Origin of the sequence: Salinigranum halophilum, assembly GCF_007004735.1 — an archaeon.
Lineage (GTDB): Archaea > Halobacteriota > Halobacteria > Halobacteriales > Haloferacaceae > Salinigranum > Salinigranum halophilum.
On the sequence record NZ_SSNL01000004.1, the window covers coordinates 1 to 57,671 of the forward strand.

Sequence of the window (57,671 nt, forward strand, 5' to 3'; positions counted from 1 at the left end):
TCCGTCTTACGGCGGACCGCAGGGGGGGAATCCTCACGTATCGTTTCGGACCTGAACCAACGTGAGTCGAGGGTATAAACCCGTCGAACCTCGCTGGGAGTGTCCGAGGCGAGCGCGGGCCGAGTTGGACGGCCCACAGTCGCGTGGTGTTGTGTTTTACTTCCGCATCACACCGAAATGCCCTGGCACACTTAACCCCATCGAACCCGACTCGCATCGAGGCCGACGGGACCGAGCGTGTGGTGCATCGGGGAGATGCTGACACACCCGGCGTGACCCGGGTGCGTCCTTCGCATTACATCGAATGCCGGGGGAACATAAAAGGCCGTCGAACCATGGCCGCTTCGTCACTCGGTTTCACGACACACCTACTCATAAACTGGCGTAGAAACGTCCGTGATGAATTCGGATTGAACAGTCGGGTGTTGGGAGAAAAGGTCAGGTGTCGCTCGCAGGCGTGCGTAGGTGTTGAGTAAAAGAGACTCGACCGAGGACGAAAGGAACTCGACCGGTGATGATTCGACGCCGATGTGCTGGCCGTCAGGGGAGTGTAGTCACGCCGATTACGGGTCGAGATGCAGAAAACGGGCAGACCTTTTATAAGGGTGCCGTTTATAAGTGCGGGCAGAGGAGACAACAACGACACAATGAGTACACCGGCAGACTCCATCGAGATTCAGAACGTCGTCGCATCGACCGGTATCGGCCAGGAGCTCGACCTCGAAGCGCTCGCCGAGGACCTCCCTGGCGCGGACTTCAACCCGGACAACTTCCCCGGTCTCGTCTACCGGACGCAGAACCCGAAGGCTGCCGCGCTCATCTTCCGGTCGGGGAAGATCGTGTGCACCGGCGCGAAGAGTATCGACGACGTCCACGAAGCGCTCGGAATCATCTTCCAGAAACTCCGCGACCTCAAGATTCCCGTCGAGGATGACCCCGAGATCACCGTCCAGAACATCGTCTCGAGCGCCGACCTCGGTCACAACCTCAACCTCAACGCGCTCGCCATCGGCCTCGGCCTCGAAGACGTCGAGTACGAACCCGAGCAGTTCCCCGGCCTCGTCTACCGGATGGACGAGCCGAAGGTCGTCATCCTCCTGTTCGGGAGCGGCAAGATCGTCATCACCGGGGGGAAACAGACGAGCGACGCAGAGACCGCCGTCGTAGAGATCGTCGACCGCATCGAGGGACTCGGTCTGCTGGGATGAGCGTCCGGGGGACAGGAGAGGCACTGGCCATCGAGACCCCGTCGGGGAGTCCGGGGGCCCCTGCACGTGACACGCGCGACGGCGGGAGTGACGGACGATGACCGCCAGAGACGATATCGCGTTCCTCGTCGGGTCGGAGTGCCGCGTCGAGACACTGCGTGCCCTCCGCGAGGAACCCCTCCGTCCGAGCGGCCTGGCCGAGGAAGTCTCCTGTGCGCGCGAGACGGCACAGCGGAACCTTGCGGGGTTCACGGAACGAAGCTGGGTCACGAAGCAGAACAGTTCGTACCGACTCACGACTGCCGGTCAGATGGTGCTCCAGCGGTACGAACAGTTGGAGCAGTCGGTGGAGAACGCGAAGAACCTCGACGTGTTCCTGAGCAACGTCGGTCCCGTGGCCGAGGCGGTCGACACCGACCTCCTCGCGGCTCAGACGGTCACGACGTCGACCCCCGAGAACCCCCACGGTCCGATCGACCGCTGGCTCAGTCTCGTCGACGGCGTCGTCGACGCGTACTACGGCGTGACACCCATCGTTAGTCGCGTGTTCAACGAGGCCGCGGCGCAGTCGATCGGGCCGGACACACATATGGAACTCGTCATCGACGAGTCGGTTCTGGAGGCGTCGCGCGAGAAGTTCACGGACGCGCTCGAACTGGCGTACGAACTCGACCAGTTCGTCCTCTGGCTCGCACCGAGCGACCTCGAGTACGGGCTGGCAATCATCGACGACCACGTGTGGTTCGCCGCGTACGACGACTTCGGGAACATCGTCGCGAGCGTCGACGGGGACGACGAGGAGTTCGTCGAGTGGGCGTACGACCGCTACACCGGCCTTCGCGAACGGTCAGCGCAGGCCGAGCCGGAGAGCCTCTCGACCTGACCGGCTGCGGTCTGCCGCGAGGGCACAGGTTCAGTACTCGGCGTCCTCCGAGAGCACTTCCTGTACCACGTCGGGGTCCTCGAGGAGCTGGTGTTTCGTGTAGCTCCCCTCGGCGCTCCCACCGCTGTGTTTCGACTGTTCGATGATGTCGAGGAAGGCGTGTTCTTTCAGGAGGTCGCGGACGCGTCGGAGCGAGAGCGTGTCCGAACCCTGCTGGCCACAGATGTTCTCGTAGACGTCGTAGACGCGACTCGTGCGGAAGCCGTCCTCGTGTCGAGCCGAGAGCGAGAGCATCGCGAGCGCCTGGAGGACGTACCGTGAGTGCGGCGTCGAACCGCGGATGAGTTCACGGAACCGGTCCGTCTCCGCGCGCTCGCGCGCCTGCGTGACGAACTCCTCTTTCACCGTGGTCGACCCCGTCGACTGCGCGATTTCCCCGGCGTATCTGAGGATGTCGATCGCCTTGCGCGCGTCCCCGTGTTCGCGAGCAGCCAGGGCGGCGGCGCGCGGCACCGTCGAGGGGTCGAGCACCCCGTCGCGGAAGGCGTCCGACCGTGCTTCCATGATGGCCCGGAGCTGGTTCGCGTCGTACGGTGGGAAGACGAACTCGCGTTCACACAGCGATGATTTGACGCGTTCGTCCATCCGGTCTTTGTACTGAATCTTGTTCGAGATGCCGATGACGCCGAGTTTACACTGGGTGATCTTGCCCGCCTCTCCGGCCCGTGACAGCTGCATGAGGATGTCGTCGTCGCTCAGCTTGTCGATCTCGTCGAGGATGATGAGGACGACGTCGTAGAGCTGGTCGAGGATGCGCCAGAGCCGCTTGTAGTACGTGGAGGTCGACAGGCCCTTGTCGGGGACGCGGATGTCGGTGTGGTCGGGGCTGTTCACGCCCTCGGCGATGGTCTGGACGGCCTGCGTCTCTGTCGTGTCCTGTGCGCAGTCGACGTACGCGAACGTCGCGGTCACGGACTCCTCGCCGGCCGTGTCGACGAGCCGCTGGGAAACGTACTTGGCACAGAGGGACTTCCCGGTGCCGGTCTTCCCGTAGATGAGTACGTTGCTCGGACTCTGCCCGAAGATAGCGGGGTTGACCGCCGCGGCGAGGTTCGAGATTTCGTCGTCCCGGCCGACGATACGCCCCTCACCGGGGAGGTGACTGATCTCGAGGAGTTCCTTGTTTGCGAAGATGGGGTCCTCACGGGTGAAGAGGTCGTCCGCGGCGTTGGGCATGTTCAGCCACACCGGGTTTCCGGTGAAATGCGTTGTGGTTCGACTCCCGGGAGACACACACCACGTTTCCGGTGAAACGGTCATCGAACGGCCGAGGGTGCACCTGAAACAGGGGTTAACGTTCATCGGAAACACGGTGTCTACCGAACCGAGGAAGCACTACGCGAGAACACGATGTCGTCTTCGGGGGAGACCGGACCCGGGAGAGCGACGCTATAATCGGTGAGTCAGCCGAGTACAGCGCTCGCGGACACCGGGACCCCTGAATGTCGTCTCTCCCCAGCCAAGCACGGTCCACCACAGGTGCCGAGTCGGTAGAGGAACTCGGTGTTTCACGTCGAGCGATGTCCTGAACGGACACTAAAATAGGTATGCTGAACGGCGGTACATTCTGGTACACAGTAAACTTATTTAAAGTTTCTGCTAGAGACTGTCGCCGAGATCGGTTCAGAATCGGGAGCTTCGGCGGAGCGGTCACGACCACAGCCCGATTCACCGGAAACGAGGTGTGTCACAGCGACTAGTCCGGTCCCGACAAGACGGGTCGAGTCTCCCAGTAGGCTTCATCGGAAACGAGGTGTGTCGACGCAGTGGTGTCTCCGAGTTCGTTGGTGTGAGGTCGTTAATCGGGAGTTCCGTGGTGCCGTGTGCGAACCCACTGACGCGGCCGGTTCACCGGAAACGCGGTGTCTCTGTCGGTCCAACCAACCGACCGCGTTCTCCGCTACGGAGCGACGGCGAGCTTCCCGGACTATTTCACCGGAAACGCGGTGTCACCGACAGGGGGTGTCTCGCGCCTACGACCGCGTCAGTCTCGACCGGCCGACGCGGCCGGTTCATCGGAAACGCGGTGTCTGTAGTCGGTCACCCCGTGTCGCGCCCCACCACTCCGACTACGCGTTCAGGCCGCACCGTTCACCGGAAACGCGGTGTGGGGACACGTCTCAGTCGAGGTCGAAGTCCGGTCTCCGCCCCCGGTCATCACCGGCTATCGCGGCGGCCCGGAAGCTCTTGGACGCCGACGTAGCGGGGGTGTTCGAGACACGGCACATTCACCGGAAACGTGGTGTCGGTACAGACGCGCCGAGTCCGCCTTGCGGCACCCCACAGCGCTCAGAACGAGCCGGCGGTGACGACACGCCCTGTCGGTGTCGTGTCCGCCCCGTCTCGAGCGTCGTCGGCGACGAGGGCGGCCCACTCGTCCCGGACGGACGAGACACCGCTGAAGACGTGTTCGGGGACGAGCGGCATCGGGAGGGGGACGTACGCGTTCGCGCGCATGTCGGCGATTCCGTCGTAGACGCCGACGACGCGGCCCTCACGCGTCCGGAGCCGGAACCGCTTGTCGTCGGGGTCCCGGCGATACGAGTACGGAAACGCCTCCGTCGTGGGGCAGGCGAGGCCGTCGACGCCGTCGAGCCACGCCAGGGTCTGCCCACCCGAGTCGGCCACTTCGGCGGTCCTCGCTCTCTCATCCGCTTTGCCAGTCCCCTCGACGAGACGCAGCGAGTGGTCGTCACCCGTCCCGTCCTCGCGCCAGACGAGGTCGTCGGGAGACGCGTCGGTTCGGACGGCCGCGTACCCACCCTTCGCGAGCGGGATGCGGTCGGGTCCGTTGTAGAAGGTACGCCTCCCGTGTCGGTCCTCGCCGGCGACCAGCGGCGGGTCGTACAGCACATCGTGGACTGTCCGGGCATCCGCTTCACTCCCGACGACGAACAGCGAGAAGCGCTCGTGGCTGGTGTTGTTCCGGAGCCGCGAGACGAGTGTCGTGGGTGTCACCTCGTCGCTCTCGAGCGGTTCGACAGCGACGAGTTCGTTCACCGAACGGGAGACGAACGGGGACGCCCTGCCCGTCGGCGTCGCGAGGGACGATGGGAGCCAGGGCTCGTCGGGGCTCGTTATCTCGTACCCGCGGCGCTCACACGTGTCCCGTCCAGCGGCGTGGAGTCGGTCGCTCATCGTCCGTGATACGGAGCCGACGGTGAAACCGTTATCGTGCGGGGCGGCACACCGACGAGACCGATGTGGCCGGCCGTGTCCGATTCGTCGGCCAGCGAGGCGCAACTCGTTTCTTCGCGGACCCGCTATCGGACGTGATGACAGACGAGTCGGTCGAGCGCGGGCGGGTCGACAGCCGCGACGACACCCACACGCTCGACGACACCGACGCTTCCGAGCGGGACACGAGCACGAACGACGAGGGGGCGACACTCTCTCTCGAAGAGTTCTACCGCGCTGTCGAGCGCGAGGGACGTCCCGTCGTCACGGCCGGCGAGGTAGCCCGCCGGACGGACCGCTCACAGGCGGCGGTGGCGGACGCCCTCGCCGGACTCGAACGAGAGGGTTCGGTCCAGTCGGTGCACGTCGAGGCGGACCCAGTCGTGTGGTTCCCGAGCCAGTGGGGCGACCTCGCCACGCGCGAGCGGAGCGTCCTGTTCCCCCAGCGTCGAGAGGTGGTCGTCGACGCGCCGACCCAGTACACCCGCGCGCGGATGGCGCAGTTCGCTCACCTCGTGGACACGACGGGTGACCGCGAATCCGGGACGCGAGGCTACCTCTACCGTATCCGCCGTGAGGACATCTGGAGTGCCCCGTTCGACTCGCTCTCGGAACTGCTGGCGCTGATGCGCTCTGTCCTCCCGCGACGGTCCGAACCGCTCGAAGACTGGGTGACAGACCAGTGGAAGCGGGCCAACCAGTTCACGCTCTCGACCCACGAGGACGGTTACACCGTGCTCTCGGCGGCCTCGGAGAACCTCATGGGGAACGTCGCCCGGCAGGAACTCGACGAGGAACACCTCCACGCGCCCATCTCGGACACGGAGTCGTGGGTCCGCGAGGGCAGCGAGGCGGCGATCAAACGCATCCTCTGGGAGGCGGGCTACCCGGTCGTCGACGAGCGCGACCTGGAGACGGGTGACCCTCTCGACGTCGACCTCCACATCGACCTCCGTGACTACCAGCGTGAGTGGGTCGACGCGTTCATCGAGAAGAAGGCCGGCGTCCTCGTCGGACCGCCGGGGAGCGGGAAGACCGTCGCGGGAATGGGCGTGCTCGAAGCGGTCGGCGGCGAGACGCTCGTCCTCGTCCCGGGCCGGGAACTCGCCGTCCAGTGGCGCGAGGAGTTACTGGCGCACACCTCGCTCTCCGAAGACCAGATCGGCGAGTATCACGGCGGCGTCAAAGAGATTCGCCCCATCACCATCGCCACCTACCAGACGGCTGGGATGGACCGCCACCGGTCCCTGTTCGACTCGCGACGGTGGGGTCTCATCATCTACGACGAGGTCCACCACATCCCCTCCCGCGTCTACCGGCGAAGCGCCGACCTCCAGGCCAAACACCGCCTCGGCCTCTCGGCGACACCAGTGAGAGAGTCCGACGACGAGCAGGAGATATTCACGCTTATCGGCCCGCCCATCGGGACCGACTGGACGAAGCTGTTCGACGCCGGCTACGTCCAGGAACCGGAGGTCGAGATCAGGTACGTCCCCTGGCGCGACGACGAGGCACAGAACGAGTACGCCGCCGCCCACGGTCGCGAGCGCCACACCATCGCGGCGATGAATCCAGCGAAGGTCGACGAGGTCCGCTCTCTCCTCGCCCAGCACGACGACGCCAAGGCGCTGGTGTTCGTCGACTGGCTCGACCAGGGTCGCGACATCAGCGAGGCCCTCGACGTGCCGTTCATCAGCGGCGAGACGCCTCACTGGGAGCGCGAACGGCTGTTCGAGCGGTTCCGTGAGGGCGACCTCCGAACGCTGGTCGTCTCCCGTGTCGCCGACGAGGGAATCGACCTCCCGAACGCCGAACTGGCTATCGTCGCCTCGGGCCTGGGGGGGTCACGACGACAGGGAGCACAGCGCGCCGGGCGGACGATGCGGCCGGCCGGGAGCGCCCTCGTGTACGTCCTCGCGACCCGGGGCACCACCGAAGAGGACTTCGCCCAACGACAGACCCGCCACCTGGCCGAGAAAGGCGTGCTCGTGCGAGAGAACGACCTCGCCTGAACAAATACTGAAGAAGCACAACACGACCGCCTCGGATACCGACCGCGTGAGCGTACGGACGCACGGGCAGCGGGACGACCGAGCGGTGAGACGGCTTACGGCTCTGCGGAGGACGGGTCGCCCCCGGCGGAACTCAGGAGCACCGAACTCAACTGCTCGCGCCACTCGTGGAGTTCTTGAATCTCGTCCTCGACGGCCGCGAACCGTTCGTCGACGCTTCCCGAGTCGCCCACGAGTCCCTCGAGTCGCTCGACGGTCGTCGAGAGGTCCTCGACCGTCGCGTTCAACTGCTCGACCGCTGCGGCGTTGTCCTCGATACGTGCTGTCAGGGCCGCCCGTTCCTCGGAGCTGTCGGCGAACCGTTCGGAGACCGTCGCGTCGAGTTCTCGGAGGTTCTCGTCGACGGCGTCGGCCCGGTCGCCGAGGGCGTCGACCTCGTCCGCGACAGCTGCGACCTCACCACCCAGACCGTCGAGCGCCTCGTCGTGACTCGAGAGCCGGTCGTCGGTGGTCGAGAGCGCCTCGTCGACGGACTCGAACCGGCGGGTCGACTCGTCGTGGCGCTCGGCGGCGGCCTCGCTCACCTCGTCGACCGCTCGCTCGACCTGTTCGATGTCGTCCGCGACGCTGTCGAGGTCACGACGCTGTCTGTCGAGGCGTTCGTGGAGGTGGGCGAGTTCGTCCTCGACGTCGTCGACGACCGACCAGAGCCGCCCGAGGTTGCGTCCGTGTATCCCGACGTCGCCTTCGACCTCCGAGAGGGTCGCTTCGAGCGATTCGATGTCGGCGCGAACCGACTCGATTACCTGCCGGCCGGTCCCCTCCTCGTCGAGGAACTCCTCGAGCGCGTTCGTGTAGGACTTCAGGTCGGCGACCTCCGCCTGAAGCTGGCGGATTCGTGCCTCGACACGCCCGTCCTCGGCGGTCGAACGCTCGAACGTGTGCCGAATCCGCTCGATGTTCTCGAGAAGCTTCTCGCCGACGTCTTCGTCCGTCGCGAGCGACGCCGACTCGGCTCGAGTCGGCGCGCGGTCGAGCATCTCGGCCGTTGCCTCCCCGTTCTCCGCCGCGTAGTCGCTGCGGAGCGACCCGGCCGCGGCGTCACCGCTCGGAGTGGCGGCTGTCTCGGAGGGGGACGCCCGGTCGAGGCCGACGACCGTGTCTTTGCTCCAGCCCTCTTCGATTCGCGACGTGCCGTTCTCTGTGGCTGGCCCTCGTCTGTCGGCGGCCGGGTCGACACGCTCGTCGGTCTCGACGTCGGCGTCGGCATCGTCGCTCACCTCCTCGTCGGTGCCGACCGCGTCGAGGCGCTGCTCTATCGCGTCGATCGCGGTGACGCGGTTCTCGCCCGTGCGTTCGGCGTCGAGGAGTCGTTCGAGTGCCTCGACGTCGTCGACGTCGTCGAGGGCCTCTTTCAGTTCGGCGACAGAGTAGTCGGCTGGGGGGATGAGTGAGGTCATGGCGTCGGGTGCTCCCGGGGGTGAGTGTCCGGCGGACCGAGTCGCCGCCCCGTCGACCGCGACGACGTCAGACGCCCGTCAGACACTGTCTGGTGGTATCGAGTCGCGGACAGGGGCATAAATCCGCGCCTCAAATTATCTCGGTTAATAATTCGTTCGTCCGACACGTCGTCTCGGAGACTCGAAGGGCGAACGGTTTTACCGCTCGTCGTTCACCTCCAGTCGATGAGCTTCCCCGGCGTCGACCTCGCCGCGACCGACGACTACCGGTCCCGACTGGCGGCCCGTCTGGCTGACGCCGACGCCGGTGCCGACGTCCAGCGCGCCTTCGAGGAGTGGTGTGCGTACGTCCGCGCCCACCACGGTGCCGTCTTCGAGACGCCGACAGCCGACACCGACCCGCCAGCCGTCGACGCCGACCCGCCAGCCGTCGATGTCTGCCCGGTGGACGCGACGGCCACCACGCGCCCCGTCGAAGGGCGGGACACGGTCTCGCCGCACCGACTCTTCCTCGACACGCTCACCTTCGACGCCGTCGTCGAGGCCCTCCACGACTGCGTCGAGGCGACGTTCGGCGTCACCGTCGAGACGCCGGCGGACACGCTCGACCTGTCCCCCGTCCACGACGTCGTCGGGGTGTCTCTTCTCGACACCGCCGTCGACCCCTCTCCCGACGCGCTCGCCGCGTGTGACGCCGACGACCTCCGACGCGTGTACGAACGAACCGTCCCTCCCGCTTCCCGCCGGGTGTTCGGCGAGTACTACACGCCGCCCGGACTGGCCGAACTCGGCGTCAGCGAAGTCGCGAATCGAGTCGACGACTTCGGACGGGCAACCGTCGTCGACCCCGGCTGTGGGGCGGGGGCGTTCCTGACCGCGGCCATCCGTCGAAAGCGGCGCGAGGCACGTGCCGAGGAAGTCGACCCCGCTACGACGCTCGAACACCTCTCGACGAGCGTCGTGGGTATCGACGTCAACCCTGTCGCCGTCGCCGCCGCCCGGACCGCGTGTGTGCTCGCGCTCCTCCCCGTCGTGCGCGAGGCCGCCGTCGACCGGGTCTCGCTTCCCGTCTTCCTGGGCGATGCGCTCGGACTCACCGACGACGCACCCACCACCGGGGTCGAAGGCGGTGCGACCGCGGTCGTCGGGAACCCGCCGTGGATTCCGTGGGAGCGGCTCCCGGACGCACAGAAAGACCGTCTCAGGGCGGGCCCCATCGACCGGCTCGACCTGTTCGAACACCGCGGAGCGGCGGCTCGTCTGGGCCACGCGAACGACGACCTCTCGCTCCCGTTCGTCTGGACCTGCCTCGACAGGTACCTCGACGACGGGGGCGTCGCCGCGTTCGTCCTCAAGCGCGACCACCTCCGGGGGCCTGCGGGCCGACTCGTCCGCTCCGGTCGAGTCGGCTCGCGTCCGCTCACCATCGAGCACGTCCACGACTTCGGTTCGACGGCTCCGTTCGAGGGCGTCGACGCCGCGGCCGCGCTCTACGTGTTCGGCGTCGGAAGGGCCGATGTTGGACGGAACGACATCGGAAGAGACGACGTCGGAAGGGACGACGTCGACCCGCGTGATTCGAACTCGACTCTGACTCCGAACTCGGACTCGGACTCGAACCCGGTCCCCACGACGGTGTGGGAGCCGACGGGCGTGACGGCGGCGTTCGGGTCGCTCGACACCTTGCGGTCGACGCTCGAACGGACCGAGACGGGGCTCGCGCCGGTCGACGCCGACGACCCGACGGGGCCCTGGCACCGCGTGGACGCCGACGTGGAGGCGGTCGGCGAGTGTGCGTACCGAATCCGTCACGGGCTGAAAGACGACGCGAAAGCCGTCTTCAGCGTCGACGACGAGCTCCTGGCACAGGTCGAGTCGACGCACGTCTACCCGTATCTCCGTTCGAAACACGTCGTCAAGTGGGGGTTGTTCGGCCACGACCGGTTCCTCGTCCCGCAGCGGCAGGCCGGCGAGGAGAACGAGGCCGCCCTCGCGGCGGAGACGCCGGCGACGTACGACTACCTCGAGGACCACCGCGAACGACTGGTCGGACGGGGCTCGTCGTGGTTCGACAGCGGCCCGTTCTACTCGCTGTTCGGCCTCGGCCCGTACACCTGGGCCCCGTACAAGGTGGTGTGGTGTCGGCTGGGGTTCAAGCCTCACTTCGCCGTCGTCTCGACTGTCGAGGACCCCGAACTCGGCCGGAAGACGGTGGTTCCCGGCGACCACTGTATGTTCGTCGCGTGTGACGACGAGCGCGAGGCCCACTACCTGTGTGCCCTGTTGAACGCCGCACCGTACCAGCGCTGTCTCCGCGACCTCGCCGGCGAGGGGAAGGCGAGCCTCTCGAAGTCCGTCGTCTCCTCGCTTGCCCTCCCGCCGTGGGAGGCGCGTCCGACACAGGAGCGCCTCGCGGCGCTCTCCCGACAGGCACACGACATCGTCCCCGACTACGTCGACCGATCGAAGCGGTCGTACAACCGCCTCTCTATCCCGGAACTCGCCGCAGTCGAACGGAACGTCGACCGCACGGCGACCCGGTTCCTCGCCGAGCGGTAAACGGACGAGACGGAGGCGCGGCGGAGAGCCAGTCACTCAGGCGTCGCCTCGGCGCGCACGGCGCGGAACCGCAACCGACGGTAGTCGACGACCCACGACCCCGCTCGGTACTGGTCGGCTTCGAGCCGCGCTTCGACCCCGTCGACGACCGCGTCGTACGCCTCGTCCGAGAGCGCGGGGAAGAGGCCGTCGCCGAACATGGCGAGCCAGTCGCGCAGGCCCTCGGCGTCTCCATCGAGTGTCGTCGGCCGGTCGAACAGCTGCGCGTCGCGGACTTCCAGCCCGTGTGCTTCGAGCCGCGGTGTGTATTCGCCGATGCTCGGGAAGTACCACGGCTGCTCGGCGTCGTACCCGCGGCCGTCGAGTTCGCGGCGCACGGCCTCGACGATGCTCTCGACGTTCCCGCGCCCGCCCAGTTCGGCGACGAACACGCCGCCGGGTTTCAGGAGACGACGCACCCCGTCGAGGACGGCGTCGTGGGCCGGGCCGGGAATCCAGTGGAGCGCCGCGTTGGAGAACACCGCGTCGAACGTGTGGGTCGAGTCGGTGCCGACCGCTGCGACGAGGTCACGCGCGTCGCCCTGAACGAACCGGAGTCCCTCGACGTCCCCGTAGCGGTCCCGCGCCCGAGCGACCATCTCGGCCGAGCGGTCGACGCCGACGACACGCGCGCCGCGGTCGACCAACTCGCGCGAGAGGTGGCCCGTCCCGCAGCCGAGGTCGAGCACCCGCGTCCCCTCGTCGAGGTCGAGCAGTTCCGTGACGCGCTCGCCGTACTCGTAGACGAACGCGCACTGGTCGTCGTAGTCGGCAGCGTTCCACGCGTCCTCCGACGGTTCCTCGCGGGCCTCGTGATTCGCCATACCCTCCTGTCGCACGAGCGGGTGGTAAGCGTCGTGGGTCGACGTGACACTCGGCGGGTGAATGAGAACGCTTAAATTTCAAGGCCCGACTACGATACGATGACCGCTCTTAGCTCAGCCTGGTAGAGCAGCCGACTGTAGATCGGCTTGCCCCCCGTTCAAATCGGGGAGAGCGGACTTTTCGCGCGAACGACACGAGCAGTGGACAGCCTCTGCGAGACGATTTGAGTAGGCGAAAGCGCGCCACTCGTCGACGGCGGATTCCCGGCGGATTCGGTCGCGAGCACCTCACCCCGACTCCCGCTTCCCCCACACCACGTTCTCCTCGTCGAGTTCGACGACCATCCCTTCCTCAACGCGGACCTGACACGACAGCCGAGGGTAGCCGAACCGCTCGGCGAGTCGGTCGTGCCAGTGCGACGGTTCGGGACCCACCCGCAGCCGAACCCCGCAGGTCGCACACAGTCCGCGCCCGCCGCAGTTCGCCCGCTCGGTCAGTCGCGTGTACGGCGAGAGGTCGTGCTCGCGGAGGACGTCGCGGAGCACCCGCCCGCGGCGGGCGTACAGCGTCGTCTCGCCCGCGGCGTGGCGCACGACGACTCGAACCCGTTCGGGGCCGTCACCTTCGTCCTCGCCCGCGCGCTCGTCCGGTGGGGTCACGACCAGAACGTACTGCCGCCGACCATTGAACGTGTCGGCCATGAATATTCCTGTTTGTCCACCTATCGGGCGACAAATACCAGTACATACCAGAAATACCACCAGTTAAGCAGTTGGATTACCAAGGTGTCGTATGGAACAGCACGCAGTGCCGGCGACACCGGTCACGGTATCGGCGACGATTCGCCAGCCGATGAACGACCACGGGACGGTGACCGTCGAACTGGGCGAGACGAACGAGACGCGGTACCTCGTCGAGTACGACTCCGACCGCCTCCAGCAGGTGTTGCGCACGCTGCCCACCGGGACGACGCTGCCGATTCAGATGACGCGCGTCGGTAGTCGCTCGAACGTCTGGCGCGTCGCGGGGCTGCCGGGGGTTCCGAGCGCCGCGCCGCGGCGCGTCTGAACGCGGCGGCTCCATCCGTATCCGCTCCCGTCCGTGTCACGGCGGTCGAGCCGGGCCGAGTCGATACGAATCGAGACGAGTCGGGGACTGCCGAGAACGACGCCGTTTTCGACCCCCCGCGACAGGTCGTGGTATGGACGACCCCGACCGCCACTACGAGAGCACCGTCGAGATTCGGTACTCGGACCTCGACACGTTCGGCCACGTCAACAACGCCGTCTACGCGACCCTGTGCGAGGAGGCCCGCGTCGACTACTTCCGCGACGTCCTCGACCTCGGCGTCCACGAGATCAGCTTCGTCGTCGCCCGACTCGAACTCGACTATCGGAAAGCGATTCCCGACGTCGGCGACGTCACCATCGTCGTCGGCATCACCGAGTTCGGTCGCACGAGTTTCACCATGGGCTACGAACTCCGGTACGACGACGCGGTCGTCGCCACCGCCGAGACGGTCCAGGTCGCCGTCGACGAGGAGGGGTCACCCATCGAGGTCCCGACGGAGTGGCGCGACCAGGTCGCTGCTGCCCGCACCCGTGTCGACGACGCCTGACGTCTCGTCCACGACCCCCGGGACAACGCTTCTCACGTCGCACCACGAACGACGGCTGTGAGCGACGACACCGGGGCGGAGAAACGCGACACGGCCGCCCGATTCGGCCGGGCGGCGGCGGACTACCGCGACAGCGACACCCACAGACGGGGCGCGGACCTCGAGACGCTCGCGGCGTGGTGTGCCGGCGCCGACCGCGCACTCGATGTCGCGACGGGCGCTGGACACACCGCGGGGGCCCTGCGCCGCGAGGGCGTCGCGTCTGTCGTCGCCGTGGACGCCGCGACGGCGATGGTCGGGACGGCAGTCGACGCGTACGGTGTCGACGGCTGTGTCGCCGACGCGGAGCGTCTCCCCTTCAGGCCCGCAGCGTTCGAGGCCGTGACCTGCCGTATCGCCGCACATCACTTCCCGAACCCGGAGCGGTTCGTCGAGGAGGCGGCGCGGGTCCTCACCCCCGGCGGGACGCTCGCCTTCGAGGACAACGTCGCCCCCGCGAACCCGCGGGAAGCGCGGTTCGTCGACGGGGTCGAACGTCTCCGGGACCCGAGTCACGTCGGCCTCGACACTCCCGCCGAGTGGCGCCGTCGTTTCGTTGCCGCGGGGTTCACCGTCGAGGAGGAGACGACGGTGACGCGCCGACTCGACTTCCAGGCCTGGTGTGACCGGACGGCCGTGAGCGAACGCGACCGTCGGGAACTCCGTCGACGGTTCGCCGAGGCCGACGCCGCGCTCCACGAGCGGTTCGCTGTCGTGTCCGGCCCGGAGGGAGTCGAGTCGTTCGTCGTTCCGAAACGCCTGTTCAGGCTCCGAAAGCGCGGGTCGACGACCGGGACCGACCCCGGACGCGCGGACGAACGGTAGAGGTAAACCGACCGCCGCCGTGGCACCCCACGTGAGTTTCGCCGCGCTCGAACGCCGGACGCCGCCGCTCGTCGCCCTCGCCCTCGCCCTCGCCCTCGCCGTCGTCGCCGTCTCGACGAGCGCCATCCTCGTCCGCTGGTCGGCCGCCCCCTCCGCGGTGAAGGCGCTGTACCGGGTCGTCTTCACCACGGCACTGCTCCTGCCGTGGGCGCTCACCCGCTACCGGGCGGACTTCCGCCGGCTCCGCCCACGGGATGCGCTCGTCGCCGGCGTCACCGGCATCGCGCTCGCGGTCCACTTCGCGGCGTGGTTCGAGAGCCTCGCGTGGACCTCCGTCGCGGCGTCGGTGACACTCGTCCAGTCACAGCCGCTGTTCGTCGCCCTCGGCGCGTGGGCGCTTCTCGACGAACGTGTCACCCGACGTCGCGTCGTGGGCATCCTGGTCGCCGTCGTCGGGATGGTCGCGATGTCGCTCGGAGACTTCCTCTCGGGCGTCGCGCTGGCGGGTCAGCGCCCGCTGTACGGAAACGCGCTCGCGGTCCTCGGGGCCGTCGCCGCCGCCGGATACGTCCTCGCCGGCCGGTCGGTCCGCCAGCGCGTCTCGCTGGTCCCCTACGTCACCGTGGTCTACACCGCCTGTGCGGTCACTCTACTCGCGCTCGTCGTCTGGGAGGGACAGGCGCTCGTCGGCTACCCGCCTCGCGAGTGGCTCCTCTTCGCCGCGATGGCCGTCGGTCCGGGGCTGTTCGGCCACACGGTCATCAACTGGGTCCTCGCACACGTCGACTCCTCCGTCGTGAGCGTCTCGCTCCTCGGCGAACCCATCGGGTCGACGCTCCTCGCGCTGGTGTTGCTGCCGGGTGAGGTCCCGAGTCTGCCGACAGTCGTCGGCGGCGCGGTCGTCCTCCTCGGTATCGCGGTCACGACGACGGGAGCGGCGGCCGCGGACCGGGGTTCCGGCGACGTCGGCGAGTCGGACCCACCGGACGACGTCGAGCGAGCCACTGTCGGGGTCGACGAGCAGGACTGAGGGGGCGACTCAGTGCAGTTTGAGTTCGACCCGACGCCCGTCGGGGTCGCGGACGTACGCGGCCCACGCGCGACCGTACGCGCCGTAGCGTTTCTTCGGTTCGTCCGGTTCGACGGTGACGCCGGCCGCTTCGAGTTCCGCGAGCAACGCCTCGAGTTCGGCACGCGAGTCGATGTCGTCCGACCGCAAGAGGAGACAGACGTGTTCGCCGCCGACGTCGTCGGGGTCGAACCCCTCGTCGGGCACGAGGTGGAGGTGGCGGCCGCCGGCGACGACGGCCACGTACGGCACCTCGCCGTTCTCGAACCGCTCGCGGTCCCGGACCGGCAGGCCGAGCAGGTCGTGGTAGAAGCCGAGCGCGCGGTCGAGGTCGGCGACGCGAAGCGCCACGTGGTCGAGGTCGACCACCGAGAGCGTCACGCCGTTCGAATCGCTGGACTCTGCGGGCATGACCCGACGTTCGGGCGTCGTCGGAAAAACCGTGTCGCCACCCGGCGGGGGTCTCGGGGCAGTGCTCGCGGCTGGAGGTGCCGCCGCCCACGAAGTCACCACGGGAGTCGACTCACCACGGCCGGAACGGTCAGCACACCTCGCGCCCTACGGGACCTATGACCGACAACCTCGCCCGCCGGAACGCGGTCAGGAGAGCGTGGGACGCCGTCGCCGACGACTACGCCGCTGCTCGCCGTCCGGACGGCCCCGACGCCCGCCTTCTCGACGAACTCGCCGCGGAGCTTCCCGACGGGGCACGGGTACTCGACGTCGGCTGTGGCGACGGACGGCGGACGATGGCGACGCTCCTCGCCGCGGACCCCTCCGTCGATGTCGTCGGCCTGGACGTCTCGCGCGTCCAACTCGACCTCGCCCGCGAGGCGGTCCCGATGGCCCGTCTGGTTCAGGGAGACATGACCTCGCTCCCCTTCTCGCACGGGGCGTTCGACGCCGTCACTGCGTACCACAGTGTGTTCCACGTCCCGCGCGGGCAACACCCGGCGGTGTACGCCGAGTTCGCGCGCGTCCTCGCACCCGGTGGCTTCGTCCTCACGACGGTCGGCAGCGGCCGCTCGGAGTCGGTTCGGCAGAACTGGCTCGGCAGTGGTCACCCGATGTTCTGGAGCACGCCCGGGGCCACGGTCACGACGGCACAACTCGAAGACGCTGGCTTCAGTGTCGAGTGGGAGCGCCGCGTCGACGACCCGCTCGGGAGCACCGCGCTGTTCGTCCTCGCCCGGTTGCGCCCGCGAGCGGCGCACGACTGAGCGCCTACTCGAGGAGTTCGCGCGTCTTCTTGTGGCGGTAGCGGAACATCGGTTCGAACCCGACGACCGACAGCGGTCCCAGGACCACGTTCCCGAGGGGGAACGCGTACTCGACGTCGTCCTCGACGATGGTCTCGTCGCCGTCGGCGAAGAAGCGATGCGTGTGCTCCCAGTGCCGGAACGGCCCGTCGGTCATGTCGTCGACGAACCGTGCCGTCCCCTCGCCCTCCTCGCGTTCGACGATACGGGAGACGAACGACTGGCGGGGGCCGACCCCGAACGGCCGCGTCGAGAGCCGGATCTGTGTGCCGACATCGAGGACGTCGGGGTCGGCCTCGCCGTCGGGGCCGCGGATGTCCTCGACGCGGAGGTTCATCCAGCCGGGAGTGAGCGCCTCCAACCCATCGATGCGCGAGTGAAACGCCCACACGTCTTCGAGCGGTGCGGCGACGCGGGTCCGCCGCTGATATCTCGCCATACCGTCTCATAGGGACTCCGAGAGAAAGGGGCACTGGTCGGCGGCGGGGCGGGCGCTGTCGACAGCGGTGTGGACGCACGTATCGGGGCCGACGTCGACGTCGACGTCCGCCCGCGAGACGGATTCAGCGACGGTGAACGCTCTCGACCGCGACCGTCGCGACGAGCGCACCCGTCAGCACGGCGGTCAACGCTACGGGGTAGCTCAAGGCGAGGACGACGACGAGCGGGAGCGCGCCGACGATGAACGAGTGGGCGACCGTCGGGGCGCGGTCGCTCACGGTCGTGCGCTGTACGTGGAGCGGTTCGACGGGGGTGTCGGCTGGCAGGACCATTGTCGGTCGGGGGGTGGGATGGCTGGTTCGACGCATCAGTCCCCCTCTCGTCCCGCGGCGTGGAGGGTGTCGAGACGCGGTACTGCGGCCGCTCGTGGCGGGCGCAGCCTCGAGGCGCGCTGGGTGCAGTGACGTGAGACGCCGGGACGCCCCGGGCACGGCGTGGTGGAGGGCGAAGCGGAGCGGGGGCGGGCGGAGGCGGTCGAGCGTCGAGCGGGTAGGAGACGGCACGCGTCGTCGGTTGCGAACGCGGCCTACTCTCCCTCTGCACGTGCGTTCTTGTAAACGTGTTTCAGGCGTGGTATCGTGAACCATACGCACACGGACGGGACCAGACGGACACGTCTGCCGGCTCGTGGGGCTTCGTGTCGAAGAACGCGGAGAACTGCGAGAACGGGTCGTCAGCGCGATGCGGTCCGCCTCCCGCCTCAGAGCGTGAAGCGGGTGACCGTCGTGCCGGCGGCGGTGAGGTCCTCGTCGGTCGCGGTGGCGACCGTGACCTGGTTCTCACCGTACTCGATACCGAGTTTCGCCGAGAACTCGCCGTCGTCGTCCGGTTCGACGAGTCGCGTCTCGCTCGGCGTCTTCACGGAGACGACGACGCCGTCGGTGGTTCCGGAGATGACGAGGCTGTCGCCTTCGAACCGCGTGTTGACGCGCAGTTCCGGTCCGGCGGGCAGGTCGCTCTCGAGGTAGCGCTCGCGGACGAACTCGGGCATCTCGACCGGTTCGCCGACGTCGATGCTGTGAGCGAGGCGGACGTACTGCGCCATCGACCACGCCAGCGGCGTCGCCGCGCCGGTCCCCTCGCCGAACCGCCAGTTGTACGCCGTCGTGTACTCGCGGTCCCACACCTGCTCGGAGATCATCCGACCGGAGTTGGCGAAGCGCTGCATCGTCTCGAGGAGGTGCTGTGGGTCGAGTTCCGGCTCGTCGCGTTCCTCGTTGAGGAGTTCGTACTCGCCGCGCTCGCCGGTGAAGATGGGCCAGAGCCGGCCCTTCCCCTTCGCCTCGACGGACCACGGCGCGCCCTCTTCGCCGCGTTCGCGCTCGCCGTAGCCGTCGCCGTTGTAGCGGTAGAAGGCGGGACCGTTCGGCGTGTCCACGCGAATCGTGGAGTCGACCTCCTCGATGGTGTTCTGGATGACCTCGTCGTTCCACGGCTTGATACCCAGTCGCGTCAGTTCGAGGAAGCCGCCGTCGATGATCTCGCGCTCGTCGAGCGTCGGGCCGTTGTTCGCCAGCGTGCGGAGGTGACCCGCCTCGGGGTCGCCGTCGCGGGTGACGCGCACGTAGTACGGCGTGTTGGTGTGTCGCTCGGTGCCGGTCTCGGTCGCCGTCCACTCCTCAACGCTCTCGGTCCAGTCGTCGGCGAGCGAGAGCCAGATGAGCGCGTCCTCGGTCCGGCCCTCCTCGAGGGCGACGGCCGCACCGCAGGCGAGGCCCGCGATCTCGGCAGCGATAGACGACGGCGAGTAGCCCGCCTCTTCCTCCCAGCGCTCCTGGGCCGTCGGCGGCCCGTTACGCGCGACGTAGTCGGACGAGCGCTTGACGTTCTCGTACGAGTACTCCACGTCGTCGAAGGTGACGCCGTTCTGTGCGAGCATGTACGCCATCACCTGCGGGAAGGAGATGTTGTCCATCTGCTCGCCGCCCCACCGCGTCCGCCCGTTGAGGTAGGTGTTCTGCGGGATGAAGCCGCGGGCGTCCTGCTGGTAGTTGTAGATGTACGACAGGTTGTCGATGGCCGTCTCGATGTCACCGACGGCCTCGAACACGGTGAACACCTGGTAGAGGTCGCGCGACCAGGTGAAGTTGTAGCCGTACCCCTTCGACTCCTCGGCGGCCACGGCTTCGCCCCACGGCACCGACGGGGAGGCGAGACCCGCACCCTGGAACGTCTTGTCCTCGACGGCGCGCAGCGACATGAGCGCGGCCTTGTACTGTGCGAGCAGGTCGTCGTCGTCGGAGACCGAGGCGGGGACGGACTTGTCCGCGAGGAACTCCTCCCACGAGTCGGCGTAGGCGGCCCGGACCGTCTCGTAGCCTCGGGTGAGTGCCCCGGCGGCCTCACCGAGCGCGGCCGCGGTGTCGGCGTTCTCGGCGAAGCCGAGCGCGAGCGTCTCGTTGACGTCGGGGCCCGACCCGATTCGGCCGATGAGGACGACGTTCTCGTTGTCCGCACGCTCCTGTGGCGTCGGGAGTTCGCCCTCCGAGAACAGGCTGGCGAGGTGCGACGACCCGGCGACCCCGACCGTCGCCCAGTCGAAGCGTCCCGCGGAGGTGAGCGCGACGGCGACGGAGTACTCGTCGCCGTTCTCGTCGATGAGGAGCGGTTCGCCGGCCTCACCGACGTCGTACGCCTCGGCGTCGCGGGCGACGAGGTGGTAGCCGCCCATCTGGCCCAGTCGGATGCCCCGGTCCTGCGAGCCGGTGTTGACGAGGGCGGTGTTGGCGACGGCGTACAGCTCGTACTCGTTGTCGTCGTCGGCCTCGAACCGCACGTCCGCGAGCAGCGCGTCGTGCTGGGGGTCGGTCGCGTACTCGACGGTGAGCTTCCACTCGTGGCCGCGGCCGTCGCCGGTCTCGGTGATGACGTGTCTGAAGAGGAGCGAATCGTCCTCGGTCATCTCCGCGTGCCGGTCGATGGTGTCGGCGTGGTCGTCGCGGCGGGTCTCGTTGTGCGTCCGCGCCGTGTAGGTCGAGTCCTCGTCCGCGTCCACCACGAGGAGGTCGAGCGTCCGGAGGTTCATCAGGTCGACGCGCGGGAACCGAAGCTCCGTGAGCGCGCCCTCGGTGAGGGTGAACCAGACGCGCGAGGAGTCCTCGGCGCGGTGGTCGGCGACGGTCCCGACGCCGTACTTCTCGCCGGTGGTCCACCGGGGGAGGTTCTCGGGGCCGGAGGGTGCCGCCTTCGGCGAGGGAAGCGCGTCGTATCGCGAGAGAAGCGACGTCGTCTGGAGGCGGACCGCGTGGGGCCACCCCAGCGGGGCCGCGGAGTCGTAGGTGCCGTCGTCGAACACCTGCTCTGCGAGGTAGCCCGCGTCGGTGACGAGCCCGCTATCGGGGCCCATACACCGGTAGAGCTTCGCGGCCTCGTCGAAGAACGCCTCGGCGTCCTCCTCTCGATCCAGTTCGGTGAGGAGCGCGCCGAGTCGGGCGGCCGCGCTCGCACCCCAGGCAGTCGAGACGGACCAGACCTTCTCCTCGTGCTGTTCCGCCGAGCGCCAGTAGTCCTCTTCGAACCGGATGAGCCCCTCGACGTTCGAGTGACCGACGTCGCGGTAGAGTCCGTCGAGCGTCTGCTCGACGTGGGCGACGAGGCGGTCGACGTGCGTCTCCGAGAGGTCGTCGAGGGCGTCGTACTCGGTGAAGGCGTCGACGAGCGCGAACGTGCCCGAGTCGAGCCGCGTGTCGAAGTCGTTGCCGCGGAGCCGGAGTGCGTACGTCTCGGTCTTCGAGCTCCACAGCTCCTCGAGCCCCTCGAACACGACGTCGGCCTGTGACGCGGCGTGCTCGCGGAGTTCGTCGCGGACGGGCGCGCGGGCGACCGCCGAGTACGCCTGCAGGTACGTCGCCGTCGTGTGCGTGAACTGCCCGACCATGTTCTCCCAGAGGTTCTGACACTCCTCGGGGAGGCCGTAGTCGTCGAGCGTCTCGTCGAGCGCCTCGACGCCGTCCGAGAGCGTCCGCTGGATCTCGCCGGCGAGTTCGTCGTCGAGGTCGTCGCGTCGCGTGCGGAGCAGCGTCGAGAGGTAGGTGAGTACCGACGCGGTCTGGTCGGCCTGGTACTCGGGCTTCTTGGACTTCTCCACTCGTGCGTGCGCCCAGCCGGGGGCGATGGACCCGTCGGCCGCCCACGAGCGGTGGGGCCACGAGCCGTCGTCGAGCTGTGTGTCGACGAAGAACTGCGCGCTGGTCGTGAGCTGGTCGCGGACGTCGAGTTCGAACGCCTGGTCCGCCTCCAGCAGGTGACGGGCAACCTCCGAGTCGTCGCGGAACCAGGTGTAGCCGTACCCACCGGAGTGTGCGAAGAACGGGTCGAACTCGGGGCCGGCGATGTGCGCGCCGCTCGGTGCCTTGAGCAGCGACAGCGCGCGGAGGTCCGCGCGACAGATGTCCTCTCGGGGCGTCTCCTCCGGCACGTACACCTCGGCGCGCTCGCGTGCCCCCGCGCGGAGTTCGTCGGCGGTGACGTGGTTGAGCGCGCAGTGGCGGAGGTCCGCGAGCGCGTCCTCGCGCGAGACCTCGGAGTGGTCCGACAGCTGCGTGACGAGCGTCGTCTGTGCGGCCCGACCCTCGCGTTCGAGGGGGGCGCTGACGACGACGTCGCCGCTCAGGTGCGTGTCCTCGTACCGTTCGAGGACGGCCTCGCGCGGGAACTCGAACGTGTCGTCCGAGAGCATCTCGTCGAACCGTTCCGGGATCTGTCCGCGGACGTCGTCCAGCCCGGTCGAGGCGGTGACGTAGTCGTGTTCGGTGCGGTGGAAGACCTCGACGGCCTTCGTGTCGTTCGGGCCACCCTCTTCGTGGATGAGGCGGCCGACGCGCGTCTCGCGTCCCTCGGGGGCGAACGTGAGGAACGCCGTCAGGTGCGCGTCGGTCGGGATGGCACCCCGGAGTTCGACGTGGGTGACGTGGGCGCGCCCGAGCGTCAGGTCGTACTGGTGGACGGTGTACTCGCCGGCGTCGTACTCGGTCTCGACGAGCGTCGTCTCGCGGTAGTAGTGTTGCCGTACCGGTTCGAGGTCGTCGAACCACTGTGTTCCGTCGCCGGTCTCGATGCCGAACCGCGACCGGTCGATGCCGTAGAGGCCCGAAAGCGACGAAGAGTAGTCCCGAATAGACCCGGATGGGTCGACGTAGACGAGTCGGTCTCCGTGTCCGGAGAACGCGCCCGCGGCCGTCGGGGACTCCTCGGGGAAACGTTCCCCGCGGTCCCGCTTGTATTCATTGAGTGCGGTTCTCAGTCTCATGGCCTGATGGAATAGTCGGAGTACATAAGTGTTGACGAAATCCCTCGCGTACGACCGGTGGCACTGCTCATACCGAGCGGTATCCGTGCCTGGCGAACCGGGGAATCCTGTGGCACTGCGTTCGATAACACGTGGGTCTCTCTACGCATATAAACATTGTCACGCCATCCACTACATCTGTAGTCAATGACTCGTCGGTTTCGCAAAACAAAAGTGGCTCTGTTCAACACTAGGCCCTATGAACCACCCAGGTCCACCCCAGTTCATGGCAGTCGGTGAAACGGTACAGGTCGCCCCGCGCGACCCCGACCCCGACGCGGAGTACAGCTGGCGCGTCAAGAGCGCCCCCGTGTCGAGTCAACTCTCGCTCGGCGACGACCCGGTCGTCGACTTCACCCCCGACGCGGCGGGGACGTTCGTCCTCGAGCTCACCGGGCCGCTCGGCGTCGACGAACTCACCATCCGTGCGTTCCCCAGTGAACTCGCGCCCGTCGGCCGCAGCGCCGGCTCCTCGGGTCAGTCGGGAGTCTCCGGGGTGTCCGGTGTCTCGGGCGTTTCGGGTATCTCCGGTGTCTCGGGCGTCTCCGGCATCTCTGGCGCTTCGGGCTCCGGCAGCGGCGCGCTCGGCGCGAAGAAGGAAGGCACCGGCGGCGGCCGCCCGCGGATCCGTCTGAGCGGTCGCGTCGAGGGCGACACCGTCGTCGTCGAGGCCGACCCACAGCCCAACCCGAACAGTTCCACCCCGCGTGAGGACCTCGACGTCGAGTTCATCGTCGACGACCGCTGGCCGGTCGACGACTCGACGGTCGAAATCGACGGCTGGACGCTCACCATGCCGGTCGACGCGTTCGAGGAGAAGACGCGGGTCCACGCCGTCTCCATCGACGCGGAGTACTCCGTCGCGGACGCCATCGAAATCCGCGTGAAAGGGACCACCGTCGACTTCGGTGAGGGCGCTCGCACGGATGGGGGCGTCGCCGCCGAGAGCGGGTCGAAACAGGTCGAGACCGGTCGGCTGTACGAGCCGCCGGAGTGGTCGAAGGACGTCACCCTCTACGAGATTTACGTCCGCGGCTTCGCCTCCGACGACGGCGAGGCCGAGAACACCTTCGAGGCGCTGGAGAAACGGCTCGACTACCTGCAGGGACTCGGCGTGGACTGCCTCTGGCTTACGCCCGTTCTGCAGAACGACCACGCCCCGCACGGCTACAACATCGTCGACTTCTACGACATCGCCGAGGACCTCGGTGACATGGAGGCGTACCAGGACTTCGTCGACGCCGCCCACGACCACGGCATGAAGGTCCTGTTCGACCTCGTCTTGAACCACTCCGCGCGCCAGCACCCGTACTTCCAGGACGCGTACAAGAACCCCGACTCGGAGTACTACGACTGGTACGAGTGGCAGGAGAACGGTGAGCCCGGCACCTACTTCGACTGGGAGTACATCGCCAACTTCGACTACCACAACCTCGAGGTCCGCCGCTACCTCCTCGACGCGGTCCAGCAGTGGTTCGAGGTCGTCGACGGCTTCCGCTGTGACATGGCGTGGGCCGTCCCCTTCACCTTCTGGCAGGAACTGCGCGACCGCGTCAAGTCCCAGGACCCCGACTTCCTCCTCTTGGACGAGACCATCCCCTACATCGCGGACTTCCACGAGGGGATGTTCGACATGCACTTCGACACGACGCTGTACTTCACGCTGCGACAGGTCGGCAACGGCCACCAGTCCGCCGACGCCATCCTCGATGCCGTCGAGCAGCGGACCGAGGTCGGCTTCCCCGACCACGCGTCGTTCATGCTCTACCAGGAGAACCACGACGAGACGCGCTACATCGTCGAGTGTGGCGACGAGGCCGCGTTCGCCTCCGCGGGCGCACTCTTCACCCTTCCGGGCGTCCCGATGCTGTACGGCGGGCAAGAACTCGGTCAGCGCGGCCGCCGGGACGCGCTCGCGTGGGACGACGCGCGCGAAGAGATTCAGGAGCACTACACGCATCTCATCGAGATGCGTTCGGAGACGCCGGCGCTGGACTTCCGCGGCGGCATCGACCGCGTCGACTACGAGGCCGACTCGGACAGCGTGACCGCCTTCCGCCGCGAGGCGAAGGGTCAGTCCGTCGTCGTCGTCCTCAACTTCGGTGACGCGCCCGAGTACGTCGACATCGACGCCGACGTCGACGGGACGAACCTCATCAGCGGCGAGAACGTCGTCGACGAGGGCACGGTCGAGGTCGAGAGCGTCACGGTACTGGAGGAGCGATGAGCCAGGTCACGTACACCGAACCCACCCGCGACGACGCGGCGACGGCAGACCTCGTCGAACGGTACGAGTCGGTCGTCGCCAGGTACGACGACGACTTCGAGGCCGCGAAGGAACTCGTGACGCGACTCGGGGCGCACTACGACCCCGACGCCGGCGTCGCCGAGTTCGGCTTCTGGACGCCCGAACTGCTCGACGAGGGCGTCGCCGAGGCGGACGTCTCCCTCGAACTGCTGACGCCGGCGTCCGAGGTCGATTACGACGACGCCGACGAGGGCGGTCTCGAGGTCGAGTTCCACCGCGACCGACTGCCCGTCGAACGGACCGGCGAGTACCACTGGGTCGCCGCCGCCGACGTCCGCGCGGGGACCCGCGACCGGTTCGGCGCGTTCTACCGCCTCGTCTACGAGACGGACGACGGGACCGGGACGGTCACCGACCCGCTCGCGTACTCGACGCCGTTCGGTGCGTTCGCGCCTCCCGAGCTGTACGACTGGGAGTCGCTCGACGCCTCGCGCGCCGACCGCGAGTACTTCGAGAAGCTCGGAACCGACGAGGAACGCGTCTCCACGACGGAACACGACGGACTTCCACGGGTGGACCCCGCGAACGCCATGGTCGAAATCCACCCCGGAACTGCCACCGAAGACGGCACCCTCGGAGGCTTAGCCCGCCAGTACGAGACTATCGGCGAGAAACTCGAGGCGGACGACGAACTCACTCCCGCAGAACGCAACTTCGTCGGCTACGACGGCATCCAGCTGATGCCGGTCGAACCGCTCACCGAGAACCGCGAGTTCGACGACTACTGGCGCGAGCAGTCCGACGACGGGGACGGCGACTCGCTGACGGTGGCGGTCGACCGCCCCGACATGATCAACTGGGGCTACGACATCGTCGTCTCGGCGTACTCGGCGACGAACCCGGGCGTCCTGGAGACGGGCCGCCCCGACGAACTGGTCGACTTCATCGCCGCGTGTCACAATCTGCCCGACCCCATCAAGGTCGTCTTCGACGTCGCGCTCGGCCACGCCGACAACCGCGGTGCCGAACTCCTGAACGACTACTACTTCGAGGGGCCGGGGATGTACGGCAAACACCTCCACTACAAACACCCCACCGTTCGGGCGGTCCTGCTCGAACTCCAGCGCCGTCGGATGGACTATGGAGCCGATGGCATCCGCGTCGACGGCGCGCAGGACTTCACCTACTACGACTTGGGCGAAGAGGAGAACGTCCACGACGACGAGTTCCTCGCCGAGATGGACGCGGTGACCCAGGAGGTCGCGGGAACCGAGTACCGCCCGTGGATGATCTTCGAAGACGGCCGGCCGTGGCCGCGCGAGGACTGGGAACTCGCCTCCTCCTACAGAGCGCTCATCGAACAGCACCCCCACTCGTTCCAGTGGTCGCCCATCACCTTCGCGCACAACACGCCCGCCCTCTTGACGTTCTGGGCGACGAAGTGGTGGCGCGTCAAGGAGGTCTGTGAGTTCGGCAGCCAGTGGCTCACGGGCGTCGCGAACCACGACACCATCAGGAGAGGAACGCAGATCGACCCCACGGTGGAGTTCAACCAGTCGCCGGTCAACCCCTACCTCGGCGAGGACTACCCCGAGACGCTCGACGCCGCGTACAACAACCCCGCGTCGTCGATGTTCTTCTACTGCTTCGCGCCCGGGGTCCCGATGGACTTCGTCCACGCCAACATGCGCGCCCCGTGGGGCTTCATCCGCGACACCGACTCCATCTGGAACGTGAAGGTCGTCTCCGACGAGTCGAAGTTCATCTACTGGCAGGTGCGCGAGGAGCAGTTCCAGTCTGACGAACACTTCCAGCGCATCAAGGCGCTCGGCTTCGCGGACAAGGCTGAACTGCTGACGTTCATGAACGCGCTGTCGGCGGCGGTCAAATCGACCGACTACGACCTCGACGTGATGGCGGGGATGCTCTCGGCGATGGACTCTCCGCTGGGAGACGACCTCTCCGCCGCCGACCTCGAGGAGTACGCCTACGCGTGGATGCAGGACGTCCACGAGTTCGCCAACCTCGCCCACTGGCACGACGCACAGGACGACGAGCGCACCGCCTTCGACCTCAGCGTGCGGGAGTTCCGTCAGGAGCGGCCGTGGCTCCGAGCCGACGTCGGCTTCGAGGGTGACGAGTACTACGGCTACCGCCATCCCACGGAAGGGACCGTCCTCTACTACGGCTTCCGCATCTCCCCCGACGACGACGAACAACTGCTGTTCGCCGCGAACATGGAGGGCGTCCCCGTCGAGGTGTCGCCCGAAACCCTGCAAGAAGAGATGCCCGACATCCCCACCGACGGCTGGGAGGTCGCGCTCGCGGCCCCGGGCGTCGACGCTGGAGCTCACGTGGAACTCGACAACTCGCAGGCCATCGTCTGGCGGCGCGAACCCTGACCCTGACCCGGACTGACCACCGCTGACCGCTCGCCCGTCGGCCGACCGCCGGACGACGGCGAGTTCCGGTTCGATCGCTTTTCCGTTCGACCCCGAGTCCGCTCAGTGACCCGCCGGCGCCGACAGGACGTCCTGTAACACCCCGCACTCGGAGCAGGTGAGTACGAGCGCGTTGCCAACCGGGACGTCACCCTCCCACACGGCCACCGACTGCCGTTCGAAGCTCGCCGACTCGCCGCAGTGTTCGCAGACGTACTCGGACATGCCTCGCTATTCGGCGAGGAGTGGGTAGTCGTTGCGGTCGCGGTGAGACTCAGGTCAGTGGCGCGTCCCCTGCCCGTTCGGCGTGCGCGAGCGGGACCGTCTCGCGCCGGCGGAGTCGGTGGGGGGCGTCGGGGTCGTGCGACGGGAGATAGACCGTCGGCGTCCCGGTCGCGAACGCCCGGATGCGTTCGATGCTCCTCGCCGCCGCGTCGTAGTCGGCGACACCGCCGGCGACCGCACCCGTCAGGAGCTGTGCCTGCGTGAACGTCGCATCGCCGGCGAGGAACGCGGCGCACTCGTCGTTGTGGCAGATGACGGACTGGTGTCCGGGCGTCGCCCCCGGCGTCGCGACGAGGACGACCCCCTCCGCGAGGGCGTGACTCTCGGGGAACGACTCGAACGAGCCGTCGTAGTCGACGAGTCGACGACGGACCCACGACGGCCACACGTCCGGAGCGCCGACCGAGTCCCACTCCCGTCGCGAGACGACGACGTCCGCGTTCCGGAAGTAGGGGACGCCGTCGGCGTGGTCGGGGGCGAGCCGGGTCAGCACCACCCAGCGGACGTCGCTCGGGTCGATACCGAGCGCACGGAGCTGGGGGCCCACCTCCTCCTCGGGGGCGACGTCGAACCACTCGGTCCGGCGCGCGACCCGTGTGGAGAGCCAGCCGCCCCGCCCACCGTCGTAGCAGGCGACGGTCGCCCCCGTGTCGACGACGATGGGGCCCGCTGGATGGTCGACCACCCACGCGTACACCGGGAGCGGCGCGGTCCACGTGCGGTCGGCGAGAACGTCGAGGAACCGAAGCGGTCGCCGCCGCCACCGTGCGGTGACGTATCGGCGTTTCAATCGGACCGTCCCCGTCCGAACCGCGTGGATGTGCATGTCAGTCCGTATGACACGCTCGACTATGTGGTTTGCTCTCGAATCACACACTATCGCGCCATCGGACAGCTCTCCCGCCCGCGAGTCAGGAGTCCGTCGTGGCGACCCGCGCGGCCGTCTCGACGGAGACGCCGGAGAGGTACTCCCCGTCGGGGCCGACCCACGTCCCCTCGGTGCCACACTCGGGGCGGAGCCGACAAACCCTCGTCTCGGGCGGCCAGAGGACCCGGATGCGCCCGTCCTCCGCGGAGACGGTCGCCTCCTGCCGGTAGGTGACCGACGCGCCGCCCACGGTAGCGAACCGGACGACGAGGTCGACCTCGCTCGCGCCGGACGGGAGGTCGACGCGCGTCGGACCCGCCGCCTGCGGGTGGTTCGTCACCGACGCGCCCTGAGCCGAGAGGTCCCACGCCACCGAGACGTGTCCGTCGGCGGAGTCGACGCGATAGCGGGCGACGTCCGATTCGGTCTCCAGCCGAATCGAGGCCGACGTCGCGCCGTCGGGGGCCCCGAAGCGGGAGGTCGCCGACACGCGCTCCCCCTCGAGGACGCGAAGCCGGGTCAGTTCCGGTTCGACGGGGGTGACGGCACCGGTCCACTCGCCGCGGTAGGTGAAGCGGTACGGCGTCCGTGTCGTCGCGTCGAGCGCGCGGACGTCGGCGTCGGGCCCCTCGTCGAGGACGTAGAGCGACGAGCCGTCGAAACCGGGGTCGTTGCGGAGGTACTGGAAGGGGTGTTGCTGCCAGTCGCCGTAGGGGTCAGGCGTGTAGACGAGCGCGTCGTCGAACGTCTCGTCGTGGAACGGTTCGTACGTCGCCCCGAGGTTCTCGGTCCGCTGGCGGTTCTCCGCCCAGGGTTCCGACAGCGCCGCCCGCTCGGCGCTCGCGACGACGGGGGCCGCACAGACGAGACACAGGACGAGCACGAGACGGGCGCGACCCGGGGATAGCCGGGCGGAGACGGCGGCGCGGACCCGGCGGGCGAGCGTGACGAGGCCGACGGCACCGAACAGCGACACCGGCACCAGGAGGTCGAAGTGGTAGAACGGTCCGAGGAGGTCGATGAGTCCGTTTCGGAGCCCGTTGAGCGTCCCCCAGAAGTAGACGTTGCCGAGGACGACAGCCGGGACGAGCCCGAACACCACTAGACTCTCCTCTTGGTCGACCCACGCTTCGCGCAGCGCGACGGACACGCCGGCGGCCGCGAGCACGACGCCGAGGACGCCGAGCGGGGCGAACGCCGTGACGAAGAGCGACAGCGCCTCGACAGCGGCTTCGACCCCGAGCGCGGGCGTGTACTGTTCGGTGTAGCCGAGGATCTCCCGTTCGCCGAAGCCGAGTCCGTCGCGGGGGGCGAAGGCCTGATAGGGGAACGTCGTTGCCGACCCGGTCACAACCACGTTGTACGCGAGGGTGAGGGCGACGAAGCAGAGACCGGGGACCGAAATGGCGGTCGCGAGTTCGATCCGCCGTCTCATCCGCCCACTCTGGACCCCTCGCCACAGCCGCCACAGCGTGTGGGCGATGAACGGTGCGGCGAACACCACCGCGGTGTAGGGACGTGCGAAGAAGGCGACGCCGACGGCGACGCCCGCGGCGACGGCGTAGCGACGGCTGTCCCGCCGGACCGCGCGGAGGTACGCGACGGCGAACGCGAGGTTCCAGAACGTCGTGGGGGCGTAGGGGAGGAACACCGACGACGAGAGCACGAACAGCGGCGCGGTCGCCAACAGGCAGACGGCGACGAGCCCGGTCGTGCGGTCGGCGACGTCGCGGCCGAGGACGTACAGGAGAAGACTCGACCCGGCGGCCACGGCCCCGAGGGTGAGTCGTGGCTCGCCGAGGAGCATCCCGACGGCGAACATCGCGGCCGGAACGGGCGCGTACTTCGGATACAGCTGTGGTCCCGCCGATGTCGACTCCTCGACGAAGAACCACGGGCGGACGAGGTCGGCGATATCGGCCGGTGGTGTCAAGAACATCTTCCCCTCGAGGAGCATCGCCGCCTGCAGGAGGTAGACGCCCTCGTCGTCGTTCACCGAGTGGTACGCGAAGAGGTCCATCGAGACCCACAGGACGACCGCGCCGACCGCCAGCGCGACGACGACGGCGAGCGCGTCGAGGGGGTGGAACGAACGCCGAGAGAGCCACCGACGGCTCCGTCGGACGAGCGTCGAAGCCACGACCACGGTCGGTCAGTCGTCTGCGCCGTGGCGGAGTTGGTCCTCGCGGTTCTCGATGGCCGGACGCTGTTCGCAGGGGAACCACGCGAGTTCGTGGTCCGCCTGGAGCGTCAGGTCGACGCGCGAGTCGAGCGGGACCTGTTCGTCGTGGTTGTGCATGCACTGGACCCGCGAGCCGTCGTCGAGCGCCACCTCGTAGAGGATGGTCGGGCCGAGGTAGCGTTTGGCCTTCACCTCGGCGTTGCCGACGATGCCGTCGTCCCCGTCCCCGTTCCCGTCGGTCGCGACCGAGACCGGGTCCGCGCGCACGTCGTCGGGTCGGACGAGGATGTCGATGCAGGTGTCGTCGTACTCGGGCGCGAGGCCGTGAATCTGTGCGCGCGGGACCGACCCCACGTCGGTCTCGACGATGTCGCCCACCACGCGGCCCGGGATGAACGACGCGTAGCCCAGGAAGCCGGCGACGAACCGCGACTTCGGGTGCTGGAACACGCTCTCGGGTTCGCCGATCTGTTCGATTTGGCCGTCGTTGACGACGGCGACTCTGTCGGAGATGCTCATCGCCTCCTCCTGGTCGTGGGTCACGGAGATGGCGGTGACGCCGGCCGCCTTGATGATGTCGCGGACCTCCTCGCGCATCGCCACGCGGAGGTCGACGTCGAGGTTCGAGAACGGTTCGTCGAGGAGGAGAATCTCGGGTTCGGGCGCGAGCGACCGCGCGAGCGCGACCCGCTGTTGCTGTCCGCCGGACAGTTCGTCCGGGTACGAGTCGGCCTGCGCCTCGAGGCCGACGAGGTCGAGCAGGTCATCGACGCGCCGGTCCGTCTCGTCCGCTGAGAGGTCCTGAAGACCGAAGGCGACGTTCTCGGCGGCCGTGAGGTGGGGAAAGAGCGCGAACTCCTGGAAGACGACGCCGACGCCGCGCTCTTCGGGCGCGACGAACGAGCCGTCACCCGAGACGGGGTCGCCGTTGAGTCGGATGACGCCGCTGTCGGGACGCTCGAGCCCCGCGATGAGCCGCAGGGTCGTGGTCTTGCCACAGCCTGAGGGGCCGAGCAGCGTGAGTATCTCGCCCTCGGTGACCGACAGCGAGAGGTCGTCGATGACGGGCTCAGAGCCGAAGCGTTTCGAGAGGTCTTCGAGCGCCAGCACCGGCGTCTGCGCGTCCGACGCGGTGGTCGAGTTCGAACCCGGTTCCGTCCGTCCGTCACGGTTTGAGAGTACACTATCTGACATCGTATCCCTCCTGTGAGAGGATGACCAGCATCGACAGCCCCGACACGCCGAGGAGGATGAGCGCGGGGATTGCCGCCTGACCGAAGTATCCGGCCGCGTAGGCGGTCCAGATATGGACGACGAGCGTCTTGAACCCAGACGGCCTGAGTAACAGGGTCGCCGGGAGCTCCTTCATCGTCGTCAGGAAGACGAGCGCCGCGCCGCCCAGCAGGCCGGGGGCGACGAGCGGGAGCGTCACCGAGCGGAAGGCGCCGACGGACGTCCGCCCGAGCGTTCGCGCGGCCTCCGGGAGCGCGGGGTCGACGCGGAGGAACGACGCCCGGAGCGACCCCACCGCCTGTGGGAGGAACCGGACGACGTACGCGAACACCAGCAGGAACGTGGTCTGGTAGATGGGCGTCGCGACGGTGGTCCCGAGGAACACCAGCGCCAGCCCCAGGACGACGCCCGGGACCGCGTAGCCGACGTAGGTCGCGCGCTCGGCGAGCATCGCGAGCCGCGAGTCGCGCTTCGCGGCGAGGTACGCCACCGGCAGGCCGGCGAGCGTCGCCGCGAGCGCGGCGGCCGCGGACACGCCGACCGAGTTCAGCGCGTACTCGGGGCGGAACGCGAGGCCCTGGCCCACCGCCGTCGTGTCGCCGAGCCAGGTGAGCAGGATGCCGAGCGGGACGACGAGTGCGAGCCCGGCAACCCCCGCACAGAGGGCGAGCGCCGGGAGCGTCCACCGGCCGAGCGCGACCACGTCGCTCGACCGGCCGCCGGCCGCCGTGCGCTCGTTCCCGCTGACCTTCGACTCCAGCGCGAGGATGAACACCGTCAGGCCGACGAGCTGAAGCGAGAGGAGCGTCGCCGTGTCCCGGCCGAAGGCGTTGAACTCCACGTAGATGACGCGCGTGAACGCGTCGAACTGCATGATGGCCGGGGTCCCGAAGTCCGAGAGGGTGTACAGCGCCACCAGGAGCGCTCCCGCCGCGACTGCCGGACGAATGTGTGGGAGGGTGACGTGGCGAAACGCCTCTCGGCGGGAGTGTCTGAGCGTCCGCGCGGCGTCGATGAGCGTCGTGTCGAGCGACTTCAGCGCCGCTCGCGTCGTGATGTACACGTACGGGTAGGTGTACAGGGTGAGCACGAGGACGGCGCCGTGAAAGCCGTAGATCTCGGGCAGGGACTCCACACCCAGGGGTGCGAGGAGTCGCTGGAACGCGCCTCTCGGTCCGAAGGCCGAGACGAACGCGAAGGCCCCGATGTAGCTCGGAATTACGAGCGGGAGCGAGACGGCCACGGTCCAGAAGCGCGCGAACGGGAGGTCCGTCCGGACGGTGAGGTACGCGAGCGGCACGCCCAGAACGATGGACGCGCCGGTCACCCCGGCGACGAGGAGGGCGCTGTTGACGAACACCTCGAGCGTCGTGGGGCGGGTGAGGAGCGCGACCGCCTCGGCCGACCCGACGTCGAACGCCGTTCGGAAGAGCCAGACCAGGGGCAAGAGCACGGCTGCTGCGACACCTGCTGCCGCGACCGTGAGGCCGAGCGGGAGCGGGTCGTCGGCCGTCTCCTGTGTGATTCCCTGGTCTGTCGCCATCGTTTCTGTATTGCTTACAGCACCCCGACGTCCCGGAGCAGTCGGACGGTCCCTTCGAGGTCCGAGAGTTGTGTCAGGTCTAACCCCTGGGGTGGGTTCAATTCGTCGATACTCGGTAGCTCCCCGATGGGGTCGACCCCGGAGACGAGCGGGTACTCGAACGTCGTCCGTGCGAAGTAGTCCTGGGCTTCAGCCGAAAGGAGGTGCCGAACGAAGTTCGACGCCAGCGTCCGGTCCTCGGCGGTGTCCATGACGAGCGCGCCGGCGACGTTGAAGATGGCACCGGCGTCGCCCTCGGTGAACGCCGTCGAGATGGGGGCGTTCGGTCGCCCCGCGAGGACCCGCTGGATGTAGTAGTGGTTCGCGAAGCCGGCGTTTATCTCCCCGTCGGCGACCGCTTGCGAGACGAGGAACTCGTCGGAGAACTCCTGGACGCCGAGTTCTTGCATCCCTTCGAGCCACGCGCGCGTCTCTTCCTCGCCGTTGAGGACGCGCATCGCCGTGATGAACGCCTGGAACGACGAGTACGTCGGCGCCCAGCCGATGGAGTCGCGGAGCGCCTCCGTCTCGGGGAACGCGAAGATGTCGTCGGGGACGTCCGCGTCGGAGAGACTGTCGGTGTTGTACGGGATGGTCCGCGCACGACCCGAGGTGCCGACCCACTGGCCGTCGGGGTCGTGGAACTCCGCGCGGACTAAGTCGAGCACTTCCTGCGGGAGTTCGACCGTCCGACCGGCGTCCTTCAGCGCGCCGAGCGCCCCGGCGTTCACCGAGAAGAAGACGTCCGCGGGGGAGTTGCCCCCCTCGGTCTGAATCTGGTTCACCAGGTCCGAGGCCGAGTTGTACCGGGGACGGACCGTGAAGTCGGGGTAGAGCTCCTCGATGTAGCTGATGAGTTCGCCGACGAGCGCTTCGCCGCGGCCGGAGTAGAGGGTGAGTTCGCCGGAGAGCTCCGGCATCTCGCGCATCGAGACGCCGCCGGAGAGCTGACGGTCGCCGAACGGGGAGCGGCCGGACCCGATCTGTCCGACGGCGGCATCACCACCGCCGCCGCCGCCGCCACCGCCACCACCGTCACCGCCGGTACTCTCGGTCGCGGTGCCGTCTTCATTACCGCCGCCCTGTCCGCCACACCCCGCGACCGACGCAACGCCGACGGCCGAGGCGACTGCGAGGAACTGACGTCGACTTCGACCTGGGTTCGAATCGTCGCTCATACATTGATTTAGGCCCGCCTAAAACCTAAATACCTACCGGTTTCGCCGGCTTCGTCTCCCGACGACCCTAGTCGTCCGCCGGCGCGGGCTGTGGCTCGACGGCCGCCAGCGCGTCGAGACACGCGAGCCAGTCGCGCATATACTCGCCGCAGTGGTTCAAGAATGCGCCGTTGTTCAGGTCGGAGAAGTCGCCCTCGGCGAGTCGGTCGGCCATCGCGCGGAACGCCTCGGCGTAGGAGGTGGCGTCGTCACCGACCTCGTCGACGTACTCCCAGAGGTGTTCGTTGAGTTCGAGGCCGGGAACCTCGTTGTTCAGGTCGTCGAACGTCGGCCGGGGGGCCTTGTTGTGCTCACAGAGCGGGAAGCCCGAGAGCACGTCGTGACCGAGGAGGTCCGCGGCGCGCTTCAAGAAGACGCCCGACCAGATGTCGTCGAAGCGGCCGACGTCCCACGCGTTGTCGTCCATCGGGAGCTGGTAGAACGCGGGGACCACCTCGCGGCGGAACGCGAGGTTCATCGAGCAGACGGTGAGATACTGGCCCGGGTCGGCGACGAAGTCGCCGGTGAAGTGGTCTCTCGTCGTTCGGGTCTGTGCCTGTCCCCGCAGGTCGCCGTCCATCAGGATGCGGACGGCGTCGAGGTCGGGCACGTTGGTCCACAGCCCCTGTGAGGCGACGACGTAGTCGACGTCCGTGACACCTCGTTCGACCGTCTCGTCCATGGCGGCGTAGGGGTACCCGCGGGGGTAGAGGCCGTGGTCGTCGAACGCCTGGTAGAGGACGTTCACCCAGTGCTCGTCGGACCGAACGGATTCGACCTCACCCTCGAACGCGAGGTTGGCCATGTGCCGCCCGAAGAAGTCCCACTCCTCGTGCGGCAGGGTGTCGTCGTCGATGAAGACGCCGTACGCGAAGTCGTTCGCCCACAGGTACAACAGCCCGAAACTCGTCTGGGCGTGACTCGCCGCCGGGACGAGGTGGGAGAACTCCGACACCCCGTGGGCTTCGAACCACTCCTCACGACGGCTGCCGTCGAACACCTCGCCGGCGACGTCGAGGTCGGCGAGCATCTCGGTCATCGCCTCGCTGTCGCAGAAGTCCTCCGTCACGAGGACGAAGAAGAGGCGGTCGGTGTCGAATCCGTGATGTCGGGCGTTCTCCACGTAGGCCCGCACGCACTCGTACTCTCTGATGGTTGGGACGACGACGCAGATGTCCTGACTCATTACCTCCGCATTTTTAGGCCGCCCTAAAATATCTATTGATTGCACGCGTGCGCGCCTCGCGAGTGGCGTCGGCCGCGACACCCAGTCCGAACCTCGACGTCGGCACCGCTCTGTCTCTCGGTTTCGGCTCGTGATGGAGCAATCGACTCAGTCGTCGCCGGTCAGCGACTCGAGTAACCGCACCGCCGGCTCCTTCGCGAGCGGTTCGTTCGCGTTCCCACAGTGTGGCGACTGGACGCAGGCCGGACAGCCGTCGTGACAGCCACAGCCGTCGATGAGCCGAGCCGTCCGCGTCATGAGTTCCTCCACCGACTCGTAGCCGCTCTCGGTCAGACCGACCCCTCCGGGGTGCCCGTCGTAGATGAAGACCGTCGAGCGGTCGGTGTGTGGGTGGTACGGCGTCGACAGCCCCCCGATGTCCGCGCGGTCACAGAGCAAGTGGAGCGGGAAGAGCGATATCATCCCGTGTTCGGCGGCGTGGATACCGCCGTTGAACCCCGTCTCACCGCCGATTTCGCGCATCTCCGCTTCGACGTCGAGCGGGACGGTAAAGTACAGCGCCTTCGTCCGGAGCGTCGTCTCGGGCAGGTCGAGCGCCTCCTGGCCGAGGGTCGTCCCCTGGCGGGCATCGCGCCGTTCGTACCCCGTAATCTGCTTCCGCATCGTGATGTCGGCGAACACCACGTCGACGTCGGGACGTGCCGTGAGCGGCTTCGACGTGCGGTCGCGCTCGACGGTCACCTGTTTGTCGTGTCGGACACGGGTGTAGTAGTCCGCCCACGTCCGTTCGAGGGTGGCGACGTCCCGGTCGAGGTCGAGCTTCGAAACCTCGTACGTCGTCCCCTGATGGTGGTAGATAGCTCCCGGATGCGCGTCGCGGAGCGCGTCGTCGAACGCGAGCGAAGCGACAACCTCGTTCGAGCGCGCGTCCAACAGATCGACCTCGCGGTCGGAGATGGTCCGGAGGCTCATCTCGTGTTGGGGGCTTTCGCTCCCCGAGTGAATCCACCGCATCCCGTCGGGCGTCTGTCTACGCTCCAGCCGTCCCTCCTCCGTCAGTCGAGCGACGACGTCCGGGAACGACTCGCCGAACACCGCTTCGTCAGCGGGCGAGAGCCAGCTCTCGGCGGCGGCGCTGGCGACGTGTCCCGGGAGGAGATAGTCGTTCTCGGGGTCGGTCACGGCCCGCTCGGGGTCGCCGTCGAAGAAGTCCTCCGGGGAGTTCATGAGGTACTGGTCGAGCTGGTCCTCCCCGCCGACGAGGACGACGAGCGCGGGGTCGTCACCGCGGCCTGCCCGCCCCGCGCGCTGGTGGGTCGACATCCGGGTTCCGGGGTAGCCGTCGAGCAACACCGCGTCGAGCCCGCCGACGTCGACGCCCACTTCGAGAGCGTTCGTCGACCAGACGCCCCGGAGGTCCCCGGCGTGGAGGGCCGCCTCCAGCTGTCGACGGCGGTCGTGAGTGAGTGCGGCCTGATACGCCGCCACCTTCCCCGCGAGGTCGTGTTCACCCCGCTCTCGGAGGGCTGAGGCGGTCTCCGTCGCGTAGCGTTCGGCGGTCTGTCGCGCCCGGGTGAACGCGAGCGTCTGGTACCCCGTCGCGACGAGGTCGACGAGGAGGTTCTTCGTCTCGACGTGCGACGACCGCCGTCGACGTCCCGTCGACGAGGTCGACTCGTCGCGGCTCGACCGCCGTCGACCGCTCCCCTCCCCGTCCTCGTACTCGGGGGGGTTCCAGAACAGCCAGTGGCGCGGTCCGGTCCCCGAGGCGTCGGTGTCGACGAGTTCGTACGTCTCTTCGGCCTGGCCGGTCACCCGCGCGGCGTGTTCGACGGGGTTGCCGATGGTCGCCGAACAGCAGACGAACTGCGGGTCGGCGTCGAACCGCTCGCAGGCGCGAGCGAGGCGTCGGAGGACGAGCGCGACGTGACTCCCGAAGACGCCGCGGTACTGGTGGACCTCGTCGACGACGACCAGTTCGAGCGAGGAGAAGAACCACTCCCAGAGTCGCCCCGCGTGGGGGAGGAGGGCGTAGTGGACCATGTCGGGGTTCGAGAGCAAGAACGTTGGCATCGCGTCGCGCACGTCCCGCTTTTCGGCCTTGGAGAGCCGTCCGGTGTACTGGTCGACCGAGACGCGCGAGCCGAACCCCAGCCCGTGTGCGAGGTCCGTGAGCGTCTCGGTCTGGTCGGCGACGAGCGCGTTCTGTGGCCCGAGATACAGTGTGCGGCCGCCGTGGTCCATGGCGCGCTCGAACGCCGGGACGGTGTACGCGAGGCTCTTCCCCGAGGCCGTCTGGGTGGCGAGCACGACGTTCTTCCCGTCGCGGACGGCCTCGATGGCCCGCGCCTGGTGGTCGTACAACCCGTCGATGCCTTCCTTCGAGAGCGCCGACGCCAGTCGCGGTTCGAGGTCGACGTCCGAAACGGAGGGGTCGCGGCCGGGGACCCGACGGTGGTCGCGAATCTGGCCCTGGTACGAGGGTCGGCTACGGAGCCACTCGATGAGGTCGTCCACGGCGGGTGTGAGGGGGCGTGTGTCCTAACGGTTCTGGTCACTCTCGACGGCAGGGTTTTCATCACCTCGTCCCTAGCGCGACCATGGTCGAGTACGACGCTGTCCTCGTGTACGACGGGGAGTGCCCCTACTGTTCCGTCGCGGCCCGCGCGCTCCGTCGCCTCCGAAAGATCGGAGCCGTCTCGTGGTACGACGAGGAGGCACAGGACGTCCTCCGCGCGCAGTTCGGCGAAACGCCCTTCTCGATGGTGCTCGTCGACCGCCGCCGCAACCGGGTGTACGCCGGGCGTTCGGCGGCCGAGGAACTGGCCGAGCGCGCCGGGACGCCCGGCCTCGTCAGCTCTCTCGTCCGAGACAGATACGACGATATCGCGCGGGCTGTCGGCCTCGCGAGCGGGCGCGGACGCGACCCCGACGACTACCACGACGTCTACCCGCTCGCCGACGAGGCGGCGGCGCTGTTCGACGCGCTCGCGTCGCGCGCCGTCGACGAGGCCGCGACGCTCGCCTGAGATGTGTGGGTCCGACGACCACGCCGACGAGACGCCGCGGGTCGTCCGCTACGGGCCCGACGACGACCTCGAACACGTCGTCGACGACCCCGCGAGCGGCGGGACCTACGTCTTGGTCTTCGACCTCGCGACACCCACCTCCGTCGAGGTGGGCGCACTCGGCACGCACGAGCTTCCGGCGGGCGAGTACGCGTACGTGGGGAGCGCGTTCGGTGCGGGAGGGTTCGGCCGTGCCGAACGCCACCGCCGCAAGCTCGACGAGGCGTCGGGGACGGTCCACTGGCACGTCGACGCGCTCACCACGCGTCCCGAGACGTCGTTCGTCGTCGCCTACCTCCTGCCCGACGTCGACCTGGAGTGTGTGCTCGCACGGCGACTCCCCGCCGGGCCGCTGGACGGCTTCGGCTCGTCGGACTGTGACTGTCGCTCGCATCTGTCGAGCGTCGACGGAGAGGCCGTCGAGCGGACCATCAGAACCACTATCGGTTCCGTCGACTCGCCGTGACTCAGCACCGAGAACCAGTCGCTCTCCGACGTTTCTTCTCTCCCCCCCCACGAACGCGAGGACGTGGGCATCGCCCTCGCGTTCGGGACTGTCGACCGTTCGGACGTCCGTCCGTCCGGAAGCCGGGTGATTCCGGTGGTCGACGCGTCAGAGGCACCCCGGCATATGGACGATGGATGCATGGGGACTTTACCTCACCCCCTGTGCCCGATTTCAGAAGGTGAATTCACATATATAAAAACAACTTTTATTTATATATGAATACAGAATACGTTTTTCACAGCCGAACGGACTGGCGGATGACAGGTCGGTGCCACCCCCCGTTCGCCCGGTGTGCGACCTCCGACGGTCGTCCGCACGACTGCTTGGAGTTCCAGCCGCTGACACGAACCGGAATACCACTACACACGTCGACATAGGTTTATGACCGGAGACACCAGTACACGTAAGCGATGGTCGAGTCCGACACGCGCGAGCGAAACGAACACGGTCAGTTCGCCGACCGCATCCCGGCACAGGAGGCGCTCGCGGTGTTCGAGGCCCGCGAGGACCGCGCCCGTCCCGTGACGGCCGGTGACGTCGCCGACGCGCTCGACTGTTCGCGGCGGACGGCGCACAACAAGCTCGGCGAACTCACAGAGCAGGGCATCGTCCGCACGCGGAAGGTCGGCGCGCGCAGTCGCGTCTGGTGGGTTCCCATCGAAGACACGTCGACCGCTCCCGACGCGACGCGCCGGCCGGCCGTCACCGACGCGGCCAACGACGTCGAACTCCCGGGCTCCGGGAAGATTCTCGAACGCCGGCGACAGGCGCTCCTCGCGGCGTACGACTACCTGAGCGAACACCCCGAGGCGAAGAAGGCCGACTTCCTGCGCGACGTCTTCCCCGACCACCGCGCGGAGTTCGAGTCCGCGGAGGGGTGGTGGAACGCCATCCAGCCCGCCCTGCGCGAACTCCCCGGAGTCGACCCCCCGAAAGAGCGCGGCCACATCTGGCACTACCTCGGCGGCGACTGAGTCGGCACGAGAGAGACGTACAGATTTATATCGCTCGCCTCGCCCGGTTGAGGTGTCGCGAAGTGACTGCCGACGGTACCTCGTATGAATCCAGGAGAGTCGCCCTCCGACGCTGCCGACGACGCCGAGCCTGACGTCTACGCCTCGGAGGTCGAGGGCCGCCAGTACCGCGGCACGTCGTACATGCCGATGCCGTACGACGACCTCGTCGACGCCTCGGACACCGACGCCTACCCCGAGCGCGGCGAGGGCGGGTCGTTCAAGCTGCTCGACCTCCCGCGCGTCCCGAAACTCAGCCACGTCGTCGGCCCCTCGGCTATCATGCTCGGGGCCAGCCTCGGCAGCGGGGAGACACTCTTTTGGCCCGTCCTCATCGCCCAGGGCGGCTGGGCGCTGTACTGGGCGTTCTGGATCGGCGTCCTCACGCAGTTCTTCGTCAACACGGAGCTCCAGCGGTGGACCGTCGCCACCGGCGAGAGCGTCTTCCGCGCGTTCGACCGCGTGAGCCGCTTCTGGCCGCTCTTCTTCCTCCTCGCGGGGTTCGTGAGCCTCGGGTGGCCCGGCTGGGCGGCCAGCGCCGCACAGGTCGGCTCGTGGGCCTTCGGCCTCGCCGACTGGCAGCCACTGGGCATCGGGCTCATGGTCCTCATCTTCCTCTCCTACCAGCTCTCGCCGGTCATGTACAACGTCGTCGAGGGCGCACAGTTCGTCCTCGTCGTCGTCTCCATCCTCGGCGCGGTCACCCTCGCCGTCGTGACGGGGTCGACCGGCCAACTCGCCAACCTGCCGGCCGGCGCGGTGGCCATCGGTACCATCCCCGCGGGGACCGACCTCGCCGTGTTCCTCGGCGGCCTCGCGTTCGCCGGTGCGGGCGGCTATCTCAACCTCTCACAGTCGCTGTGGGTCCGCGAGAAGGGGTACGGCATGGGCAACTACCAGGGCCGACTGAAGAACCCGCTCATCGGCGACGACCCCGAACCGATTCAAGAGGACGGGTTCACCTTCGAGCCGACGGAGGAGAACCTCCTCCGCTGGCGTGGCTGGTGGCGCGTCATCCAGCTCGAACACCTCCTCACGTTCGTCGTCGGGTTGCTCGTCGTGGCGACGATGCTGATGACCGTGGCCGCGGAGTTCGCCTCCGGCAGTGACGCGGCGGGCATCGACATGTGGCTCACCGTGGTCGTCCCGCAGCTATCGGGGACGGGACAGGTGCTGGTTCCCCTCGTGCTGTTCGTCGCGCTCTTTACCACCGAGTACGCCATCGTCGAGTCGTTCGTCCGCAACAGCGCAGACATCGTCTACGAGACCCACGGCCGACAGGCCGGCTGGTCGCTCCCGACGATCTTTCTCGTCACGCTCACGGCGTTCACGCTCTGGGGTGTGGTCATCATCCTCCTCCCGTTCGACCAGCCCTTCTTCCTCCTCGTCGTCGGTGCCGCGATGTCGGGCGTGATGATGTGGCCGTACATCGCGCTCACGCTCGTCATCAACACCACCCGACTCCCCCCGCACCTCCAGCCGGGCTGGATTCGCGTCGTGGCGATGTGGTGGGCGACCGGCTTCTTCGGCTACTTCAGCACGCTCCTCATCGGGCGAACCCTCGCCCGCGACTTCGGTGTCGTCGCCTTCGAGACGGCACCCGGAATCGTCGGAAGCGGCCCCGCCGGCTACGTCCTCTGGCTCAGCTACCTCGTCGTGCAGGCGTACACGGTCGCCGTGACCCTCCGTGCGAAGCGTGACGGGACGGACACGGCACGGGAGGCGGCCGACGTCGACCGCGGGTGGCTGTCGTGAGACCGCAAGGCTCGACGAGCGACACCGTCGACCGCCTGTTCGCCGTCCTCGACGACCACCGGTACGTGATCTATCTCGGCGGGCTGAGCGCCGTCGTCCTCTCGCGGGCACTCGGCCCCGCATGGGTTCGGACACCCGTGTTCGTCGTCGCACTGACGCTGATGTGCACCACGTACCTCGCCGAACTCGACCGCCGGAGCACCGGAGTCGAGGCGGTGACGTTCGTCGTCGCCATCGCGGTCGCCGGCATCGCCGTCGGCGCGTTCGTCGTCGCCGAGGTGAGTCCCGTCGGTGGCTTCCTGTTCATCGCCGGCGGTGTCCTCTTCTTCCGCGCGGCCACGCGACGGAGCCAGCATGACTGAGGCTGCGTCACACACGGGTCGCGTCCGCGTCCACTACGGCATGGCCGGGTCGGTCCCGCTCCAGCTGTTCGAGTTCGTCTTCGAGCCGACGGGCTGTTACGTCCTCGACTGCGGCGCGTTCACCCCGCTGTTCGACCTCTCGCGGGGCAAACACACCCGACGGGCGGCCGCCCTCGACGACGTGTACGACGAACACGGTCTCGACGGGCTCCTCGCCGTCGCGGACACGACGACGTGGCTCCCCTGGGAGACGGTCGACTGCGTCACGCTGAACGACGGCAGTCGGTTCACCCGACCGAAACTCTCGGTTCAGACGCGTGGTGACGCACCGGCGTGGAGCGTTCGTCTCCACGGCGTCGACACCACGGCGCTCGCCGACGGTATCGCCGGGGTCGTCGACGGCGCGACCCGGTTCGAACACGTCGAGCGGACGCGGCTGTTCTGATTACCGGCGTGGGTGCCGGACCTGAATCCACGCGACGTCCGTCTTCGGGTAGCGCTCCGTCCGCTCGGGCGCGAACGACCCGTCGCGGCTGACGACGAACGCCGCGTCCCCGTATCGGACGGCCGCCTCGTCGTGGTGGACGGCGTCGCCGTCGCGGGTGTGGATATCGACGCTCCCGCGGCGTACCGGCCGCCGACCGACCCCGCCGGTGTCGGTGTCGCCGTCCCCGTTCCCGTCACCGTCGTCGGCCACCGCTCAGGCCACGACGGCCGCCAGTTTCTCGACGGGGTGTGGCGGCTCCTCGCCCTCGTGGTCTTCGAGTTGGGAGCGACAGGATGCGCCGGGGGCGACGACGGTCTCCCCGGGGCTCGCGTCGACCTGGTCGTAGAGGATGGAGGCGATGGCCTTCGACATCGAGTAGTGTTCGGCCTCGTAGCCGAACGAGCCGGCCATCCCACAGCAGGTCGAGTCGAGCGGGTCGACCTCGTACCCCACCTGCCCGAGCACCGAGACCGTGTGGTGGTCCTTGTTGGTCGACTTCTGGTGGCAGTGGCCGTGGTAGGTGAGTACCTCGTCTCGCGGGCGGAACTCACGGTCTCCGAAGAGGTCGAACGTGTCGACGTACTCCATCACGCCGTAGCTGTTCGCGGCGAACCGCTGCACGTCGGGCCCCGAGAGCAGGTCGAGGTAGTCCGACTGGAACATGACGGCGTCGGAGGGTTCGACGACGACGACGTCCCACCCCGCTTCGAGACGAGGGGTGAGCGCCTCGACGTTCTGTTCGGCCTCGGCCCGCGCCTTGTCGAGGAACCCCTTCGAGTGCGGCGGTCGGCCGCTCCCGGCGACGTCGTCCGGGATGTCGACGTGGACGCCGGCGGCTTCGAGCGCCCGGACGGCGGCCTTCCCCGCCTCGGGGTGGTTGTAGTTCGTGTACGTGTCCGGGAAGAGCAGGGCCCGGCGGACCGCCTCCGACTCGTCGACGGTCGACCCGCCGCGCTTTTCGAACCACGCCGCCAGGGACTCGGAAGCGAACGGGGGGAGCGAGCGCTCGGAGGCGATGCCCAGCGTCTTCTCCATGACCCACCCCGAACCGGGGAGCTTCGTCGCGAGGTTCGAGACCGGGGCGAGCGAACTGCCCACGCTGGAGAGGCGGTCGATGTTGGCGAACACCTTGTCGCGCAGGCTCGAGCCGTGGCGCTGGTGGTACTCGTGGGTGACCTCGGCTTTCATCTTCGCCATGTCCACCTCCGAGGGGCAGTCCTTCGTACAGCCCTTACAGCCGATACAGAGGTCGAGCACCTCGTGGACGAACTCGTCGGAGAACATCTCGTCCTCGTCGAACGCGCCCGACATCGCCTGTCGGAGCATGTTCGCCCGTCCGCGGGTGGACTGAATCTCCTCTTCCGCCGCGCGGTAGGTCGGACACATCACGCCGCCGGTCGTCTCCTGCGGCCCGCGACAGCCCGCACAGCCGTGACAGAGTTCGGCCATCCCCTGGAAGCCGTTGTCGTTGTCCCAGTTGAGAGTCGGCTCGAACCCCGCGTCGAACTCGTAGTCCGGGCCGAACCGGAGGTGTTCGGTCATGTCGTGGTCGCCGCAGATGTTCCCGGGGTTCAACAGCCAGTCAGGGTCGTACGCGGACTTCAGGTCGCGGAAGACGTTCCAGAGGTGGTCGCCGTACAGCTTGCGGTTCCACTGGGTCCGCGCGCGGCCGTCGCCGTGCTCGCCCGACACCGACCCCCCGTACTTCACGACGAGGTCGGTCACCTCGTCGGCGATGGCCTCGAACGTCTCGAGTCCCTCCACGGTCTTGGTGTTGACGAGCGGGCGGATGTGCAACACGCCGGGGCCGGCGTGCGCGTAGTAGCTCGCGAAGGTGTCGTGTTCGTCGAGGATGTCCTGGAAGTCGGCCACGTAATCCGGGAGGTTCTCCGCCGGGATGGCGGTGTCCTCGATGTACGCGATGTGTTTCGCGTCCGTCGTCCGGCCGAGGAGGATCGGTAGACCGGACTTGCGCATCTTCCAGAACTTCGCGCGCGTGTCCGCGTCGTGGGCCTCCATCGACCCGACGGCCGTGTGCGGCTTCTCGGTCGTCTCGGCGGCCCCCTCGGACGGCTCGACCCGGCTGTCGCCGTCGGGAACGCGGTCGGCGATGAGGTCGGCGACCTGCTGTCTCCCGTGGTCGTCGTCCTCGGCGTAAAACTCCACGAGTAAGACCGCGTCCGTCCCCGTCGGGAGGAGGCCGACGACGTCGCGGAACTCCGCGGTCTCCCTCGCGAGGTCGAGGAGCACGTCGTCCATCACCTCGACGGCGGCCGGGTCGTGTTCGAGGATGGGCGCGACGTCCTCCATCGCGTCGATGACGCTGTCGTAGGTGAGGAGGGCGACGGAGGCCGTGTTCGGGATGGGTTCGAGCGAGACGGTCGCCTCGGTGACGATGGCCAGCGTCCCCTCGCTCCCGGCGAGCAGGCGGGCGAGGTTGACCGTGCCGGGTTCGGAGTCGGGGTCGGTCCCCTTGTTGTCGGGCGTCCGCCGTCGCCCCTCGGCCTCGTCGACGAGCATGTCGAGGTTGTACCCCGAGACGTTCCGCTTCAGTTCGGGGTACTTCGCTTCGACCTCCTCGCTCTCCTCGTCGAGGATACGGACGACCTGCGCGTACACCCGCGGGAGTATCTCGTCGCTGTCTGGGTCGGCCCGTGCGCGGAGTTCGTCGACCGCCATCTCGCCGAAGCGTTCGACGCTGCCGTCGGCGAGGACCGCCTCGCACGATTCGAGGTAGTAGTCGGTCTTGCCGTACTGCAGCGAGTGCGCGCCGGTCGAGTTGTTGCCGATGGCACCACCGAGCGCGCTCTTGTCGCCCCAGGCGGGGTCGGGCGCGAACTTCAACCCGCGGGGCTCCAGCTCTCGGTTGAGGTCGCCGAGACGGGTCCCGGCCTGCGCCCGGGCGGTCGCCGCGTCGGGGTCGACGTCGACGACGCCGTCCATGTGCTGCTGGAAGTCGAGGACGACCGCCTCGTTCACCGTCTGTCCGGCCAGCGACGTCCCGCCGCCGCGCGGCAGGACGGGTATCTCGCGGCGAGCGCAGTACTGCATCACTGCGGCGACGTCGTCCGTCGACCGCGGCATCACCACGCCGATCGGCGTCTGTTCGTACGCCGAGGCGTCTGTCGCGTACAGCTCTCTGGTGTACGAGTCGAAGCGGACGTCGCCGTCGACTAGTCCTTCGAGGTCGTCGACGAGCGCCGGGCGAGCGACGTCCTCGGAGACGTAGTCGAAGTTCGCCCCTTCGAGTGGGTCGCCGGCCCGCGACCCCAGGTCATCCGTGTTGCTTGCCATCGATAATCAGTCCTTTGAGTCGTCCATTATAAAATCCGGAGGTTACGCCGTCCGGGGTCGATTTCGGAGTTCGATTCGCCGCGAGTGACACACGGGGGGAGACGGTAGCCGCGCCGCTCAGAAGACCCCCGGGAAGAAGACGTAGCTGAACAGCAGGGTCAACAGCCCAGTGGCGGTCCCGTAGTACACCAGCGGGATGAGTTCCAGCCGGATGACGCGGCCCTCCTCGCCGACGAGGCCAACGACGGCCAGCGCCGCGACGACGTTGTGGATGGCGATGAGGTTACCGATGGCACCACCGACGGCCTGCGCGCCGAGCATGAGCGTCCGCGGCGTCCCGATCTGGTCGGCGACGCCGTACTGGAACGTGCCGAAGAGGATGTCCGACACGGTGTTCGACCCCGCGAGGAACGCGCCGAACGCGCCGACGTAGGCGGCGAAGAACGGGTATGCACTGCCGACGAGCGACGCCATGCCGTCCGAGAGGACGATGAGCATGCTATCGGTGTTCGTCGCCGTTCCCGACTGGAGCATGATCTGGACCGTCGCCACGGCGAACAACAGCGCGACGACCGCGGGCATCACCTTCTCGACCGTCTCGGCCCACGACGCGGTGATCTCGTCGGTACGCATGCCGTGCAGCGGGATGGTCAGCAGGTGGACGGCGATGAACACCGCGCCGGGCAGATACAGAACCGCGAAGCTGTCGCCCAGCCCCGTCCCGAGGATGTCGTTCCACGCGAGCGTGAAGACGTCGTTCGTCACGAATGCGTTGACCGGGTCGACGACGCGGGTCGCGACCAGCAGCACGGCGACGAGTGCGTACGGCATCCACGCCTTCCAGAGCGGCATCTGGACGTGCCCGCCGTCCGCCGCCACGGTCCCCTCGCGGGAGCCGCCGGTGCCGACACCGTCGTCGCCGGGCTGGATGTCACCGATCCAGTGGTCGGGCCACTGCTCCTGGGGGCCGAAGTCCCACTCCTCGTCGGGGTGGAAGAAGCCGGCCTTCAGCGCGCCCACGGTGATGAACAGCCCCACCATCGCCCCGATGAGACCGGGGAACTCCGGGCCGAGGAAGTAGGCCGTGAGCCAGTACGGGACCGAGAACGAGGCCCACGCGAACAGGGTGAGCGGGAGGACCTCGAGCGCGGGCTTGATAGAGCGCTCCTCGCCGAAGAAACGCGTCATCATCGCCACGCCGATGAAGGGAAGCGCGACGCCGACGATGACGTGGTAGGTCGCTGCCCACATGGCGATGTCACCGACCCACGCGGCGATGCTCGCGTACGGACCGTTCGCGACGACCGCGGTCTGGATGTTCTCGACGGAGCCGAAGATGTCGATCATCCCGATGATGAGCGGCGTCCCGACGGCACCGAACGTAATCGCCATCAGGTTACCCGTGAGCGCGACGACGACCGCCGCCATCGGCGGGAAGCCGAGCCCCACCAGAAGCGGACCGACGATGGCCGCCGGCGTCCCGAACCCGGCCGCGGCTTCGATGAACGAACCCATCAGGAACACGAGCAGGACGACCTGCACGCGCCGGTCCTCGCTCACCGAGGCGAATCCCTGGTTGATAGCGTCGAAGGCCCCCGTGCGTTTGAGCGTATAGAGGAGGAGGATGGCACCGAAGACGATGTAGAGGATGTTCGCGGCGGTGATGAAGCCCACGATGGAGGAGGCGGCGATCCACCGCGCGGACATCCCCCAGCCGACGACTCCCGCGCCGACAGCGACGAGCCACGCGACGGGCATCGCCCGCGTCGCGGGCCAGTACCGCCCGACCATCAAGAACGCGATGGTCGCGAGCGGTGCGAGCGCGACGAGTGCGTCGACGGCACTAACCATCGCACCACCTCCGACCGTCCGGTGTACCCTGCTGTGCTGTGCGTCTCGTGCCAGCCCCGTTCGTGATGCCAGGTGGCATGGTCGTCAGCCCCGGAAGCCATCGTCATATACCTACCGGTTCTTTCATTATATCGATTTTCGAGTAACTTTTTCGACGCCGATGGCGCGACCGAATTCTCTCGAGTGTAGTGGAAAAAACAGCTGTCAGAGGCCGATTCAATCGACTATCTGTCTTCGGTGGTCGTCACCAGCGGCGTGGTGACCCGGCGAGACGTACCATGGTACAGACCAGTGTATTCGTGTGAATTGGCCCGTACACACCTGTGAATTTACCTGTATCCACGTGTGAACAGTATCTTCTATCGCAAATCAGAACGCGAAACAAGCACTCAGGGCGCGCTATCGGGCTTTACACTTTCTGTAACTCTGTCGTATCGCGTCGACGAGTCGCTGGCGCGCCCGTCGCGACGATGTTGTCGCGCGCGGTCGCCCACAGGCCGGTGAGACGTGCCGAGACGGGTGGTTTCGGGGAGCTCGTCTGCAGGAAGCCAAAGAAATTTCACCGTTCTTTCGTAAGGGTCCCTATGGCAACTGGCACGGTCACGACGTTCGAGGCCTCACTGGACCGGCTCGACGTCGACTGGACGCACACGACACGCGAGGGGTTCGCGGACGTCTTACAGGAGGTGGCGACGGAACCGGCGGTCGGCACGCCGCTTCCCCTCGACGTCTTGCTCCCCGACTGGGTGAACACGAACCCGACCCCGCGCGAACTCGACGCGGCGACGACGGGTATCACCGCCGCTGGCTTGGGAGTCGCAGCGTACGGGAGCGTCCTCCTCCCGTCGACGCCCGAGGGTACCGAGCCGGTCTCTCTGTTCCCCGACCTCCACGTCGCGGTGCTCCGCGTCGACGACGTGGTTCCCGGGATGGTCGAGGCGTTCGAGTTCATCGGCGGGGAGTTCCGCGACGGCGACCACTCCTCGGCGATCATCGCCACCGGACCGAGTGCGACGGCCGACATGGGTGAACTGGTGAGAGGTGCACACGGGCCGAAAGACGTTCACGTGGTGATGCTCGATGAGTAGTCAGTCTCGCGAGGCGAAAGCCGAGCGCATCCGCCACCTCCTCGAGACAGAGGGTGACGCGGTCAAGACCAACACGCGCGGCTTCAACCAGGGTCGGTACGACTCCGTTTCGAAGCTCGACTCGTACGAGGACCTCCGCGCTCGCGCACGCGAAATCAAAGAAGACGCCATCGACCGTCTCCCCGAACTCCTCGACGAGCTCGAGGCGACAGTCGAGGCGAACGGCGGGACGGTGTACATCGCCGACGACGCGGCGGACGCCAACCGCTACGTGCGGGAGGTCTGCCGCGACGAGGAAGCCGACCGGCTCGTAAAGTCGAAGTCGATGACCTCCGAGGAGATCGAGGTGAACGAGTTCCTCGAAGCCGACGGCGTCGACGTCGTCGAGACCGACCTCGGCGAGTGGGTGTTGCAGGTCGCCGACGAGGCCCCCTCACACATCGTCGCCCCGGCTATCCACAAGTCCCGCGAGGGAATCGCGAAGCTCTTCAACGAGACGTTCGCCCCCGAGGAGGAACTCGAGACGGCGGAGGAACTCACGATGTTCGCCCGCGAGCAGTTGCTCGAAGCCATCAAAGGGGCGGACGTCGGGATGACCGGCGCGAACTTCATCACGGCGGACACGGGAACGCTGGCCCTGGTCACGAGCGAGGGCAACGCCCGGAAGTCGGCCGTGGTCCCCGACACCCACGTCGCTGTCGCAGGCGTCGAGAAGGTCGTCCCGAGCGTCGAGGACCTCCCGCCGTTCGTCGAACTCATCGGCCGGTCGGGGACCGGCCAGGACATCACTTCGTACATCTCGCTGCTCACGCCGCCCGTCGAGTCGCCGACCGTCGATTTCGACGACGCCGACACGCCACTTGCGGACGGCGAGACCGACCGCGACTTCCACCTCGTCCTCATCGACAACGGCCGCATGGCGATGCGCGAGGACGAGGAGTTGCGAGAGACGCTCTACTGCATCCGGTGTTCGGCGTGTTCGAACGTCTGTGCGAACTTCCAGTCGGTCGGCGGCCACGCCTTCGGCGGCGAGACCTACTCGGGCGGCATCGCCACCGGCTGGGAGGCCGGTATCGAAGGCCTCGACACGGCGGCGGAGTTCAACGACCTCTGTACGGGCTGTTCGCGGTGCGTCGACGCCTGCCCCGTGAACATCGACATCCCGTGGATCAACACGGTCGTCAGAGACCGCATCAACCGTGGCACCGACCACGAGTTCGACTGGCTCGTGGACGGGCTGACTCCCGACGCCGAGGAGGGCGTCGACCGTCAGAAGCGCTTCTTCGGCAACTTCTCGACGATGGCCACGGTCGGCAGCGCCCTGGCCCCGCTGTCGAACTGGGTCGCGTCCACCGACCTCTCCCGGCGACTGATGGAGAAGACCCTCGGCGTGGACGCCCGCCGCGACCTCCCGTCGTTCGAGCGCGAGACGTTCGTCGACTGGTTCGAGTCGCGAGGGCCGCGGGTCTCGGCGACCGAAGCCGACCGTGAGGCCGTCGTCTACCCCGACGTGTACACCAACCACGTGCAGGTCGACCGGGGGAAGGCGGCGGTACGGGCGCTCGAGGCGCTCGGCGTTCACGTCCGCGTCCCCGACGTCCCGTCGTCCGGCCGGGCACCGCTCTCGCAGGGGATGCTCGCGACCGCCGAGGAGAAGGCCCACGCGCTCTACGGCGCGCTCGCGGAGCACATCGACGCCGAGCGCGACATCGTCGTCGTCGAACCCTCGGACCTGGCGATGTTCGACCGCGAGTACGAGAAGTTCCTCGCGCCGACGTCACAGGAGCGGCTCTCGGCGGCGAGTTACGAGGTGATGGAGTATCTCTACGGGCTGCTGGAGAACGACGGCGACCCCGCGGCGCTCTGTGCCCCCGGCGCAGACGACCCGGGCGTCGCGTACCACTCACACTGTCAGCAACGGACGCTCGGGCTCGAAGGCTACACCGAGGCGGTCCTCGACCGCCTCGGGTACGACGTCGTGACCTCAGACGTCGAGTGCTGCGGGATGGCCGGTTCGTTCGGCTACAAGTCGGAGTATTACGAGCTCTCGATGGACGTCGGGAGCGAACTCGAAGCGCAGTTCTCGACCGCAGAGACGCGCGAACGCCGCGTCGTCGCCTCGGGTACCTCCTGTCTCGAACAGCTCGACTCGATGCTCGCGCGGCCGTCACAGCACCCCGTCGAACTGGTCGCGCCCGAACGGTAACAGGTCCGAGTCGCGCGGCGGCCCGGTGAGAACGCCGACGGCGACCGACGGTCGCTGTCCCGAGCGGTCTTCGGCGTGTACCGCTCGTTCCGTGTCGTTCCGTCCGGTCTGACTACCGTCTGACGCGCGTCTGATACGTAATTAAGAGGGAGGGAATCGTCGCGTGGCGTATGGATGGGACGCCCCAGGAGATCACGAACCTAGTCGGCCGCGAGGTGTACTCGAACAACGGTGTGTTCGTCGGCGAAGTGCGTGACGTTCACCTCGACTTCGAGCGACAGACGGTCACCGAACTCGCGTTACAGGACCTCAACGACGAACTGTTCCACGGCCGCATCGACCCCGGAAAGGGCGTGATGGTTCCCTACCGATGGGTCCGCGCCGTCGGCGACGTCATCCTCATCAACGACGTCGTCGAGCGGTACAAGAACGAGGAAGAAGAGCAGGCTATCGCCTGAGGCCGTCTCGCGACAGCCCGTTTTTTCGGACGGACCGACGTCGACGAGCGGTGTGCCCGTCTGGCGTTCGGAACGAGGTCGCTCCGACTCAGGACCCGTTCGTGCTCTCGCTCGTCGAGTCCACGCCCAGTGCCTGGAACAGCTTCCGGCGGACCGCCTCCTCGGTCAGTTGCAGCAGCGTGTCGCGGTTGCCGTCGCCGCCTTCGATACCGGTGAAGATGCCGAGTGGAATCTCGACGCTGCCCTGCGTGGAGTGGCCGGCCGCCTCGCCGATGCCGGTGAAGGCGTCCTGGAGCGCGTTGCCGATGTTGATGCGGATGTCCTTCGAGCGGGCGGCGAGGTAGATCTTGTCGTCCGCGATACCGAAGACCGCGGTCGTGGTGATGCCTTCGAGGTTGAGGAGGTGTTGTGCCGCCTGGGTGAGCGCCTCGCGGTCGCGGATGAACCCGGCGTTCGAGACGAGGTGGCTCCCCTGGACGTCGCGGTTCTGGATGGCCTCCGCGAGCACGTCGAGCGTCTCGGGCGACATCGACGGCGACTCGACCTGTTCGAGCGTGTCGTGGTTCGCGAAGGGGTACAGGTAGGCGGCGGCCGTCAGGTCTGCCGGCGTGGTCTCTCGCTTGAAGTCCATCGTCTCCGCGCGGATGCCGTAGAGGAGCGCGGTGGCGACCGCCTCGGAGGGAGAGAGGTCGAACTCCTGGATGTACTTCGTGAGGATGGTCGACGACGAGGAGACGTTCGGGCGGACGTCGGTGAAGTCGGCGTCGATGCCCTCGTCGGGTTCGAAGTGGTCGATGAAGATGTCGACCTCGACGTCGGGTTCGAGCGCTCCCGATTTCATGTGGTCGACGAGCGCGATGGCGCTGTAGCCGTCGAGGGCGGTCTCCGACCGCGGGAGGAGTTCGATACCGAGCAGGTTGACGAACGCTCGGTTCTCCTGGTGCCCGATGTCGCCGTCGTAGACGATGTCGGCTTCGACGTCGTACTCGTCGGCAATCGCCTGCAGCGCAACGGCGCTCGCGATGGAGTCGGGGTCGGGGTTGTCGTGGGTGAGGATGGCCAGTTTGCCGTCCGTCCCCGTCAGGAGGTCCGCGAGCTGGCGCGCTTTGTACTCCAACTCCCCGGTCTCCAGCGCCCGGAGCGCGGAGTCGGCGATGACCTCCGAGGGGTTGATGACGACGTCCGCGCCCAGATCGAGGAGTTCGTCTTTCGAGACCGGGTCGGATGCGCGAACGACGATGAACTGGTCGCCACCGGCGTCGCGAATCGTCGAGACGGCCGCCTTGTTCGCCTCGACGTCGGACGCGAGGATGAGGATGACGTCGCGGTCCTCGACCGCCGTGCTCACGGACGCGTCCATGATGTCCGTCTGCTGGGCGTTGAGGTCCTGGTCGCGTAGCGCTTCGACGCGGTCCGCGTCCTTGTCGAGAATCAGAACGTGCTTGCCCTCCTCGGCGAGTTCCTCCGCCACCGCGTGGCCTACGCTTCCACACCCGAGAATGGCGTAGGTGGACATCGACGAGACGGTGACCCCAGTGCTCATTCGTATCTCATCTACTCGGTGGGCTTCACTTAACATCCACCCTTTACCCGCCGGACCGAGCGACGTCCCGTCACCGGATACCTCGACCGTCTCCCGTGATGCGTGCACGCTGTGCGCGCTCGTCTCCGGTGTCACCGCCGTCCGTCCCCGGGCTGTCACGCCCTGTCGCCCTCCAGTCGAATGGAAACGCCTTTTAATGTACCTCCGTTAGGTGTGTGTGAGGGCCGGTAGCTCAGTCAGGGAGAGCGACGGACTCTTAATCCGTCGGTCGGGGGTTCAACTCCCTCCCGGCCCGTTTTTGCTGCGAACGAAGTGAGCAGTGAAAACGCCACGGAGGAGTTGAACTCGACGAGTCGCGCGCAGCGAACGGCGTGAGCGAGCACGTCCCGGCTCAGTTCAACTCCCTCCCGGCCCGCTCTTATTCCAGGCGATTGTGAGTTGCCACACGACGAGGGGTTCGTTTTAAACAATCGCATTCTGACTGATGTGAGTCCGCCTCGTCAGGAAGCGCGGGTGTCCGTCGTCTTGCGACGAGTGGAGTGTGCTGACTCCAGCTATAAAAACGCCGGCCGGCGTCTCACTCTCTGATGGAGTGTCGAATCCCTCGTAGTCGTCGAACGAGGTCTGTCCAGGCCCGAGATGTTTCTCGACGAGTTGCCCGTCCAACTCGGCGCGCGCGAACGTCACGACCTGATGCGTCCCAACAGCGTCTCGACGCCGACCGAGTCGAGTATCTGCCCCGCACGTTCGAGGACGACCGAGCGGGGAGCGCGGTTGTACCACGTCCTGCGCGTGTCCGCGAGAGAGAGACTGCCTCAACGATTCCGTCATCGGTGAGGATGCCGAGATGCTTGCGTGCGGTCGTCTCTGAGGTCAGCACGCGCTCGGCGGTGGTGGCGACCGACTGCGGGTCGTACGTCCGCTTCATCACGGTACGAACGCGCTCGTTCACATCGGCGGATCGTTGGTCACTCGTTGCCTTCCTCAAGTAGGCATGTTAGCGTCGAGAGAGACACGTTCGGGCCTGTTGTCGTGCGGAATCATCAGGTTCTGGGCTCAGTTCGCAATCCAATGTATGCGCGGACGTGCGTTACACCTATTGTGTATCGTAACGCACTCTATTGTAACGATGAAGACGGTCACCACGCGCATTCCGGAAGACGACGAGAGGGCACTCGCCGAGTTGGAGGACGAGATGAGTGCCGACCGGTCAGAAGTACTCCGTCGACTCATCCGACAGGGCCTCTCCGACTGGCGCAAGGAGCGAGCACTCGACCAGCTCCGAGAACACACCATCACGTTGCGGAAGGCAGCGGAGCTTGCGGACGTCTCCTACGTCGAGATGTTGACGCTCGCCGCCGAGGAGGGAATCGACGTGGGATACACGACTGACGACCTCGAACGCGACCTCGACCGCATCTGATGGTCGTTGTCGATTCCTCCGCGTTGATCCCGCTTGCGTGGGTTGGCCGTCTTGACCTCGTCTCGGCCGCGTTTGACGAGATTCGGACGACAGAGGAGGTTCGGGAGGAAGTCCTCACCGAGGGAAAGCGTGGGACGGCGGCGCTCGACAGGTTTCTGGAGGACGTGACGGTTCACGAATCTCCAGAGGCAGCCAGAAGAGTAGCGTCGATGGAGGGGATAGCGGTGGCCGACGCGTCGGTGATCCTGCTAGCAGAGGGTGACGAGGAGATCCTCCTCGCCAACGACAAAGGGCTGATCGAGGTTGCTCGGAGTCACGGCGTCGAGTGCTGGTGGGTGACGACCCTACTGCTCAAGTGTACGAAGGACGGTGAGTTGACGGCGGACGAGGCGACCGACGTCCTGTACGACCTCGTGGACGAGGGAATGAATCTACACCCAAAGGTGTACGCACAGGTGCAAAAGAAGCTCCAAGAACTCGGGGAGTGAATCAGAGCATGCGACGAGCTGGAGAGGCAGATTCAGGTGAGAGGCACAGCAGAGTGAGGAAAGTAGCGTAACGTCTCCATCGATGTGTCAGTAGAGTGGCGAGGGTGCTGTTTACACACCGTCAGGGCGAATACCCATGTCTTGACCCCGGATGATTCATGAGAACGTCTTCGAGAGTACCGAGAGTACCGAGACTGCCTCGAGTTGAGGAGGCCGGATTCAGGCGTCGAAGAAGCGGTCGGGCTTCATCCGCGACAGCCGCATCGCGTTGCCCGTCACACCGAGACTCATCCCCATATCACCGACGACGACCGCCAGCGCGACGCTCACCAGCCCCAGTGGGACACCGACCGCGAGCAGGGCCTTCACACCGAGACTCGTCCAGATGTTCTGACGAATCACTCCGTTCGCCTTGTGCGACAGCGCGTAGAGGTACGGTAGCTTGCCGATGTCGTCGGCCATCAGCGCGATATCCGCCGTTTCGAGCGCGGTATCCGTCCCGGCCGCGCCCATCGCGATGCCGACGTCGGCGGTCGCCAGTGCCGGCGCGTCGTTGATGCCATCACCGACCATCGCTACCTCGCCGTACTCCGCCTGCAACATCTCCACGGCATCGACCTTCTCGTCGGGCAGCAACTCGGCCCGATACTCGTCAACGCCGACCTGTTCGGCAATCGCACGGGCCGTTCCCTCGTTGTCGCCGGTCAGCATCACGACGTGTTCGACGCCGAGGTCGTGCAACCGTGCGACCGCCTGTTTGGCGGCCGGCCGCACCTCGTCGGCGATGGCAACGATGCCGACGAGTTCTTTATGGGTGCCGACGAGCACGACCGTCTTGCCCTCGTCCTCGAACTGCGCAATCGCGCCGCTCTCGATGTCCGTACAGTCCTCCCGCTCGCACTGCTCGTGTGCGGGCTCGGTGACTATCCCGCCGTCGGCCCGGAGATGAGCGTGCGACAGGTCGAAGCCCAACTCCTCGAAGAGTGTGGGCTTGCCCGCGTAGTACGTCTCTCCGTCGACATCCGCACGGATTCCTTTTCCGGTGATGCTCTCGAACGCCTCGATGCTCGGCACGTCGCCGAGTTTTGTCTCTCCAGCGCGGGCGAGAATCGCCTCGGCGATTGGGTGTTCACTCCGCTGTTCGAGCGCAGCCGCGTAGCGAAGTACCTCCTCGTCCGTCGCGCCGCCGAGTGCCACGACGTCCGTGACCGCGAGTTCGCCCTTGGTGAGCGTCCCCGTCTTGTCGAGGGCGATAGCGTCGACGTCGCCCATCGCTTCGAGATAGTTGCCGCCTTTGATGAGGACGCCGTTCTTCGCGGCACTGGTAATCCCCGAGACGACGGAAACGGGCGTCGAGATGACGAAGGCACAGGGACAGGCGATGACGAGTAGAGTTAGCCCGCGAATGAACCACGTCTGCCAGCCCCCACTGAACGTGTGCGAGAGCCCGGCGATACTGACCGTGGCACTGCCGTTGATGAGTAGCGGCGGAAGCGCGGCGGTCAGGATCGCCAAGACGACGATTGTGGGTGTGTAGTAGCCCGCGAACCGGTCGACGAACTGCTCTTTCTCGGTCTTCTTCTCCTGTGCGCCCTGCACCATTTCGATGATCTGTGAGAGCGTCGACTCCGAGGCGGGCGCGTCGGCCTCGAACTCGAGGTAGCCCTCCTCGTTGATGCTGCCGGCGTACACCTCGTCACCGACACCCTTGTCGACTGGGACGCTCTCGCCGGTGATGGGGGACTCGTCGACCGCACTCCTGCCCTCCACGACAGTGCCATCGAGCGGAATCTTCTCGCCGGGCCGGACGACGACCGTCTCACCGACCTCGACCTCGTCGGCGGGAACGGTCTCCTCGTCCCCATCGACGGCTTCGCCGTCTGCTCGGGGCGTCTCCGACGCCCCGGTGTCACGGCGGACGGTGGCCTCGTCAGGTGACAGTTCCATCAGCTCACGCAGGGAGTCACGCGCCCTGTCCATCGCGTAGTCTTCGAGCAGTTCGGCGACGCTGAACAGGACGGCCAGCGTCGCGGCCTCGACGAAGTAGCCGATGCCGGTCGCGGC

Annotated in this window: 45 protein-coding genes and 2 tRNA genes (1 of these 47 running past the window's edge); 24 read left to right on the forward strand and 23 right to left on the reverse strand. The window is 67.4% G+C overall.

What is annotated here, in order from left to right:
* Positions 1 to 647: 647 nt before the first annotated feature.
* The gene (locus E6N53_RS08680; RefSeq protein ID WP_136589965.1) at positions 648 to 1,208 is read left to right on the forward strand and encodes a TATA-box-binding protein; all 561 of its coding nucleotides are present in this window, start codon (positions 648 to 650) and stop codon (positions 1,206 to 1,208) included.
* A 97-nt stretch (positions 1,209 to 1,305) separates the two neighbouring features.
* The gene (locus E6N53_RS21005) at positions 1,306 to 2,091 is read left to right on the forward strand and encodes a helix-turn-helix transcriptional regulator (protein ID WP_201741107.1); all 786 of its coding nucleotides are present in this window, start codon (positions 1,306 to 1,308) and stop codon (positions 2,089 to 2,091) included.
* Positions 2,092 to 2,121: 30 nt separating this feature from the next.
* Here E6N53_RS21005 and E6N53_RS08690 read toward each other — a convergent pair whose 3' ends face one another.
* Together E6N53_RS08690 and E6N53_RS08695 are read right to left on the reverse strand one after the other, a co-directional pair.
* Entirely contained in the window at positions 2,122 to 3,327 is a 1,206-nt protein-coding gene (locus tag E6N53_RS08690; RefSeq protein ID WP_136589966.1) for a Cdc6/Cdc18 family protein, read from the reverse strand.
* A gap of 1,113 nt (positions 3,328 to 4,440) precedes the next feature.
* Entirely contained in the window at positions 4,441 to 5,289 is an 849-nt protein-coding gene (locus E6N53_RS08695) for a hypothetical protein (protein WP_142858517.1), read from the reverse strand.
* Between the two features lie 137 nt (positions 5,290 to 5,426).
* Between E6N53_RS08695 and E6N53_RS08700 the strand changes: the two genes are divergently transcribed.
* The gene (locus tag E6N53_RS08700; RefSeq protein WP_142858519.1) at positions 5,427 to 7,340 is read left to right on the forward strand and encodes a DEAD/DEAH box helicase; all 1,914 of its coding nucleotides are present in this window, start codon (positions 5,427 to 5,429) and stop codon (positions 7,338 to 7,340) included.
* A 95-nt stretch (positions 7,341 to 7,435) separates the two neighbouring features.
* Here E6N53_RS08700 and E6N53_RS08705 read toward each other — a convergent pair whose 3' ends face one another.
* The gene (locus E6N53_RS08705) at positions 7,436 to 8,800 is read right to left on the reverse strand and encodes a hypothetical protein (RefSeq protein WP_142858521.1); all 1,365 of its coding nucleotides are present in this window, start codon (positions 8,798 to 8,800) and stop codon (positions 7,436 to 7,438) included.
* 225 nt (positions 8,801 to 9,025) lie between these two features.
* Between E6N53_RS08705 and E6N53_RS08710 the strand changes: the two genes are divergently transcribed.
* A complete protein-coding gene (locus tag E6N53_RS08710; protein WP_142858523.1) occupies positions 9,026 to 11,359 on the forward strand; it encodes an N-6 DNA methylase in 2,334 nt (777 codons plus the stop codon).
* A 32-nt stretch (positions 11,360 to 11,391) separates the two neighbouring features.
* Here E6N53_RS08710 and E6N53_RS08715 read toward each other — a convergent pair whose 3' ends face one another.
* Positions 11,392 to 12,222 carry a class I SAM-dependent methyltransferase gene (locus E6N53_RS08715; RefSeq protein ID WP_142858525.1) on the reverse strand — a complete coding sequence of 277 codons (831 nt, stop codon included), beginning with the start codon at positions 12,220 to 12,222 and terminating at the stop codon, positions 11,392 to 11,394.
* A 103-nt stretch (positions 12,223 to 12,325) separates the two neighbouring features.
* Here E6N53_RS08715 and E6N53_RS08720 point away from each other — a divergent pair.
* Positions 12,326 to 12,399, forward strand: a tRNA-Tyr gene (locus E6N53_RS08720).
* 111 nt (positions 12,400 to 12,510) lie between these two features.
* Here E6N53_RS08720 and E6N53_RS08725 read toward each other — a convergent pair.
* Positions 12,511 to 12,924: a 2Fe-2S iron-sulfur cluster-binding protein gene (locus tag E6N53_RS08725; protein ID WP_142858527.1), complete on the reverse strand. Its 414-nt coding sequence runs from the start codon at positions 12,922 to 12,924 to the stop codon at positions 12,511 to 12,513.
* 91 nt (positions 12,925 to 13,015) lie between these two features.
* On the opposite strand from E6N53_RS08725, the gene E6N53_RS08730 reads away from it, so the two are divergent.
* The 4 genes from E6N53_RS08730 (at position 13,016) to E6N53_RS08745 (ending at position 15,735) form a co-directional block, all read left to right on the forward strand.
* The gene (locus tag E6N53_RS08730) at positions 13,016 to 13,291 is read left to right on the forward strand and encodes a DUF7999 family protein (RefSeq protein ID WP_142858529.1); all 276 of its coding nucleotides are present in this window, start codon (positions 13,016 to 13,018) and stop codon (positions 13,289 to 13,291) included.
* 133 nt (positions 13,292 to 13,424) lie between these two features.
* A complete protein-coding gene (locus E6N53_RS08735) occupies positions 13,425 to 13,841 on the forward strand; it encodes an acyl-CoA thioesterase (protein WP_142858531.1) in 417 nt (138 codons plus the stop codon).
* A gap of 57 nt (positions 13,842 to 13,898) precedes the next feature.
* Positions 13,899 to 14,705, forward strand: coding sequence for a class I SAM-dependent methyltransferase (locus tag E6N53_RS08740; RefSeq protein ID WP_142858533.1), 807 nt, complete (start codon positions 13,899 to 13,901; stop codon positions 14,703 to 14,705).
* Between the two features lie 31 nt (positions 14,706 to 14,736).
* Positions 14,737 to 15,735 carry a DMT family transporter gene (locus E6N53_RS08745; protein WP_142858535.1) on the forward strand — a complete coding sequence of 333 codons (999 nt, stop codon included), beginning with the start codon at positions 14,737 to 14,739 and terminating at the stop codon, positions 15,733 to 15,735.
* Between the two features lie 9 nt (positions 15,736 to 15,744).
* Here the strand turns inward: E6N53_RS08745 and E6N53_RS08750 are convergent, their stop codons facing one another.
* Positions 15,745 to 16,185, reverse strand: a complete 441-nt coding sequence (locus E6N53_RS08750) for a VOC family protein (protein WP_142858537.1) — start codon at positions 16,183 to 16,185, stop codon at positions 15,745 to 15,747.
* 158 nt (positions 16,186 to 16,343) lie between these two features.
* Between E6N53_RS08750 and E6N53_RS08755 the strand changes: the two genes are divergently transcribed.
* Positions 16,344 to 16,994 carry a class I SAM-dependent methyltransferase gene (locus tag E6N53_RS08755; RefSeq protein WP_142858539.1) on the forward strand — a complete coding sequence of 217 codons (651 nt, stop codon included), beginning with the start codon at positions 16,344 to 16,346 and terminating at the stop codon, positions 16,992 to 16,994.
* A gap of 4 nt (positions 16,995 to 16,998) precedes the next feature.
* On the opposite strand, the gene E6N53_RS08760 is transcribed toward E6N53_RS08755, so the two are convergent.
* The 3 genes from E6N53_RS08760 to E6N53_RS08770 all read right to left on the reverse strand — a co-directional run bounded on the left by E6N53_RS08760 (position 16,999) and on the right by E6N53_RS08770 (position 22,782).
* Positions 16,999 to 17,472, reverse strand: a complete 474-nt coding sequence (locus tag E6N53_RS08760) for an SRPBCC family protein (RefSeq protein WP_142858541.1) — start codon at positions 17,470 to 17,472, stop codon at positions 16,999 to 17,001.
* Positions 17,473 to 17,596: 124 nt separating this feature from the next.
* Positions 17,597 to 17,806 carry a hypothetical protein gene (locus E6N53_RS08765; protein WP_142858543.1) on the reverse strand — a complete coding sequence of 70 codons (210 nt, stop codon included), beginning with the start codon at positions 17,804 to 17,806 and terminating at the stop codon, positions 17,597 to 17,599.
* 428 nt (positions 17,807 to 18,234) lie between these two features.
* Positions 18,235 to 22,782, reverse strand: coding sequence for a DUF7997 domain-containing protein (locus E6N53_RS08770; RefSeq protein ID WP_142858545.1), 4,548 nt, complete (start codon positions 22,780 to 22,782; stop codon positions 18,235 to 18,237).
* A gap of 265 nt (positions 22,783 to 23,047) precedes the next feature.
* Between E6N53_RS08770 and malA the strand changes: the two genes are divergently transcribed.
* Together malA and gghA are read left to right on the forward strand one after the other, a co-directional pair.
* Positions 23,048 to 25,048 carry an alpha-amylase MalA gene (gene malA / locus E6N53_RS08775; RefSeq protein WP_142858547.1) on the forward strand — a complete coding sequence of 667 codons (2,001 nt, stop codon included), beginning with the start codon at positions 23,048 to 23,050 and terminating at the stop codon, positions 25,046 to 25,048.
* Positions 25,045 to 27,471, forward strand: a complete 2,427-nt coding sequence (gghA, locus tag E6N53_RS08780) for a glucosylglycerol hydrolase (RefSeq protein WP_142858549.1) — start codon at positions 25,045 to 25,047, stop codon at positions 27,469 to 27,471. Before malA ends, gghA begins: the two co-directional genes overlap by 4 nt.
* Positions 27,472 to 27,573: 102 nt before the next feature.
* Here gghA and E6N53_RS20695 read toward each other — a convergent pair whose 3' ends face one another.
* From E6N53_RS20695 to E6N53_RS08815, 8 genes are all read right to left on the reverse strand, one after another.
* Complete coding sequence (locus E6N53_RS20695) at positions 27,574 to 27,735, reverse strand: hypothetical protein (RefSeq protein ID WP_161569894.1); 162 nt, start codon at positions 27,733 to 27,735, stop codon at positions 27,574 to 27,576.
* A gap of 49 nt (positions 27,736 to 27,784) precedes the next feature.
* Entirely contained in the window at positions 27,785 to 28,621 is an 837-nt protein-coding gene (locus E6N53_RS08785) for an N-acyl homoserine lactonase family protein (RefSeq protein ID WP_142858551.1), read from the reverse strand.
* Between the two features lie 85 nt (positions 28,622 to 28,706).
* Complete coding sequence (locus E6N53_RS08790) at positions 28,707 to 30,803, reverse strand: DUF7846 domain-containing protein (protein WP_236642330.1); 2,097 nt, start codon at positions 30,801 to 30,803, stop codon at positions 28,707 to 28,709.
* A 12-nt stretch (positions 30,804 to 30,815) separates the two neighbouring features.
* Positions 30,816 to 32,039: an ABC transporter ATP-binding protein gene (locus E6N53_RS08795; RefSeq protein WP_142858553.1), complete on the reverse strand. Its 1,224-nt coding sequence runs from the start codon at positions 32,037 to 32,039 to the stop codon at positions 30,816 to 30,818.
* Positions 32,029 to 33,621, reverse strand: a complete 1,593-nt coding sequence (locus E6N53_RS08800) for an ABC transporter permease (protein ID WP_142858555.1) — start codon at positions 33,619 to 33,621, stop codon at positions 32,029 to 32,031. Before E6N53_RS08800 ends, E6N53_RS08795 begins: the two co-directional genes overlap by 11 nt.
* A 14-nt stretch (positions 33,622 to 33,635) precedes the next feature.
* On the reverse strand, positions 33,636 to 34,838 hold the full coding sequence (locus E6N53_RS08805; protein ID WP_142858557.1) for an extracellular solute-binding protein: 1,203 nt from the start codon (positions 34,836 to 34,838) through the stop codon (positions 33,636 to 33,638).
* Between the two features lie 67 nt (positions 34,839 to 34,905).
* Positions 34,906 to 36,063, reverse strand: coding sequence for an alpha-1 4-glucan-protein synthase (locus E6N53_RS08810; protein ID WP_142858559.1), 1,158 nt, complete (start codon positions 36,061 to 36,063; stop codon positions 34,906 to 34,908).
* Positions 36,064 to 36,210: 147 nt separating this feature from the next.
* Positions 36,211 to 38,580 (reverse strand): DEAD/DEAH box helicase, encoded by a 2,370-nt coding sequence (locus E6N53_RS08815; protein ID WP_142858561.1) that lies wholly within the window; start codon positions 38,578 to 38,580, stop codon positions 36,211 to 36,213.
* A gap of 83 nt (positions 38,581 to 38,663) precedes the next feature.
* On the opposite strand from E6N53_RS08815, the gene E6N53_RS08820 reads away from it, so the two are divergent.
* From E6N53_RS08820 to E6N53_RS08845, 6 genes are all read left to right on the forward strand, one after another.
* A complete protein-coding gene (locus E6N53_RS08820; RefSeq protein WP_136601964.1) occupies positions 38,664 to 39,092 on the forward strand; it encodes a DCC1-like thiol-disulfide oxidoreductase family protein in 429 nt (142 codons plus the stop codon).
* Between the two features lies 1 nt (position 39,093).
* Entirely contained in the window at positions 39,094 to 39,597 is a 504-nt protein-coding gene (locus E6N53_RS08825) for a GIY-YIG nuclease family protein (protein ID WP_142858563.1), read from the forward strand.
* Positions 39,598 to 40,049: 452 nt separating this feature from the next.
* Positions 40,050 to 40,613 (forward strand): winged helix-turn-helix domain-containing protein, encoded by a 564-nt coding sequence (locus E6N53_RS08830; protein ID WP_136589992.1) that lies wholly within the window; start codon positions 40,050 to 40,052, stop codon positions 40,611 to 40,613.
* A gap of 84 nt (positions 40,614 to 40,697) precedes the next feature.
* The gene (locus E6N53_RS08835) at positions 40,698 to 42,407 is read left to right on the forward strand and encodes an Nramp family divalent metal transporter (protein WP_142858565.1); all 1,710 of its coding nucleotides are present in this window, start codon (positions 40,698 to 40,700) and stop codon (positions 42,405 to 42,407) included.
* Positions 42,404 to 42,769, forward strand: coding sequence for a hypothetical protein (locus tag E6N53_RS08840; RefSeq protein ID WP_142858567.1), 366 nt, complete (start codon positions 42,404 to 42,406; stop codon positions 42,767 to 42,769). The genes E6N53_RS08835 and E6N53_RS08840 overlap by 4 nt, the downstream gene beginning before the upstream one ends.
* The gene (locus tag E6N53_RS08845; protein WP_142858569.1) at positions 42,762 to 43,214 is read left to right on the forward strand and encodes a hypothetical protein; all 453 of its coding nucleotides are present in this window, start codon (positions 42,762 to 42,764) and stop codon (positions 43,212 to 43,214) included. Before E6N53_RS08840 ends, E6N53_RS08845 begins: the two co-directional genes overlap by 8 nt.
* Here E6N53_RS08845 and E6N53_RS08850 read toward each other — a convergent pair whose 3' ends face one another.
* The 3 genes from E6N53_RS08850 to E6N53_RS08860 form a co-directional block, all read right to left on the reverse strand.
* On the reverse strand, positions 43,215 to 43,466 hold the full coding sequence (locus tag E6N53_RS08850; protein WP_142858571.1) for a hypothetical protein: 252 nt from the start codon (positions 43,464 to 43,466) through the stop codon (positions 43,215 to 43,217).
* 3 nt (positions 43,467 to 43,469) lie between these two features.
* Positions 43,470 to 46,550 carry an FAD-binding and (Fe-S)-binding domain-containing protein gene (locus E6N53_RS08855; RefSeq protein ID WP_142858573.1) on the reverse strand — a complete coding sequence of 1,027 codons (3,081 nt, stop codon included), beginning with the start codon at positions 46,548 to 46,550 and terminating at the stop codon, positions 43,470 to 43,472.
* A 117-nt stretch (positions 46,551 to 46,667) separates the two neighbouring features.
* Positions 46,668 to 48,401, reverse strand: a complete 1,734-nt coding sequence (locus E6N53_RS08860) for an L-lactate permease (protein WP_142858575.1) — start codon at positions 48,399 to 48,401, stop codon at positions 46,668 to 46,670.
* Between the two features lie 584 nt (positions 48,402 to 48,985).
* Here E6N53_RS08860 and E6N53_RS08865 point away from each other — a divergent pair.
* The 3 genes from E6N53_RS08865 to E6N53_RS08875 all read left to right on the forward strand — a co-directional run bounded on the left by E6N53_RS08865 (position 48,986) and on the right by E6N53_RS08875 (position 52,153).
* On the forward strand, positions 48,986 to 49,489 hold the full coding sequence (locus E6N53_RS08865; RefSeq protein WP_142858577.1) for an LUD domain-containing protein: 504 nt from the start codon (positions 48,986 to 48,988) through the stop codon (positions 49,487 to 49,489).
* Entirely contained in the window at positions 49,482 to 51,695 is a 2,214-nt protein-coding gene (locus E6N53_RS08870; protein WP_142858579.1) for an LUD domain-containing protein, read from the forward strand. Before E6N53_RS08865 ends, E6N53_RS08870 begins: the two co-directional genes overlap by 8 nt.
* Before the next feature lie 170 nt (positions 51,696 to 51,865).
* Entirely contained in the window at positions 51,866 to 52,153 is a 288-nt protein-coding gene (locus E6N53_RS08875; RefSeq protein ID WP_136590001.1) for a PRC-barrel domain-containing protein, read from the forward strand.
* An 88-nt stretch (positions 52,154 to 52,241) separates the two neighbouring features.
* On the opposite strand, the gene E6N53_RS08880 is transcribed toward E6N53_RS08875, so the two are convergent.
* Positions 52,242 to 53,696 carry a DHH family phosphoesterase gene (locus E6N53_RS08880; protein WP_136590002.1) on the reverse strand — a complete coding sequence of 485 codons (1,455 nt, stop codon included), beginning with the start codon at positions 53,694 to 53,696 and terminating at the stop codon, positions 52,242 to 52,244.
* Between the two features lie 221 nt (positions 53,697 to 53,917).
* Here E6N53_RS08880 and E6N53_RS08885 point away from each other — a divergent pair.
* A tRNA-Lys gene (locus E6N53_RS08885) sits at positions 53,918 to 53,991 on the forward strand.
* Positions 53,992 to 54,273: 282 nt separating this feature from the next.
* On the opposite strand, the gene E6N53_RS21730 is transcribed toward E6N53_RS08885, so the two are convergent.
* Entirely contained in the window at positions 54,274 to 54,648 is a 375-nt protein-coding gene (locus E6N53_RS21730) for a DUF7342 family protein (protein WP_449421034.1), read from the reverse strand.
* 177 nt (positions 54,649 to 54,825) lie between these two features.
* Between E6N53_RS21730 and E6N53_RS08890 the strand changes: the two genes are divergently transcribed.
* Positions 54,826 to 55,119: a UPF0175 family protein gene (locus tag E6N53_RS08890; RefSeq protein ID WP_142858581.1), complete on the forward strand. Its 294-nt coding sequence runs from the start codon at positions 54,826 to 54,828 to the stop codon at positions 55,117 to 55,119.
* Positions 55,119 to 55,607 (forward strand): PIN domain-containing protein, encoded by a 489-nt coding sequence (locus tag E6N53_RS08895; protein WP_142858583.1) that lies wholly within the window; start codon positions 55,119 to 55,121, stop codon positions 55,605 to 55,607. Before E6N53_RS08890 ends, E6N53_RS08895 begins: the two co-directional genes overlap by 1 nt.
* Positions 55,608 to 55,826: 219 nt before the next feature.
* Here E6N53_RS08895 and E6N53_RS08900 read toward each other — a convergent pair whose 3' ends face one another.
* A protein-coding gene (locus tag E6N53_RS08900) for a heavy metal translocating P-type ATPase (RefSeq protein ID WP_142858585.1) crosses the window boundary here: on the reverse strand, positions 55,827 to 57,671 show its 3' portion. The gene runs 573 nt beyond the window's last position; only the last 1,845 of its 2,418 coding nucleotides appear in the window; the start codon falls outside the window, past its right edge; the stop codon is at positions 55,827 to 55,829.

Excerpts from the sequence above, each read along its gene's own strand:
- E6N53_RS08680 (WP_136589965.1), top strand. The coding sequence starts at position 648 with ATGAGTACACCGGCAGACTCCATCGAGATTCAGAACGTCGTCGCATCG.
- E6N53_RS21005 (WP_201741107.1), top strand. The coding sequence starts at position 1,306 with ATGACCGCCAGAGACGATATCGCGTTCCTCGTCGGGTCGGAGTGCCGC.
- E6N53_RS08690 (WP_136589966.1), bottom strand. The coding sequence starts at position 3,327 with ATGCCCAACGCCGCGGACGACCTCTTCACCCGTGAGGACCCCATCTTC.
- E6N53_RS08695 (WP_142858517.1), bottom strand. The coding sequence starts at position 5,289 with ATGAGCGACCGACTCCACGCCGCTGGACGGGACACGTGTGAGCGCCGC.
- E6N53_RS08700 (WP_142858519.1), top strand. The coding sequence starts at position 5,427 with ATGACAGACGAGTCGGTCGAGCGCGGGCGGGTCGACAGCCGCGACGAC.
- E6N53_RS08705 (WP_142858521.1), bottom strand. The coding sequence starts at position 8,800 with ATGACCTCACTCATCCCCCCAGCCGACTACTCTGTCGCCGAACTGAAA.
- E6N53_RS08710 (WP_142858523.1), top strand. The coding sequence starts at position 9,026 with ATGAGCTTCCCCGGCGTCGACCTCGCCGCGACCGACGACTACCGGTCC.
- E6N53_RS08715 (WP_142858525.1), bottom strand. The coding sequence starts at position 12,222 with ATGGCGAATCACGAGGCCCGCGAGGAACCGTCGGAGGACGCGTGGAAC.
- E6N53_RS08725 (WP_142858527.1), bottom strand. The coding sequence starts at position 12,924 with ATGGCCGACACGTTCAATGGTCGGCGGCAGTACGTTCTGGTCGTGACC.
- E6N53_RS08730 (WP_142858529.1), top strand. The coding sequence starts at position 13,016 with ATGGAACAGCACGCAGTGCCGGCGACACCGGTCACGGTATCGGCGACG.
- E6N53_RS08735 (WP_142858531.1), top strand. The coding sequence starts at position 13,425 with ATGGACGACCCCGACCGCCACTACGAGAGCACCGTCGAGATTCGGTAC.
- E6N53_RS08750 (WP_142858537.1), bottom strand. The coding sequence starts at position 16,185 with ATGCCCGCAGAGTCCAGCGATTCGAACGGCGTGACGCTCTCGGTGGTC.
- E6N53_RS08755 (WP_142858539.1), top strand. The coding sequence starts at position 16,344 with ATGACCGACAACCTCGCCCGCCGGAACGCGGTCAGGAGAGCGTGGGAC.
- E6N53_RS08760 (WP_142858541.1), bottom strand. The coding sequence starts at position 17,472 with ATGGCGAGATATCAGCGGCGGACCCGCGTCGCCGCACCGCTCGAAGAC.
- E6N53_RS08765 (WP_142858543.1), bottom strand. The coding sequence starts at position 17,806 with ATGGTCCTGCCAGCCGACACCCCCGTCGAACCGCTCCACGTACAGCGC.
- E6N53_RS08770 (WP_142858545.1), bottom strand. The coding sequence starts at position 22,782 with ATGAGACTGAGAACCGCACTCAATGAATACAAGCGGGACCGCGGGGAA.
- malA (WP_142858547.1), top strand. The coding sequence starts at position 23,048 with ATGGCAGTCGGTGAAACGGTACAGGTCGCCCCGCGCGACCCCGACCCC.
- gghA (WP_142858549.1), top strand. The coding sequence starts at position 25,045 with ATGAGCCAGGTCACGTACACCGAACCCACCCGCGACGACGCGGCGACG.
- E6N53_RS20695 (WP_161569894.1), bottom strand. The coding sequence starts at position 27,735 with ATGTCCGAGTACGTCTGCGAACACTGCGGCGAGTCGGCGAGCTTCGAA.
- E6N53_RS08785 (WP_142858551.1), bottom strand. The coding sequence starts at position 28,621 with ATGCACATCCACGCGGTTCGGACGGGGACGGTCCGATTGAAACGCCGA.
- E6N53_RS08795 (WP_142858553.1), bottom strand. The coding sequence starts at position 32,039 with ATGTCAGATAGTGTACTCTCAAACCGTGACGGACGGACGGAACCGGGT.
- E6N53_RS08800 (WP_142858555.1), bottom strand. The coding sequence starts at position 33,621 with ATGGCGACAGACCAGGGAATCACACAGGAGACGGCCGACGACCCGCTC.
- E6N53_RS08805 (WP_142858557.1), bottom strand. The coding sequence starts at position 34,838 with ATGAGCGACGATTCGAACCCAGGTCGAAGTCGACGTCAGTTCCTCGCA.
- E6N53_RS08810 (WP_142858559.1), bottom strand. The coding sequence starts at position 36,063 with ATGAGTCAGGACATCTGCGTCGTCGTCCCAACCATCAGAGAGTACGAG.
- E6N53_RS08820 (WP_136601964.1), top strand. The coding sequence starts at position 38,664 with ATGGTCGAGTACGACGCTGTCCTCGTGTACGACGGGGAGTGCCCCTAC.
- E6N53_RS08825 (WP_142858563.1), top strand. The coding sequence starts at position 39,094 with ATGTGTGGGTCCGACGACCACGCCGACGAGACGCCGCGGGTCGTCCGC.
- E6N53_RS08830 (WP_136589992.1), top strand. The coding sequence starts at position 40,050 with ATGGTCGAGTCCGACACGCGCGAGCGAAACGAACACGGTCAGTTCGCC.
- E6N53_RS08835 (WP_142858565.1), top strand. The coding sequence starts at position 40,698 with ATGAATCCAGGAGAGTCGCCCTCCGACGCTGCCGACGACGCCGAGCCT.
- E6N53_RS08845 (WP_142858569.1), top strand. The coding sequence starts at position 42,762 with ATGACTGAGGCTGCGTCACACACGGGTCGCGTCCGCGTCCACTACGGC.
- E6N53_RS08855 (WP_142858573.1), bottom strand. The coding sequence starts at position 46,550 with ATGGCAAGCAACACGGATGACCTGGGGTCGCGGGCCGGCGACCCACTC.
- E6N53_RS08860 (WP_142858575.1), bottom strand. The coding sequence starts at position 48,401 with ATGGTTAGTGCCGTCGACGCACTCGTCGCGCTCGCACCGCTCGCGACC.
- E6N53_RS08865 (WP_142858577.1), top strand. The coding sequence starts at position 48,986 with ATGGCAACTGGCACGGTCACGACGTTCGAGGCCTCACTGGACCGGCTC.
- E6N53_RS08870 (WP_142858579.1), top strand. The coding sequence starts at position 49,482 with ATGAGTAGTCAGTCTCGCGAGGCGAAAGCCGAGCGCATCCGCCACCTC.
- E6N53_RS08875 (WP_136590001.1), top strand. The coding sequence starts at position 51,866 with ATGGATGGGACGCCCCAGGAGATCACGAACCTAGTCGGCCGCGAGGTG.
- E6N53_RS08880 (WP_136590002.1), bottom strand. The coding sequence starts at position 53,696 with ATGAGCACTGGGGTCACCGTCTCGTCGATGTCCACCTACGCCATTCTC.
- E6N53_RS08890 (WP_142858581.1), top strand. The coding sequence starts at position 54,826 with ATGAAGACGGTCACCACGCGCATTCCGGAAGACGACGAGAGGGCACTC.
- E6N53_RS08895 (WP_142858583.1), top strand. The coding sequence starts at position 55,119 with ATGGTCGTTGTCGATTCCTCCGCGTTGATCCCGCTTGCGTGGGTTGGC.